The sequence below is a fragment of the Ralstonia sp. 24A2 genome (genome assembly GCF_051783885.1).
Classification (GTDB): Bacteria; Pseudomonadota; Gammaproteobacteria; order Burkholderiales; family Burkholderiaceae; genus Ralstonia.
This window is the reverse complement of sequence record NZ_JBPVZD010000002.1, coordinates 1,947,366-2,005,036: the sequence shown is the minus strand read 5'-3', so window position 1 is coordinate 2,005,036 and position 57,671 is coordinate 1,947,366. Positions and strand designations below refer to the sequence as shown.

Sequence of the window (57,671 nt, the reverse complement as noted above, 5' to 3'; positions counted from 1 at the left end):
CAAAGTATTGTGAGCCGGTTGTGTGACGGATCGCTGCGATCGCCCTCACCCCCGAAACATCTTCTTCTCGCCAGGATGTCCTGCACCACCGAACACCCCGGAAAAGACCGCGGGAATCTTAGCAGAAAGCATGCCAGTGTCGACCCGATGACGGGCATGCGCTCCCGCAAATAGTGCAGTGCTGCGCCAGCCCATGCCTGACACGGTGCGATGGCATCAAGACGCCGGTGCAAACACCTTGGTCTGAATTGGCCACACGGGAGCCCAGCTGTTCAGGCAGGATAGTCAACGCACAACGACGGTGCACAAAAACCGTTGCGGCCCCACTTTTGTGCACAACAGTAGTGCGCGCACCGTTTCGGTGAATTACACCTGCATCACGTGACGGCAACGCTAGAATGATTGTTTTACCTTTTGCCGATTGCCATGACTGCCACCACACTCACCCGCGAGTCCCTGCTGGAAGCGGCCACCGCCCGCCGCGAGGCCGACCAGCTCCAGTACTTCGGCGCCCTGTCGCCGCAAGAAGCCGCCGCCCTGCTCGCCGCCGATCCGCAAGCGCATCTGGTGGACGTGCGCACGCGCGCTGAACTGGACTGGGTCGGCACGCCAGACGTGGCGCCCGATCAGTTCACACACGTAGAGTGGAACCAGTACCCGGGCGGCGTGCGCAATCCGAACTTCCTCAGCGCACTGGAAGCGGCCGTACCGAAAGACGTGCCGGTGCTGTTCCTGTGCCGAAGCGCAGCGCGCTCCAAGCACGCCGCCGTAGCGGCTGCACAGGCCGGCTACACGTTGGCGATGGATGTACTGGAGGGCTTTGAAGGCGCCAAGGACAGCGAAGGCCATCGCAAGACGGTGGAAGGCTGGTGCTTCCGCGGTTTGCCGTGGCACGGCGCCTAAGGCCACCCACGGAATTCAAGATGCTCAGGACGCCGTTGCGGCGTCCGCTTCAATGATCTCGCCGCCTAGCGCCAGCGCACCTTCGCGCAGCACCGCATAGGCGCGCGCCACGGCTTCGGGTGAGCCCTTCACACCCAGGTCGATGTGCGAACGGGCATAGCGCTCGCCGCGCGATGCATCGCCCACGCTGGGCAAGCTGAAGACCTTCACGCTCTCGAACTCGGCTTCGATGCGCTCCATCAGCGGCGTGAGGCGCGACTCCGGCAGACCGAACACCAGGAACGAACGCTCTTCGCGCGGGGCGCGGTGGAATTGATCGGCGTAGTAAGTGTCGAGCACCCACTCCATCATCGGCCACGCCATCACCGGAAAGCCCGGCATGAAATGGTGATGCGCCACCGAGAACCCCGGGATGCGGTTGTAGCTGTTCGGGATGATGCGCGCGCCCTGCGGGAACTCGCCCATCTTGAAGCGATGCTGGTTCTCGGGTGTCGACAGATCTGCCTTGACTGGATCACCTGCGGCGGTATCGGCGATGCGCTGTGCGATCAGCTCGCGCGCTTCCGGATGCAACGCCAGCGGTACGCCCAGCGCGGCAGCGGCGCATTGGCGCGTGTGGTCATCGGGCGTGGCGCCGATGCCGCCGGTGCAGAACACCACGTCGTCGCCGGCGAGCGTGCGCTTGAGCACGCTGGTGATGCGCGCAGGCTGATCGCCGACGTATTCGGCCCACTCCAGCGCCAGGCCGCGCTCGCCCAGCACTTCGATCAGCTTACGCAGGTGCTTGTCTTCGCGGCGGCCGGAGAGAATCTCGTCGCCAATGATGATCATGCCGAAGGCCATGTCAGTCCTTGTTGCTCGCTTACTCGCGGGGCAATTCGATGGGGGTCACGTCGATGATGGACGCTTCGACCATGCGTGCGGGCGGTGCCTCGGCACGCAGGCGCGTAAGCGCACGCAGGCAGAAATGGCCGAACCACAGCGCCGAGAAAATGAAGATCAACACGTACAGCCAGATGACGGCAATGGCGATGATCGGGAACAGCACAATCGTCACCACCGACGACACCCACAGCAGTGTCGGTGCCGAGCCCAGCATGCCGACCGCGATGCCGATGCCCAGCAACGGCAGCCGATAGCGCTGCATGATCGCGCGGCGCTCTTCCGGCGTGGCGTGGTCGGCCAGCGCGTCGTAAGTCATCAGGCGGTAGGTCAGCCAACCCCACAGCAACGGGGGGATCAGCGCGAAGAACGGCGGAATCAGCCACAGCGGCAGCGTGACGATGGCCACCAGGATAAACACCAGCGTACACAGCAGCGCATGCATCACGCTACCCACCATCGAGCCGCCCTTGCGGCGCTCAAGCTGCGGGTAGCTGCGATCCAGAAACCGCATGACCGGCGGCACTGCTGTCACGCTCACAAAAACGAGGATCGACACGACGATCACCGGCACCAGCAGCGTAATGACCAGCAGCGGCGCGATGGCCGACCACAAACCCGACATGCCGATGGCACCCAGGCCGCTCTTGATCCAACCCATGAACGTCCAGCTTTCCACGGCGTCCCTCGCCATGCCGTTCATTGCATCCCAGCCGAAGTACAGGACGGCGCCCCACACGGCCAGAGCCACAACAAACGGCAGCACCGTCAGGAACAGCATGCGCGGATGCAGTTGCGAAAGCAGCGCGCGGCCAAACGAGCGAATCAGGTCGTTCATGCGGGAATCGGGAAATCAGGGAGCGGACAGCCTAGCACAGCGGGCCGACATGCCGCCTGCGCCACCTCAGGCGCGGCCAATCAGACGCTTGAAGCCCAACCACTGCTGGCGCAGCACGCCGCGCCCGTAGTCGCGCGAGCGGCCCTGTGGTGCCGGAAGCTGATCGCGGATACCGGTCGCGTGGTACTCAGGCGAGAAGATGGCGGTGCCGAACAACATGTCCCACCACGGGAACAACACGCCGAAGTTGCAGCCGCCCAGCACACCCGGCTTGCCTGGCACCTCATGCCCCAGGCCGATGGCGTGGTGCAGACGGTGAAAGCGCGGAGAGATCAACAGTCGCTCGCCCAGCCAACCGAAATGCAACCGCACGTTGGCGTGTTGCAGGCTCTGCAGCAATTGCGAGACAGCAACCAGGAGCACGTACTGCGACGGCTCCACGCCAATGGCCAGCGCCGCGATGGCGAACACCGCCCCCCGCAACACATCGTCGAGGATGTGGTTGCGGTCATCCGACCACAGCGTCATCTGCTGCTGACTGTGGTGCAGCGAATGCAGGTTCCACCACCAGTGGAATTTGTGCGACAGGCGGTGGTACCAGTAGTCGAGCAGATCGAACAGCACCAGATAGATCAGGAAGCTGACAATGGCGACTGAAGTAACACCCGGCCACCAATCTTCCACGTTCAGGTGCGCCCAGCCCCAGAAACGCAGCTTGCCGTCCAAGTCGTCAATCAGCGGCTGCAGCGTGAAGAACATCAGCAGCGGAAAGAAGCCGAGGCGGTGGAACAGCGTGTAGAAGATGTCGGCGCGCACGGCCTTGCGGTCGTGCATCGGCTCCACCGGGCGCCAGCGCTCCAGCGGGCGGAAGATCAGCAGCAGCACGGCGATCTGTACCAGCCCCATCAGCAGCCATTCGGTGCCGGGGTACGCATCCTCAACGTAGCCACCCAGGCCAATGGCATAGGTGAGCGGCATCACGATGTGCTGGAACAGCACATCCTGCGCTTGCGTGAAGGTGTCGGCAATCCAGTCGAACATGTCAGCGGGCCGCTGCGGGTTTGGCCGAATGGGCAGCAAGCCAGGCCTTGTACTGCGGATGATCGCGCAGCGTGGCGAAACAGAAACCCTTGTGCTCCAGACCGGTGATCAGTGGCTCCAGGTCGGCGGGCGCCCATGGGTCCTTGCGCGACCAGATGCCCAGGTGCGCCATCGTGATGTCGCCATCGCGCAGGTTGGACAGCGCCTTTTGCAGCAGCGCGTCGTTTGGATAGCGCTCGGACGGCAGCTCGTCGCCGAGGAAACCGGCGGGCGCCCACGCCACGTGAGCAAACCCACATTGCTTGGCCCAGCCCTCGGTGGTGGCCGAGAGATGGCCGCCTGGCGCACGCCACAACGGGTCCATCGGCTGGCCGGTCATGACCTTGAAGCGCTCGGCGCTGTGCTTGAGTTCGGCGCAGAATTCGGGCTCGCCCCAAACGACGTTGCGGCCGCCCTGCTCGCCAAACTGCGGGCGGAAGCGGACCTTGCCGGCGCCAACTTCGCCCTTGTAGTAGACGTGGTCGAAGGTGTGTGTGCCGAAGGCATGGCCATCCGCAGCGAGCGACTTCCAGTACGGTGCCCAGCCGTCATCCAGCGTGCTGTCGCCATTGATCGTCTTCTCGTTGGCGAGGAAGAACGTGGCGTGGATGCGATGGCGGCGCAGTGTGTCGGCAATCAACTGCGCCTGGCTCATGCTGCCCGTGTCGAACGTCAGGTAGACGGTGCCTTTGCACGCGCCGGCGTTAACGCCACCCGGGGCGGCCGAGGCCAGCGCGCACAGCCCCAGCGCCACGGTAGCGGCCGCCGCTTTGGCCACACCATGAAGCATCGACAGGCCAGTTTTCATGATGGTCACGCTTTAGAGGAGCGGCGCGCGCGAGCGGAAGTAGATGCCGTGCGGCGAGCGCCCGACCTTGATCTCTTCCACCACCTTGCGGCTCGCCACGTCGACGATCGCCACACGCTTGGCCCAGCGGCAGGTCACCCAGAGCTGCTTGCCGTCGGCGGTCAACTCCATGTCATCCGGGCCCGGCGGCAGGCCGGTAATATCGCCCACCTTAGTCAGCGTTTGCTGATCGATGATGCTGATCGTGCCCGACACGCGGTTCGACAGGAACAGATGGCGCTTGTCGCCCAGTGCACGGAAATTGTGCGCGCCCTTACCCGTCGGGATGCGCTTGACGCTGGTGCGGTTGCGCCAGTCGATCACCTCAACGTAATCGGCGCCGGTCATACCAACCAGCAGGTATTTCTGATCCGTCGTGACCCAGACGCCGGCCGGTGCGGAGCCAATGGTCATGCGCCACATCACGGTCTGCGTGGGCAGATCGATGGCCATCACCTCGTTGGAGTCCTGTACCGTAATGAAGGCAATCTTGCTGTCTGCCGTAAAGGCGATATGGCTGGGCGTCTTGGCTGCCGGGATTTGCTTGGCGATCGTGAGCGCGTGGCCATCCCAGCGATAGATGTCAACGCGGTCCAGGCGGTTGCCAGTGGTCAGAAACCACTTCTGGTCGGGCGAGAAGCCGATCTGGTACGGATCGTCGATGCGCGGCACGCGCTGCTGGATCTTGCCGGTCACGGGGTCCAGGAACACCAGATCATTGCCGACCGCGTTGGCAACAATCAGCGACTTTTCATCAGGCGTGGCGATCAGGTGGTGCGGCTCCTTGCCGATCGGGAACGTCTCCAGCACCTTGCGGGTGTCTTTGTCGATCAGAGAGACGCTGGCGTCGCCCGAGTTGAGCACAGTGACGACTTCAGCACGCGCCGCGTGCGCCGCCATCAAGGCAGCGGCCGACAGGACAAGCGTGGAAAACCAACGGGAGGCAAACGAGGCGCGCGAGGCAGACATAACGAGAAGATTCAGCAACTTAGCCAGCCATTTTAACGGCTGCTCTTATTGCATCGCTGACACAAATCAAAAAAAGAAAGCGGGAACTTTCCCCGCATCCAACAAGGCAGCAGCAACTAGCGCTGCATCGATTCCCACACCTTCTGCAGCCGCTTGACCGACATCGGCACCGGCGTACGCAACTCCTGTGCGAACAGGGCGATGCGCAACTCCTCCAGCATCCAGCGGAATTCCTCCATGCGCGGGTCATTGCCGCCCTGCCCTTGCACACGCAGCGCCTTCTCGGCGCGTTGGTATTGCTGGACAAGCGGCGCCATTTCCTGCATGCGCTGCGTATCGCGCGTCGGGTCCGCCTTGAGCTTGTCGATGCGCAGCGCGATGCCCTTTAGGTAACGCGGGAAGTGCGTCAACTGCGCATACGGCGTCGCCTCGATGAAGCGCTTGTGCACCAGCGTTTTCAGCTGCGCGTCAATATCTGTATAAGCGGCGGCAAACGGCTTGGCGATCTGCAGCTTGCGCGGCATCTGGGCGTATTCCGCCAGGATCGCGCCGACCAGCCGCGCGATCTCCTGCGCCAGCAACGTCAGGCGGGCGCGACTTTCGTCCTTGCGGGCGCCGAAGCTGGCGTCATCCGTCGGGAGCGGGTCTTGCAGGCAGGCACGCTCCAGCGTGGCATCCAGGATCTGCTCGCGCAGTTCATCCTGCGTGCCCAGGTTCATGAACTGGATCGCCATCTGCGACAGGCCCGGGATGTTCTTTTCCAGGTACTTCAACGGCTCGCGCAGTTGGATTGCAAACAACCGGCGCAGGCCCAGGCGATGGATGCGCGCGGCCTCGGCCGGATCGTCGAAGACTTCCACATCACAGTGGTCGCCCGCATCGACGAGTGCTGGATAGCCGAACAGCGTCTGGCTGCCCTTGCGGACTTCCAGAAGCTCGGGCAGCACGCCGAAGTTCCAGGTGGTCAGGCCGGAGTACAGCGCGGCGTTGGCCGGGGCCTCCGACTTGCCAGACTTGCCGGGCCTGGCGTTCTCCGCCTGAGCACCCACCACAGCCGCATCCTGGGCGGCGATCGACTGGAACGTCTGCTGTGCGCGTCCACCCAATTCAGCGCGCAACTGGGCCAGATTGCGGCCCATGTCGAGCTGCCGGCCATGCTCGTCGATCACTTTGAAGTTCATGAAGTGATGCGCAGGCAGCGTTTCGAGCTTGAAGTCGGCGCGCTTGAGCGCTGTGCTCGTCTGCTCGCGCACGTCGGCGATCAGGCGGTCGAGCAAATCGCCTTCGCCCAGCCGCGTGCGCGAGACAAAGCCCGCAGCGTAGTCCGGCAGCGGCACGCAGTGGCGGCGCAGCTTCTGCGGCAGGCTCTTCAGGAGCAGATGCACCTTCTCCTTGAGCATGCCCGGCACCAGCCATTCGGCCCGCTGCGCAGGCACTTGGTTGAGCGCGTACAGCGGCACCGTGAGCGTCACGCCGTCGCGCGGGCTGCCGGGCTCGAAGTGATAGGTCAGGCCCATGTCGATGCCGGCAATCGGCAACGTCTTGGGGAACAGGTCGGTGGTGATGCCGGCCGCTTCGTGCCGCATCAGGTCATCGCGATTCAGATACAGCAGTTTCTGGCCGCCCTTGCCATGTGCGTTGGCGGCCTCGGCATACCAGCCTTCGAACGACACCGTGTTGTAGATGTCGGCTGGGATCTGGCTGTCGTAGAACGCGTAGATCAGCTCGTCGTCCACCAGCACGTCTTGCCGGCGGGACTTGTGTTCGAGGTTCTCGATCTCGCGCACCAAGCGCTGGTTGTGCGTGAAGAACGGCAGGCGCGTTTCGAATTCGCCGTCGACCAGCGCGCGGCGGATGAACATCTCGCGCGCTTCCTTCGGCTGCATCGGCCCGAAATGCACGCGGCGCTGCTGATAGATTGGCAGGCCGTACAGCGTGCCGCGCTCGAAGGCCATCACCTGGCCGGCCTTCTTTTCCCAGTGCGGATCGCTCCACGACACCTTCAGCAGGTGCGCGCCGACCTTCTCCACCCATTCCGGCTCGATGCGCGCCAGTGTGCGGCCGAACAGGCGACTGGTCTCGATCAGCTCGCCACCCACAACCCACTTGCCGGCCTTGCGCGCGATCACCGAACCCGGCCACAGGAAGAACTTGATGCCGCGCGCACCGAGATATTCGCGGCCTTTCCCATCCGCCTCTTCAATGCGCACGCCGATGTTGCCGAGCAACCCCGTCAGCAGCGCCAGATGCAGCTGCTCGTAGGTCGGTTCGGATTCATTAAGCTTCCAGCCCTGCTCCGCCACCGTGGTGTGCAGTTGCGAATGCACATCGCGCCACTCGCGCAACCGGACATGCGACAGGAAGTGCGAGCGGCACTGGTCCTGCAACTGCTTGTTCGACTTCTTATGGGCGACGGCCTCTTCAAACCACTTCCACAGCTTCACCCAGCCGAGGAATTCCGATTTCTCGTCGGCAAATAGCCGGTGTGCTTGGTCAGCTTGCTGCTGCAGTTCCTGCGGGCGCTCACGCGGGTCCTGCACCGACAACGCGCTCGCGATGATGAGCATCTCGCGCAGGCATTGGTGATCGCGCCCGGCCAGGATCATCCGGGCCACACGCGGGTCCAGCGGCAGGCGGGCGACCTGCTTACCTAGCGGGGTCAGCGCATTTTCATCGTCGACGGCACCAAGCTCCTGCAGGAGCTGGTAGCCATCGGCAATCGCACGGCCCAGCGGCGGTTCGATGAAGGGGAATTGCTCGACATCGGTCAGCCGCAGCGCCTTCATGCGCAGGATGACCGCCGCCAGCGACGAGCGCAGGATTTCCGGATCGGTAAAGCGCGGCCGTGCAATGAAATCCGACTCTTCATACAGGCGGATACACACGCCATCGGCCACACGGCCGCAACGGCCCGCGCGCTGGTTAGCGGCGGCCTGCGACACCGGCTCGATCTGCAACTGCTCGACCTTGTTGCGATACGAATAGCGCTTGACGCGCGCCAGCCCCGTGTCGACCACGTAGCGGATGCCCGGTACCGTGAGCGAGGTCTCGGCCACGTTGGTCGCCAGCACGATGCGCCGCGCGTTGGACGGGCGGAACACGCGCTCCTGCTCTTGCACGGACAACCGAGCGAACAGCGGCAGGATCTCGGTATGCGCCGGATGGTGCTTACGCAACGCCTCGGCCGCCTCGCGAATCTCGCGCTCGCCCGGCAGGAAGATCAGCACGTCGCCGGAACCTTCGCGGGCGAGTTCGTCCACCGCGTCGACGAGGGCTTCGTAGAGATCGCGCTCCTTGTCTTTCTCGTCGCGCTGCACGGGGCGATAGCGCACTTCCACCGGATACAGCCGTCCGCTGACTTCAATGACGGGCGCCGGACCCTTTGGCCCAGCAAAGTGCTCGGCAAAGCGCTGCGCGTCGATGGTCGCCGAGGTGATGATGATCTTCAGGTCGGGCCGGCGCGGCAGGAGCTGCTTCAGATAGCCGATCAGGAAATCGATATTGAGGCTGCGTTCGTGCGCCTCATCGATGATGATCGTGTCGTACGCGCGCAGCAGCGGATCGTTCTGCGTCTCGGCCAGCAAGATGCCGTCGGTCATCAGCTTGACCGACGCGCCGGCCGACAGCGCATCGTTAAAGCGCACCTGATAGCCCACGTGTTCGCCCACCGGCGTGCCGATCTCCTGCGCAATGCGCTTGGCCGTCGATGTGGCGGCAATCCGGCGCGGCTGCGTGTGGCCAATCAGCCCGGTACCGCCCGCGCCAATGCCCCGCCCGATCGACAGGCAGATCTTCGGCAACTGCGTGGTCTTGCCCGAACCGGTCTCGCCCGAGACGATCACCACCTGGTTGGCGGCGATAGCCTCAGCGATCTCGTCGCGCCGGGCCGACACGGGCAGCGCCTCGGGAAACGTGATCGGCGGGACGCGGTTGGCGCGTGCGCGGCGTGCCTCCAGCGCGGCGGCGAGTTCTTCCGGCGTGGGCTTCGGACGACGCTGCGGACGGCCATTGCCGCCGGGCTTGCGCTCGGGCGGCGGGGTGTCTTTCGGCAGGGGTCGGGAGGGCGCCGCAGACTGCGGCTTGGCGTGGGAATCTGACATCGGGCGGGATTATAATCCGCGCATCTTTCCTGCACCGGCCGCAGTCCTGGGCCCACCCTTGCGCCACACGCCCCATCCGCCCGTGACTGCTCGTTCCTCCGCCCCCGCTCCCGGCGTTTCGCTGGTGGCGCACACGCCCGCCCCTGTCGACCTCTCCCCGATTTCGCCCACGCCCGAGCAGCGGCAGTTCGTCGATTGGCTGCGCGAGGTGGCACCGTATATCCACGCCTTCCGCGACAAGACCTTCGTCATCGGCTTTGGCGGCGAGCTGGTCCAGGCCGGCATGCTCGGCTGGCTGGTCAATGACATCGCCCTGCTGCACGCCATGGGCATGCGCATCGTGCTGGTGCACGGCTCGCGCCCGCAGGTGGAAGAGCAACTCGCGCTGCGCAACGTGCAAACCCAGTTCGTGGATGGCGTGCGCGTGACGGACGCCGCCGCGCTGGAATCCGCCAAGGAAGCCTCGGGCGAGTTGCGCCTGGACATCGAAGCCGCCTTCAGCCAGGGCCTGCCCAACACACCGATGGCCGGCGCACGCATGTCGGTGGTGTCCGGCAACTTTGTGACGGCGCGGCCGGTAGGCATCGTCAACGGCGTGGATTTCCAGCACACGGGGCTGGTGCGCAAGATCGATGCGGAGTCGATCCAGCATTCGCTGGCCAACCGCAAGATCGTGCTGCTCTCGCCGCTGGGCTTTTCGCCCACGGGGCAGGCGTTCAACCTGTCGATGGAAGATGTGGCGGCCAATACGGCCACGGCGCTCAAGGCCGACAAGCTGATCTTCATCACCGAGCTGCCGGGCATCATGGACCGCGTGGGCAAGCTGCAGCAGGACCTGTCGATGGAAACGGCCATCGAACGCCTACGTGATGGCAGCCTCTCGCACGACACGGCCTATTACCTGCAGCACATCGTCAAGGCGATGCGCGGCGGCGTGCGCCGGGCACACGTGATCCCGTTTGCGCTGGACGGCAGCATCCTGCTGGAACTGTTCCTGCACGACGGCGTAGGCACCATGGTGTCGCACACCGATCTGGAATACCTGCGCGACGCCACGCTGGACGACGTGGGCGGCATCGTCTCACTGATCGAACCGCTGGAAGCCGACGGCACGCTGGTGCCGCGCGAGCGCCGGCTGCTGGAACGCGACATCACCAACTTCTCGGTCATCGAGCACGACGGCATCATCTTTGGCTGTGTGGCGCTGTATCCGTACCCGAAGGACGGCATGGCCGAAATGGCCTGCCTGATCGTCTCCCCCGACAGCCAGGGCACTGGCGACGGCGAACGCCTGCTCAAGCACACGGAAGTTCGCGCCCGCGCACTGGGCCTCAAGCGCCTGTTCGTGCTCACCACGCGCACGGAACACTGGTTCCTCAAGCGCGGATTCGTGCGCGCCACGGTGGATGATCTGCCGGAAGATCGCCGCAAGCTCTACAACTGGCAGCGGCGCTCGATGGTGCTGATGAAGAAGCTGTAAATCCCCGGGCGCCGCCTTGGTATCAGAGCCCGGCGGCGCGCGGCCTTTACAATAGCGCCACCCGCGTCGCACACAAGCGGCGCTTCCGCCACACAAGAGGAATCCCCATGGCCCGCATGGTCCACTGCATCAAGCTCGACAAGGAAGCCGAAGGCCTCGACTTCCCGCCCCTGCCCGGCGAACTGGGCAAGAAAATCTGGCAAAGCGTCTCGAAAGAAGCGTGGGCCGGCTGGCTTAAGCACCAAACCATGCTGATCAACGAAAACCGCCTGAACATGGCGGATTCGCGCGCACGCCAATACTTGCTCAAGCAGACCGAGAAGTACTTCTTTGGCGAAGGCGCCGACGAGGCTTCGGGCTACGTGCCGCCGTCGGCGTAAGCTGCCGATACCCAACAAAAAGCCGTTCAGTTTGCGCTGAACGGCTTTTTTCTTTCTGGGCGTCGCCCCTGGGCTACGCGGGCATCGCAGTGCCGTCCAGCTTGAAGATGGCGACCGCGCGACGCAGCGCATCAGCCTGATCCGCCATTGCCTGCGCGGCGGCTGAAGCTTCCTCCACCAGTGCAGCGTTCTGCTGCGTCACTTCCTCGATCTGGCCGACAGCGATGTTCACCTGCTCGATGCCGGTGCTTTGCTCTGCCGACGCGGACGAAATCTCTGACACGATCTGCGTCACGCGATGCACCGAGGCAACGATGTCATCAATGATGACGCCAGCCTCCTGCACCAGCTTCGCACCAGCCTCCACGCGCTCGGTCGACTGACCAATCAGTCCCTTGATCTCCTTGGCCGCCGACGCACTGCGTTGGGCCAGCGTGCGCACCTCGCCCGCCACCACGGCAAAACCACGTCCCTGCTCGCCGGCGCGCGCGGCTTCCACTGCGGCGTTCAGCGCCAGGATGTTGGTCTGAAACGCAATGCTGTCGATCACGCCGATGATCTCGCCCACCTTGGTAGAACTCTCCGAGATGCCCTGCATAGTCTGCACCACATCGCTCATCACTTGACCACCGCGCGCAGCCGTATCCGATGCGTGCCCGGCGAGCGTGGTGGCCTGCACGGCGCTCTCCGAATTGCGGCGCACGGTAGTCGTCAACTCGCCCATGTTGGCGGCGGTTTCTTCCAGCGACGCCGCCTGCTCTTCCGTGCGTGACGAGAGATTCAGATTGCCCGAAGCGATCTGCGAACTGGCGGAAGCCACACCCTCGGCATTGCGACGCACTTCGCTCACCACGTTGGCGAGGCTGCGCTGCATGTCCCTCAGGGCAACCAGCAGTTGGGCAATTTCATCCGTACCGCGCGCTTCAAACACATTGGCCAGATTACCGTGCGAGACGGCGCTGGCAACATCCACCGCGCGCGACAGCGGCCGCGTGATCGAGCGGCTGAACAGGAATGCGCCACCCAGGCCCAGCCCGAACGCAACCAGCATCAGCACCACGCTCACGATCAATGCGGTATGTGCAGCCTCGGCGGTCTTGGTCGACACCGCCGTGCTTTCCGCGGCAATTTCAGCGGCGGCCTCATCCAGCAGGCGCGCGGGTTCACGATCCACACCGGCCACGACCTTGTCGCCCACCGTCGGGTCAAACGACGCCGCCACAAACATGTCGTGGCCCTTGCGATAGCCCTCGCCCATGGTGGTATGCGCGGCGGCAAATTGGCTGATCAAGTCCCGGCTCTTGCCGGGCGGCAGCGCGGCCTGCAGCACCTTTGCCTGGTCATTCACAGCCTGCTCGCGCGTGAGGAAGGCACCCCAATACTTGTCCAGCTTGTTGGGGTCTTCACCGCGCAGCAGGGTGTCTTTCCACTCCTGCACCTGGGTCTTGAAGGTGACGAGCATCTTCGTCACCGCGCGCTCGTCGGCGGCACGGGCCTGGACGGTGGTGTTGTATTCGACGATCGAGTGATTGAGGGAGGCAATGCCGTAGATGGCCCCGGCGAACATCAACAGCAATGCGGCGGCAAAGGCCAGGGGGAGTTTGAGTGCAAGTTTCATGGTGTTCCGGGTCAGACGACTGCGCGGGCAGCATCGCGCGCCTCTTGTGGAGGCATGCAATGTCGGCGGCATCTGAGCCACCGCGTCCGTCTTATCGGCCACTTAACGTACGACTTAATCCTGTTTTTAGAAATATGCACATCGCAAACGCTCAACCGCCGCAAATGTGAACTTCCCAGCGCACAAAAAAAACCGCCCAAGCAGCGAGCGGTCTTTGCCTTGGCATATGCAGCGCGCTACTTTGCGGTCGACAACGTCTCCGTAGCGCGATCCACGGCATGCGGCGTGCGGCGCGCATTGGCAAGGCGGATGGCGTCGTAATACGCCGCCGCCGGCGGACGCTTCAGGTACTGCCCCGCGCCGCGCACGGCACGCAGGTCGCCATTGACCCAGGCCAGCGCGCCCCGTGTGAGCGTATGGGTGGCCACGCCGCGCACCGTCATCCCCTCGAAGATGTTGAAGTCCACCTTCTGGTGATGCGTCTTCACGGAAATCGTCTTGGTGCCCGCCGGGTCCCACACCACCAGATCGGCATCCGCGCCGGGCTGCACAGCGCCCTTGCGCGGATACAGGTTGAAGATCTGCGCAGCGTTGGTTGAGGTAATGCGCACAAACTCGTTGGGCGTGATGCGCCCGGCGTTGACGCCGTGGTGCCACAGGATGGAGAGGCGATCCTCGATGCCGCCGCAGCCGTTCGGGATCTTGGTGAAATCCTCCCGGCCCATGGCTTTTTGGGATGCGCAGAACGTGCAATGGTCGGTGCCGGTGGTGTGCAGTTGACCGGCCTGCAGCCCACGCCACAGCGCTTCACGATGCTCGGCGGAGCGAAACGGTGGGCTCATGACGTGGGCGGCGGCACGCGTCCAGTCCGGGTCGCGATACACCGACTCGTCGATCACCAGATGGCCCGGCAGTACCTCACCGAACACACGCAGGCCTTCGCTGCGCGCGCGGGCAATCACGTCCACCGCATCCTTGGCCGACACATGCACGAGGTACACCGGCACGCCCAGCACCTGGGCGATGCGGATGGCGCGGTTGGCCGCCTCACCCTCCACCTCGGGCGGGCGCGACAGCGGATGCGCCTCCGGCCCAGCGATGCCGCGCGCGAGCAACTGGCGCTGGAGCTGGAAGACGAGTTCACCGTTTTCCGCATGCACGGTGGGCAAGGCGCCCAGTTCGAGCGAGCGCGAGAAGCTGTTCACCAGGATCTCGTCGTCGGCCATGATCGCGTTCTTGTAGGCCATGAAGTGCTTGAAGCTGGAAACACCGTGCTCGTGCACGAGCGTCCCCATATCGCGATGCACGGAATCGTCCCACCACGTCACGGCAACGTGGAAGCCGTAGTCGGCGGCAGCCTTCTCGGCCCAGCCGCGCCATTCGCGAAAGGCGTCCATCAACGGCTGCCGCGGGCTGGGGATCACGAAGTCGATGATGCTGGTGGTGCCGCCCGCCAGACCCGCTGCCGTGCCAGTAAAGAAATCATCGATGGCGGTGGTGCCCATGAAGGGCAGCTCCATGTGCGTGTGCGGATCAATGCCGCCCGGCATGACGTATTGCCCATGGGCATCAATGACTGTGGCGCCGGCCGGCGCGTCGATCTGCGCGGCCACCTGCAGGATGGTGCCGCCGTTCTCTGGGCTGTCGCACAGCACGTCGGCACGCCAGGTGCGGTCTGCGTCGATGACCGTGCCGCCACGGATCAGGGTCGTCATGTCGCTGTCTCCTTATGGGTTGTTCTGTGGGTGTGGGGGTAGCGAGCTTCAGGCGCTTGCCACGCTGGCGCTCGGGCTGCCGCGCAGCTTCATCCACGCGCTGTAGACGAGCGCCGCCAGCACCAGGCCAACGAACCACGCATACGTGTAGAGCGTGTTGAAAAACGCCGGCACGTTCGGGAACGCACTTGGGAACGCGGTATGCAGAAAGCCCGGCAAATTCGGCAGCACGCCCACGGCCAGCGCCACCACCGCACCGAGGTTCCAGCCGCCGGTGTAGGCGTATTCGCCGTTTTCTTCGAACAGCTCCCGCGCGCTTAGGCGGGTGCCGCGGATGAGGAAGTAGTCGACCATCATGATGCCGGCAACCGGCCCCAACAGCGCGGAATAGCCCACCAGCCACGTGAAGATGTAGCCCTCCGACGTGGCCAGAATCTTCCACGGCATCATCACGATGGCGATGGTGGCGGTGATCAGCCCACCCGTCTTGTACGAAATGCCCTTGGGCCACAGGCTGGAAAAATCGTATGCGGGCCCGACCAAGTTCGCCGCTAGGTTGCAGCACATGGTGTCCAGCGTGAGGATGATGAGCGCGATACCCACGCCGATGCCGGTCATGCGACTGGTGAGGTCGATCGGGTCCCAGATGGCCTTGCCGTAGATGACCACGGTGGCCGACGTGACCACCACCGAGATCACCGACAGCAGCGCCATCGGAATCGGCAGACCAATCGATTGGCCGATGATCTGGTCACGCTGCGATTTGGCAAAGCGCGTGAAGTCCGGAATGTTCAGCGCCAGCGTCGCCCAGAAGCCGACCATGGCCGTGAGGCTCGGCCAGAACGTTGCCCAGAACTGACCGGCCTTCTTGCCGCCGGCCACGAACTGCGACGGCGTGGAGAGCATCGAGCCCACACCACCCGCCTTCGACGTGGCCCACCACACCAGCACGATGCACATCACGATCTTGATGGGAGCGGACCAGCTTTCCAGCCAGCGGATCGAATCGGTGCCGTGCAGGATGAAGTAAAGCTGCAGCGCCCAGAACAACAGAAAACACGCCAACTGGCCCACCGAGATATCAAGAAACGGCATCGCGGCGCCATGCAGGGCATTGCCCGTCAGGATGTTGGCCAGGGTGTAGATGGCACTACCGCCCAGCCACGTCTGGATGCCATACCAGCCGCACGCAACGATGGCGCGCAGCAGCGCCGGCAGCTTCGCCCCCTGCGTGCCGAACGATGTGCGCACCAGCACCGCATACGGAATCCCGTGCTTGGCGCCCGCGTGGCCGATCAGCAGCATCGGCACCAGCACGATCGCGTTGCCCAGCAGCACCGTCGCCACCGCCTGCCACGGTGACATGCCCTGCTCCGTCAATCCCGCAGCCAGCATGTACGACGCGATGTTCATCACCATGCCGACCCACAGCGCTGCAAAGTGGTACCACTTCCAGGTGCGCTGGGCCACGCCGGTGGGCGCCAGGTCGTCGTTGTAAAGACTGCTGCCGGCCGCGAGCGGTTCGGCGGGGTGCGCTGCCTGCTTCATTGAAAGACCTCCACGGGTTGTTGGCGTGCTCTGCGGCGCGCGTCAGGCTCATTTGTAGGGTTCAAAACCGGTCAGCACAAGGAAAGATCACGCTGCCTTGGCCGCAGGCGCTGGCTCTGTGGCACCTGCGTCGGGCGCGCTTGCCCCCACCCGCGCCGGGTTGTTCGGATGCGTGGTCCAGTTGGCGTAGTCGCCCGCGTCCACACGCTCCATCGTGATGCACTGCTCGACCGGGCAGACATGCATGCATAAATTGCACCCGACGCATTCGGCGTCGATCACCTCGAAGTGGCGCTTGCCGTCCTTCTCGCGCGTGATGGCCTGGTGCGAAGTGTCTTCGCAAGCGATATGGCACAGGCCGCACTGGATGCAGCGATCCTGGTCGATGCGCGCCTTGATGTCGTACTTCAGGTTCAGGTACTTCCAGTCCGTCACATTGGGCACGGCGCGGCCGCGCACATCCTCCAGCGTGGCGTAGCCCTTTTCATCCATCCAGTTGGCCAAGCCGTCGGCCATGTCCTGCACGATGCGGAAACCGTAATGCATGGCCGCCGTGCACACCTGCACGCTGCCGGCACCCAGCACGATGAACTCCGCCGCATCGCGCCAGTTGGAAATACCGCCGATGCCTGAGATCGGCAGATTGGGCGTCTGCGTATCGCGGGCGATCTCGGCCACCATGTTCAGCGCGATCGGCTTGACCGCCGGACCGCAGTAGCCGCCGTGGGTGCCTTTGCCGTCCACGGTCGGCATCGGTGCCATCTGGTCCAGGTCGACCGCCACGATGGAGTTGATCGTGTTGATGAGCGACACGCCATCCGCCCCGCCTTTGTACGCCGCACGCGAGCCCAAACGGATGTCGGTGATGTTCGGCGTGAGCTTCACCAGGCACGGCAGCTTGGTGGTCTCCTTCACCCAGCGGGTCACCATCTCCACATACTCCGGCACCTGCCCGACCGCCGCGCCCATCCCCCGCTCGCTCATGCCGTGCGGGCAGCCGAAATTGAGCTCGACCGCATCAGCGCCGGTGTCTTCCACCATCGGCAGGATCCATTTCCAGTCGTGCTCGTTGCACGGCACCATCAGCGAGACGATCAGTGCGCGATCCGGCCAGTCGCGCTTGACTTGCGCAATCTCGCGCAGGTTCACATCCAGCGGACGATCGGTGATCAGCTCAATGTTGTTCAGCCCCGCGATGCGCTGGCCATTCCATTGCACCGCGCCGTAGCGCGAGCTGACGTTGACCACATGCGGGTCGAGCCCGAGCGTCTTCCACACCACGCCGCCCCAGCCCGCCTCAAACGCGCGGTTGACGTTGTAGGCCTTGTCGGTGGGCGGCGCGGAAGCCAGCCAGAAAGGGTTCGGCGATTTGATACCGGCAATCGTGCAGCGCAAGTCAGCCATGTTCGGCTCCGTGGAATGTGTTGTTCGGGGATGCGGCTCAGGCCGCCTTGGCGGTGAGGCTGGCCAGAGAAGCGTCGATGGACGCGGCGGCGACCTTGCCGTCCTGCACGGCCTGCACCGTCAGGTCGATGCCGCCCGTGGCCGCGCAGTCGCCGCCGGCCCACACGTCGGGCAACGTAGTGCGCCCGCCCGCATCCACGGCAATGCGGTTGCCATCGACGGTCAGCAGTTCGCCATCCACACCGATCGGCACCAGCGTCTGGCCGATGGCCTTGAGCACCATGTCGGCGTCGACCGTAAAGCGTTCGCCTGCTTCACCCGAGCGCTCGAACTCCACGCCGATCACTTGTCCGCCCTGCCCGATCAACCGCACCGGCTTGGCATGCGTGATGAGGGTGACGCCGTTCTTCTGCGCAAATTCGCGCTCAGCCCAGGTGGCGCTCATCGATTCAACGCCGCGCCGGTAGACCATCGTCACCGTCGTCGCACCGAGCTTGCGGCTTTGCACGGCCGCATCCACGGCGGTGTTGCCTCCGCCGATCACCACCACGCGCCGGCCGACCGGCACGGTTTCCAGTGCAGCGGCTTGGCGCACCTGCTCAATGAAGTCGACGGCGTTCATCACGCCTGATAGGTCTTCGCCTTCCAGCGCCAGCGCACGCACGCCACCCAGACCAATCGCCAGAAACACTGCGTCATGCTGCTTGCGCAACGCATCGAGCGACATGTCGCCGCCCAATACCACGCCGGTCTTCAGTTCAATGCCGCCCACCGACAGCAGCCACGCCACCTCGCGCTGCGCAAAATCGTCGACGGTCTTGTAGGCGGCAATGCCGTATTCATTCAGGCCACCCGGCTTGGCATGTGCATCGAACAGCGTGACGCGGTGCCCTGCGAGTGCAAGGCGATGCGCACACGCCAGCCCTGCCGGCCCAGCCCCGACCACGGCGACATGGCGCCCCGTATCAGGCGCGCGCTTGAAGAGCACCGTACCCTTGGCCATCACCCAATCCGTGGCATGGCGCTGCAGCGCGCCAATCGCCACCGGCTGCGCGTCTTGGTCGTTACGCACGCATGCGCCTTCACACAGGATCTCGGTCGGGCACACCCGCGCGCACATCCCGCCGAGCGGGTTGGCGGAGAGGATGTCCACCGCTGCGCCCTTCAGGTTGCCGTTGCTGATCTTGCGGATGAAGCTGGGGATGTCGATCTGCGTCGGACACGCTTGCACGCAGGGGGCGTCGTAGCAATAGTGACAGCGGCTGGCCGCAGCCGCCGCAGCGGTGGGATCGAGCAACGGCGCAATGTCGGCAAACTCGCACGACAACTGCTCCGGCGACAGACGGTGCGCGGCAATATCGCCCGTTTCCTTGATAGCCATGGTGGCTCCTTCTTCCGTGTGAGGACACAGCCGTGCCCGCCGGCCTCACACAGGCGAGGTCGGGACGGCTTTCGTTTTGGGGTGATGCGACGGCGACTACGGTTGCGCTATGAAGCGGGCTCGGATGCACGCGAGAGCATCGCGTGCAGCAGAACATTCGCGCCGGCCTCGATCCACTCGGGCGTGGCGTCTTCGATCTCGTTGTGGCTGATACCGTCCACGCACGGCACGAACACCATCGACGTGGGCGCCACCTGCGCCAGATAGCAGGCATCGTGGCCCGCGCCGGACACCATGTCGCGGTGCGAATAACCAAAGCGCTCCGCCGCCGCACGCACGGATGCCACGCACGCGGCATCGAACTTGACGGGCTCGTAGTAGAAGATCTGTTCGAGCTGCGTTTCCAGCCCGATGCCCTCGGCGATCTTTGCGACGCCCTCGCGCAATGCGGCGTCCATCTTCGCGAGCACCGCATCCTCCGGATGCCGGAAATCGACCGTGAAGAACACGCGCCCCGGAATCACGTTGCGCGAGTTGGGGTGCACCTGCATCATGCCGACCGTCGCGCAGGCAAACGGCGCGTGGTCCAGCCCGATGCGGTTGACCAGATCGACCACGCGCGCTGCACCCAGCAGCGCATCACGGCGACGCGGCATGGGCGTCGGGCCGGCGTGGGCCTCCTGGCCCGTCAGCGTGATCTCGTACCAGCGCTGGCCTTGCGCATCCGTCACCACGCCGATGGTCTTCTGCTCGGCCTCCAGAATCGGCCCCTGCTCGATATGCAGCTCGAACGCGGCATGCAGTTTGCGGCCCCCGCACGGCACGTCGCCGGCATAGCCGATCCGCTTGAGTTCTTCGCCGATGGTCTTGCCGTCCACGTCCTTGCGAGAGAGACCGTATTCCAGCGTAAAGACACCCGCAAACACGCCCGAGGCCACCATCGCCGGCGCAAAGCGCGAGCCCTCTTCGTTGGTCCAGATCACGACTTCGATCGGGTGCTCGGTCTCGATGCTATGGTCGTTCAGGCTACGGATCACTTCCAGCCCGCCGAGCACGCCATAAATGCCATCAAAGCGGCCACCGGTCGGCTGTGAGTCCGCATGCGAGCCGGTCATCACGGGCAGCGCATCCGGATTGCGCCCGGCACGCCGCATGAACACGTTGCCCATCTGATCGACCGTCACCGTGCAGCCGGCCTCCCTGGCCCAGCTGACGATGAGATCGCGCCCCTGCTTGTCGAGATCCGTCAACGCAAGCCGGCATACGCCGCCCTTGGGCGTCGCGCCGATCTTCGCCACCGTCATCAGGCTGTCCCACAATCGCTTGCCGTTGACCCGGATCGACGTATCGAGCCGGGTCGTTTCCAACGCTTCGGGTGCTGCACTCATTGCGTGTCGCTCCTTTGGGGTCCACCGTGCTGATCCGCAAACCACACCCATGCGGTGCAGCGGCGGCCGTGTTTTGGGGCATCTCCGCACGCTGGCGGTGCATGCGGGTGGTGTTGCATCGGACAGCGCTTTCGGGGCATTCCCCGCCAACTCAATCCTGTCCGAATGGACAGGTTGTAGACGAGGATTCCTGTCAAATCAATGTCTTTCGCAGACAGGCTTTTAAAGCGAGAAGCGTGCCATTGCGGCGCAGCATGAGAAGTGCGACCTCGTTGTCGAGAGATGCCGTGCTGCCATCGCAACGGCTAGAATGAGGCGCAGCGCGGCATCCCCTGCGCATACACGCCGCACGAGACCACCATGCGAGACGACCCAGCCGCAGCCCACCCGTCAGAGAACACCGAAGCCGCAGCGCCAATGCGGCGGCGCAAGGCGCATATTCGCGCCTCGAACGAAGCGCATCTGCTGGCCTGCGCCGAAGCCGTGTTTGCCGAACGCGGGCTCGAAGGCGCGAGCACCGCCATGATTGCCGAGCGCGCCGGCCTACCCAAGGCGAATCTGCACTACTACTTTCCGACCAAGCTGGCGCTGTACAAGCGGGTGCTCGAAGACTTGTTTGAAGACTGGCACCGCGCAGCCAACTCGTTTGAAGACAGCGACGATCCTGCCGAGGCCATCAGCGGCTACGTGCGCGCAAAGATGGAGTTGTCACGCCGCCGGCCGCTCGGCTCCAAGGTCTGGGCCAACGAGATCATCCACGGCGCGGAGCATATGCAGGACATCCTCGCTCAGCGCGTCAAACCGTGGTTCGACACGCGCGTGCAGGTGATCGACGCCTGGATCGCACGCGGGCAACTCGCCCCAGTCGACGCGCAGACGCTGATGTACCTGATCTGGTCGACCACGCAGCACTACGCCGATTTCGAAGCGCAGATCCGCGCGCTCTCGGGCAAGCGCGCACTCACGCAAAAGGCCTTTGCCGAGCGCACCGAGGAAGTCGTACAGCTGGTGCTGCGCGCATGCGGTGTCGTGTCACCCGGCGTGCGTGAGCGCGACTAGGGCAACAAACGCGAGGCACCCAAAGCAAACATGCCGTTCAGCGTGAACTGAACGGCATGTTGTTGGATGCCCGATGGGGCCCCGCGTAGCGGTCAGAAATCGCGTCGCTGCACGCCCGCTTCCGTGCCCAGCAGCAGCACATTGGCACCCCGCTTGGCAAACAGGCCCACGGTGACCACGCCCGGAATGTCGTTGACCACCGATTCCAGCCCCTTCGGATCGGCAATGCGCAGGCCGACCACGTCGAGGATCACATTGCCATTGTCGGTCTTGTAAATCTGACCTTCCTTGGTCATGCGCAGACGGGGCTGACCGCCGAGCGCGGCGAGTTGGCGCGCCACGGCGGCACGTGCCATCGGCACCACTTCCACCGGCAGCGGGAATGCGCCCATCGTCTCCACCAGCTTGCTGCCGTCGGCAATGCACACGAACACGCTGGCGACCGAGGCAACGATCTTCTCGCGTGTGAGCGCGCCGCCACCGCCCTTGATCATGGCGCCCGAAGCGTCGATCTCATCGGCGCCGTCCACGTACACGGGGATGGCGTCGACTTCATTCAGATCCAGCACCGTGAAGCCGTGGCCCTGCAGGCGGCGCGTCGAAGCTTCCGAGCTGGACACCGCGCCGGCAAAACGCGCCTTGTGCGGCGCCATCGCGTCGATGAACAGGTTGGCGGTCGAACCAGTGCCCACGCCCAGCACGGCGCCCTCGGGCACGTTGGCCAATACGTAATCTGCGGCGGCCTGCGCCACCAGCGCCTTCAGTTCATCCTGCGTCATCGCAAACACTCAGTCGGGATCGGAAAACCCGGTAGTGTACCGGATCAACATAACAGCCCTCCTCCGGCTAGCCGAGGCAAACCTGCGGAGTACAATCGATTCATCCTTCACCCTCCAGCGCAATGCTGGAACGCCGCTTGAACACATTCCGGACTCGCTTTATGACTCAGCTCGATCAACTCAAGCAGTTCACGACCGTTGTCGCAGACACGGGCGACTTCCAGGCCATGCGCGCCTATGCGCCGCACGACGCGACCACCAACCCGTCGCTGATCCTGAAAGCCGTGCAGAAGGCCGAGTACCGCCCGCTGTTGGAACAAGCCGTGCGCGATGCGCGCAGCGGTAGTGGCAACGGCGGCGTAGAAGACATCATCGATGCGGTGCTCGTGGCGTTCGGCTGCGAGATCCTGTCGATCATCCCGGGCCGCGTGTCGACGGAAGTCGATGCACGCCTGTCGTTCGACACGGAAGCGACGGTCGCCAAGGCCAAGCATCTGATCTCGTTGTACGAAGCACGCGGCGTGGCGCGCGAGCGCGTGCTGATCAAGATTGCATCGACGTGGGAAGGGATTCGCGCGGCAGACCAGCTCCGCGCCGAAGGCATTCGCTGCAACATGACGCTGCTGTTCTCGCTGGCCCAGGCCGTCGCGTGCGCAGAAGCCGGCGTGCAGCTCATCTCGCCCTTCGTCGGCCGCATCTACGACTGGTACAAGAAAGACGCTGGCGCCAACTGGGACCCAGCCGCGCAAGGCGGCGCGAACGACCCGGGCGTGCAGTCAGTCCTGCGCATCTACAACTACTACAAGAAGTTCGACTACCCGACCGAGGTGATGGGCGCGAGCTTCCGCAACGTTTCTCAGATCGTCGAACTGGCCGGTTGCGACCTGCTGACCATCAGCCCGGACCTGCTCGCTCAACTGCAGCAATCGGACGCCTCCGTTGAGCGCAAGCTGTCACCAGACAACGCAAACGCCGCCAACATCGTGCGCTTGCCGGCCGACGAGAAGTCGTTCCGCTGGCACATGAACGCCGACGCCATGGCAACGGAGAAGCTGGCCGAGGGCATCCGCCTGTTTGCGGCGGATGCGGTCAAGCTGGAAGCGTTGATTGAGCCGCTGCGCGCGGCAGCGTAAGAGAGGTACCTACCCCAGCATGGCGGGCAAGCACACGCCCGCCGGCTGGTGGATCACCAGATCGGCTGTCGCGTCCAGCGCGCTCGGTTCCGGATTCACGACGATCACGCGGGCGCCGTGGTCCTTCGCCAGTCCCGGCAATCCAGCCGCCGGATACACCATGCCGGATGTTCCTACCACCAGGCATACGTCGCACGTGTTGGCCGCTTCTTCAGCCCGGTAGTTCGCCACCAGCGGAAGCTGCTCACCAAACCACACCACGCCCGGACGCAACATCGCACCGCATGTCGCGCAACGCGGTGGCCTGCCCGGCTCGGCCGTCGCAACATCACATTTGCCGCAACCGCCCAGCCACTTGTCAACGAACAGGTTGCCGTGCAGTTCGATCACGCCCTCACTGCCGGCACGCTGATGCAGGCCATCGACGTTCTGTGTGACGAGCGTCACCATCTTGCGCTTGGCCAATGCCGCAATGGCAACGTGCGCTGGATTCGGCTGAGCCTGCAGCACGCGCTCGCGGCGCTCCTGGTACCAGTCCCACACCATGCGCGGATGCTTGCGGTACGCGGCCTCGGTGGCCATGTCTTCCGGGTTGAAGCGTGACCAGAGACCGGTCAGTGCATCGCGGAAGGTCGGCACCCCTGACTCAGCCGAAACACCGGCGCCAGTGAGCACCATGATGCGCTCAGCAGCGTCGATCCAGGCGTGCGCCTGGGCAAGCGCAGCCGCGTCGGAAGCGGCCGTCGGTTCGGTGCTCATCCCTGCTTGGCAGGCGCTGCAGCACGCTGGCGCACGGCCTCGAACAGGCACACGCCGCTGGCCACCGACACGTTCAGGCTTTCCACGCTGCCCGCCATCGGGATGCTGACCAGCGAGTCGCATGTCTCGCGCGTCAGGCGGCGCATGCCTTCGCCTTCGGCGCCCATCACGATGGCGATGGGGCCCTTGAAGTCGGCTTGGTAGAGATTCTGCTCAGCCTCGTCAGCCGTGCCGATCACCCAGACGCCGCGCTCCTGCAACTCGCGCAGCGTGCGCGCCAGGTTGGTCACCGTGATGTAGGGGACGGTCTCGGCCGCGCCGCTGGCGACTTTGGCAACCGTCGTGTTGATGCCAACGCTGCGATCCTTGGGAGCAATCACAGCATGTGCACCGGCCGCATCGGCCACGCGCAGGCAGGCGCCCAGGTTGTGCGGATCGGTCACACCGTCGAGCACCAGCAACAGCGGCGTGCCCTCGATGCTGTCGAGCAGCTCATCCAGGTTGAGTGCCAGCGACAGCGACTCCGCCTTGGCAACCACGCCTTGGTGGCGATCGGTGCCGGCAATGCCGCGCAGACGTTCGTTGTCGGCCGGAATCAGGCGCACGCCCGCTGCTTCCGCCGCTTTCAGGAAATCCTGCATGCGGCGGTCGCGGCGGTTGGCCTCGAAATAGATTTCGTCGATCGACTTCGCGTCGTGGCGAAGCCGGGCGGTAACGGCATGGAAGCCGATGAGGAGCTTGGACTTGGACATGGCGCGATTGTACCCGTCTGCCCTCACTCCTCAGCGGCTTTTCCGACCGTCAGCAGGCATCAGCGGCCCTTGGACTTGCGCGGTGCCTTGGCCGGCAGCTTGCCCATGGTCTTGCGTGCCGTGGTCTTGGCACCACCCTTGGGCTTGGGCGCACGCACTGCCTGCTTCTTGCGTGCCGGCTTACTGTGCGTATGGCCCGGAGGTTGAGCGCGCGAGCCCGGCTCGAACACAGGTTGCTCTTCGAAGACGCGGTCGAGCGTCTCGTCGAACGATTCCTCCGGCTTGGCTGTACCACCCAGCAACGCCGCCAACTGGCGCGGCTTCTTGCGGCCGACCGGCGGCGCGGGCGTAGCAACAGTGGGCTGGCGGCCTGCCGTGGCTTCCGGAGCCCCTGCCACCTTGGTCGGGCGCAGTGCCTTGGCCGACGGCTCCTGGATCAGGCGGAAGTCCATCTTGCGTGCATCCAGATCCACGCGCAGCAACTGCACACGCACGCGGTCGGTCAGGCGGTAACGGATGCCGGTGCGCTCGCCGCGCAGTTCGTTGCGAGCCTCGTCGTACTGGAAGTAGTCGCTGCCCAGTTCGGTCACGTGCACCAGGCCTTCCACATACAGCTCGTCGAGCTGCACGAAGATGCCGAACGAAGTGACCGCGCTGACCGTGCCCGCGAACTCGTTGCCCAGCTTGTCGCGCATGAAGTAGCACTTGAGCCAGGCTTCGACATCGCGCGAGGCCTCGTCAGCGCGACGCTCGTTGGCCGAGCAATGCACGCCCAGCTCATGCCAGATCGCCTCGGCCTTGGCCTTATTGACGACCGAGGCCGGCACGCCCTTCTCGGCTTCCGCCTGCAGGCGGCGCGCCTTGGGCGACAGCGCACTGTTGAGTTGCACGCCTGGCGCCAGCGCCGGCACATAGCGCGTGTGATGCAGGATCGCCTTGATGGAGCGATGCACCAGCAAGTCCGGATAACGGCGAATCGGGCTGGTGAAGTGTGCGTAGGCCTGATATGCCAGGCCAAAGTGACCGATGTTGTCCGGACTGTAGACCGCCTGCTGCATCGAGCGCAGCAGCATCGTCTGCAGCATCGGTGCATCGGGGCGCGCCGCGATCTTTTCCATCACCTCCGCGTAGTCGGACGCCTGCGGCTTGTCGCCGCCGCCCAGCGTCAGACCGCTGGTTTTCAGGAAAGCGCGCAGCGCCTGCAGCTTTTCTTCCGTCGGCCCCGCATGCACGCGGTACAGCGCAGGATGCTTGTACTTCTCAAGCATCTCCGCCGCGCAGACGTTGGCCGTCAGCATGCACTCCTCGATCAGCCGGTGTGCATCGTTACGCGTGCGCGGCAGGATCTGCTCGATCTTGCCTTGCGCATTGCAGACGATGTACGTCTCGGTCGTATCGAAGTCGATCGCGCCACGCTCGCGGCGCGCCTTGAGCAGCGTCTGGTACAGCTCGTACAGGTCTTGCAGATGCGGCACCAGCGGCGCGCGCTTGGCGGCTTCCGGGCCCTTCACATTCGACAGGATCGACCAGACCTCGTTATAGGTCAGGCGCGCCTTCGAGTGCATCACCGCCGGGTAGAACTGGTAGGCCTTGATCTCGCCCTTGGCACTGATGACCGCGTCGCAGACCATGCACAGGCGATCCACTTCCGGGTTCAGCGAGCACAGGCCGTTGGAAAGCTTCTCCGGCAGCATTGGAATCACGCGGCGCGGGAAATAGACCGAGGTGGCTCGGTCAATCGCATCTGCATCGAGCGGATGCCCCGGCCGGACGTAGTGCGACACGTCGGCAATCGCCACGATCAGACGCCAGCCTTTGCTGCGGCCGATCTTCACGGGCTCGGCATACACCGCGTCGTCGAAGTCGCGTGCGTCTTCACCGTCGATGGTGACGAGCGGCACATCGCGCAAGTCAATGCGACCAGCCAGATCAACATCACGCACGGCATCCGGCAGTGCTTCGGCCTCGCGCTGCGTCGGCTGGGAGAACTCATGCGGCACACCGTACTTGCGCACGGCGATCTCGATCTCCATGCCCGGGTCGTCAATCTCACCCAGCACCTCGACCACGCGGCCGATGGGCTGCACGTAGCGATCCGGATATTCCAAGATCTCCACGCTCACCACCTGACCGACCTTGGCCTTGCCCTGCCCCTTGGGCGCAATCAGGATGTCGCGACCCAGGCGCTTGTCTTCGGGCGCCACCACCAGTGTGCCGCTCTCTGAGAGCAGACGGCCGATGATGCGCTTGTTGGCACGCTGCAGGATCTCGACGATCTGGCCTTCCGAGCGCCCGCGGCGGTCGTAGCCAACGGCACGCACCAGGGCGCGGTCACCGTGCATGGCCTTCTGCATTTCGCGCTCGGGCAGGAAAATGTCGGGCTCGCCGTCATCGCGGACGAAGAAGCCGAAGCCATCGCGGTGACCGATCACACGGCCTTCGATGAAGTTGGGTTGGTGCGCCAGTTCGTAGCGCCCCTTGCGGTTGAGTTCGATCTGACCATCCCGCTCCATGGCGGTCAGACGCTTGATGAAGCCGTCGTGCTCTTTACGGGTAACCGACAGCGCCTTGGCGATATCGGTGGCAGACAGCGGAGACCCCGAAGTGCGCAGCACACCGAGGATTTCCTCGCGGCTCGGGATCGGATAAGTCGGCTGATTCAATTTTTTCTTCTAGAGTATTGACAAGTTCGCTGGATACAGTAATAATCACAGCTTCGGTACACGCACACCTGCCCAGGTGGCGGAATTGGTAGACGCACTAGTTTCAGGTACTAGCGGGTAACTCCGTGGAGGTTCGAGTCCTCTCCTGGGCACCAGAGTTTAGGAACGGCGCAACGCAAGTTGCGCCGTTTTTCTTTTCTGCGACCGGATTGTTGATCCATTGTTGACGCGACATTCCGCGAAGGACGACAGGCATTGTGTCTCGACTATCGCGCCGGGGCTGGGCCAGGATCACCGGCTCGCACATCCCAGACGCTGGGTGGGCTCGACGCCCGGCGCATCCATCAAGACGCGCCGCGCTTCGATCATCCGCGCAGACCGCATTGGCACATCCTGCAAAGCCAGTCCGTGCGCGGGTTTCGGGCCCGTATTGCGACCCGTCACGTGAGGTTACCGAAGTGGCACGCACGGCGCAAGCCGCACACGCCACCGCCCTCTTGCTTCGACGCAATCCGCCAACGAATCAAACCACTGCCGGAGCCTCGCCAGTGCCGGCCGCGCGCGCCTTACCACGCTTGATCCAGGCCGAGAGGTTATGCGGACGCAGCGTGTCGTATTCCTCGAACGGCTGATGAATCCATGGGTTCGTCGGCAGGAACTGCACGGCGTAATCCGGCTTGATCTTCGAGCACCCCTTGTGCCACAGCACCGCGGTACGCACATCGGTGACGGCGGGATAGCGCTCCTTCAGATGGCGCCCCACACGCTCCAGCGTGACGCCCGAATCCACCAAGTCGTCCACCAACAGCACACGGCCCGACAACTCGCCGCGCGTCATGGTGATGTACTGCGCGATATCGAGATCGCCCTGCTGCGTGCCGGCAGCTTCGCGGTAGCTACTGGTCGCTAGGATGGCCAGCGGCAGGTCGTAGATGCGCGAGAGCTGATCGCCCACACGCAGGCCGCCACGCGCCAGGCACAGAATTTTGTCGAACTTCCAGCCTGACTCATGCACGACTAGCGCCAGACGCTCGATCAGGCCGTGATAGTCATCCCAGGACACCCACAGGTGCGAGTCATCGTTGATCGGCTGGTTCATCGTGTTCCTCTTCTTGATCATGAATGCGGCGTGAGTTGCCGCTGTCGTGTTCTGTAAATACGCTGCTGAATGCAAATTCGCCCGGCGAATCACCGGGCGAGTCTGTCAAATGCGTGAGTGCAGCACGTCAGTCCTTGTACGGATGACGCAGCAGGATGGTCTCGTCGCGGTCTGGGCCGGTCGAAATCATGGCGATTGGAATGCCGGCCACTTCTTCCACACGCTTGAGATACGCTTGGGCGGTCTCGGGCAGCGCGCCCCACTCCTTCAGGCCAAAGGTCGACGTGTTCCAACCCGGGAATTCTTCGTAGATCGGCTGGCAGCGCGCCACGACGTCAGAGCCACGCGGCAGGATGTCGACTTCCTTGCCGTCGAGCTTGTAGCCGACGCACAGCTTGATCGTTTCGAGGCCATCGAGCACGTCGAGCTTGGTGATGCACAGGCCCGACACACCGTTGATCTGGATTGCGCGACGCAGAGCGGCAGCATCCAGCCAGCCCGTGCGGCGCGGACGGCCCGTGACCGAACCGAATTCCTTGCCGACATTAGCCAGACGCACGCCGGTCGGGTCCTGACGAGCGGGGTTATCCGCGTCGTACAGCTCGCTCGGGAACGGGCCGGAGCCCACGCGCGTGCAGTACGCCTTGGTGATACCCAGGATGTAGTGCAGTTGGCCCGGACCCACGCCCGCACCGGCGGCCGCATTACCGGCCACGCAGTTGCTCGACGTGACGAACGGATAGGTGCCGTGGTCGATGTCGAGCAGCGTGCCTTGCGCGCCTTCGAACATCAGGTTCTTGCCCGCAGCATTAACGGCGAACAGCTCAGCCGACACGTCCGTCACCATCGGCGCCAGGCGCTCGCCGTACGGCAGCATCTCGTCCAGCACTTGCTGGAAGTCCAGCGCCGGGTGGTTCAGGTACTGCGTCAGGACGAAGTTGTGGAAGTCCAGGTTCTCGCGCAGGCGCTCGGCAAAGTAGGCCGGATCGAACAGGTCTTGCACACGCAGCGCGCGGCGAGCCACCTTGTCTTCGTACGCCGGGCCGATGCCGCGACCGGTCGTGCCGATCTTGGCGGCACCGCGCTTGATTTCGCGCGCCTTATCGATGGCAATGTGGTACGGGAGGATGAGCGTGGTGGCTTCCGAGATGCGCAGGCGGTTCTGGACCTGCACGCCGGCCGATTCCAGCTCATCAATTTCCTTGAACAGCGCCTCGGGCGAGAGCACCACACCGTTGCCGATGTAGCACGCGACGCCGTCACGCATGATGCCCGACGGGATCAGACGCAGGATCGTCTTCTTGCCGCCGATGATGAGGGTATGGCCTGCGTTATGTCCGCCCTGGAAACGAACCACGCCTTGCGCATGATCGGTCAGCCAATCGACGATTTTCCCTTTACCTTCGTCACCCCACTGGGTGCCGATGACGACGACATTGCGTCCTTGGCTCACTGCTGGTGCGGACATGTTGAATTTGCAGATGGGTTAAAAACATATTCTACCCTTGTTACCAGGGTCTTCCCTGAAATTACCGGGTATTTACAGAACGTTATGCAACACGCTCAGGCCAAAGCCTTGCGTGGCTTGACGATCCAGCTTCCGCCCTCTTCCACGAGCTGGCGGTCGTAGGCGAATTCTTCGAGATCTTCCGGGTGGCCCGGCAACGACTGGATGACGATCTCGCCCGCTGCACGCAGGGCGGCGATCGCCTCGCGCAGCTTGGCGTCGCCCGACCACGGTGCGTGGATAGCGGCTGCGCGTGCCTCCACCGGTGAAATGCCAGCCACTTCGCGCAGGTCCAGCGAAAAACCGGTTGCCGGGCGGGCACGGCCGAAGGCTTCACCCACCTTGTCATACCGGCCGCCGCGTGCCACGGCATTGGGCACGCCCGCCACATAGGCCGTAAACATCACACCACTGTGGTAGTGGTAGCCGCGCAAGTCGGCTAGGTCGATGTTGACCGTGGCGCCGCCGGCGCGTTCGGCCAGGATGGAGAGGTCGTCCAGCGCACGGCCGATAGCGGGCAGCGCCGGCAGTTGTGCGCGGGCACGGGCAAGCACATCGACACCACCGTACAACGATGGCAGCAGGTTAATCGCATCGCGCTGGGCCGTGGGCAGGTCAGCCGTCAACACGCGAAGCGCAGGCACATCCTTGGACGCCAGCGCCGTAAACAATTCATCCTGGACGCTCAATGCGACCGGCGCCTGCTCCAGCAGCGCGGCCAGCACGCCAACGTGACACAGGTCGAGGCGTACATCGGCCAAGCCTGCCGCCGACAGCGCGGCCAACATGAGGTCCTGGATTTCCAGGTCGGCTTCCAGACCGGCGTGGCCGTAGATTTCGGCGCCGATCTGCAGCGGCTCACGCGTGACGTGAAAACCACTCGGGCGCGTGTGCAGCACCGAACCCGCGTAGCACAGGCGCGTCACGCCGGCACGATTCAGCAAGTGGGCATCAATACGAGCGACCTGCGGCGTGATGTCAGCGCGCAGGCCAATGGTGCGGCCGGAGAGCTGATCGACCAGCTTGAAGGTCTTCAGATCCAGATCGTGGCCAGTGCCGGAGAGCAGCGACTCGATATATTCCAGCATCGGCGGCATGACCAGTTCGTAGCCGTAGGTGCGGAACAGGTCGAGCATGCGGCGGCGCAACTCTTCAATCTTGCGCGCCTCGGAGGGCAGCACGTCGGCAATGGATTCAGGCAGCAGCCAATTGGTCGGCATGGCGGTCTCGGTCAGAAATCGAGGATCAGCGGAAATTCGGAAAGCTGAGGAAAAGTGGCTCGACGGCTCAGTGATGCAGCAGACGCAGCAGGATCAGCCCCACCGCCATCGACACTAGGCCAATCACACGCAGCTTTTCATCGGGCAGCTCGGTCAACGTCTGGAAGGCACGACGCCAGGCCTGCGGCGCGACAAACGGCAGGATGCCCTCGAACACGAGCACCAGCGCGCACGCGGCCAGCAAAACGGTGGGGAGTGACTCTTCCATGGGATGCGAGTGGCGAACGAACAAAACCCCGGCAAGCCGGGGTCTGTCCGCCTCAAATACGATCAGCGACGCATTGTACTAGCGATGACGCCCAGTCTGGGTAGCCGTCGGCGCTGCGGCCGAGCCACCGCCGTTCGGGCTGCGCATGTACTTGAAGAAATCGCTGTTCGGCTGCAGCACCATCACGTCCTTGCGATCGCGGAACGACGCACGATACGCCTCCATGCTCCGCCAGAACGCGGCGAATTGCGGGTCGCGGCCGAAGGCTTCGGCGTAGATGTCAGCGGCGCGGGCATCGCCCTCACCCTTGATCTTCTGCGCATCTCGGTAAGCATCGGCCAGCACGACTTCGCGTTGACGATCGGCATCAGCGCGGATCTTTTCACCTTCGGCGGCGCCGGTCGAACGCAGCTCGTTGGCCACGCGCTTGCGCTCGGCTTCCATGCGCCGGTAGACCGATTCCGTCACGCTGGCCAGCAGATCCACGCGCTTCAGGCGCACGTCGATGATGTCGACGCCGACCGACTTGCCGTACTCCTGCACGCCCTTGAGGATGCTCTGCATCACGGCTTCCCGGTCAGTGGAAACCACGTCGGAAACCGTGCGGCGCGCAAACTCGTCACGCGCGATGGAGTTGATCTTCTGCGTCATGCTGTCCTGCGCGAGGCGGTTATCGCCCTTGAAACTCACGTAGAACAGGCGCGGATCGGACACTCGCCACTTCACGAACCAGTCGACCAGCAGGTTCTTCTTCTCGGCCGTGATGAAGCGGTCAGCGCCAGCCACGTCAATGGTCTGCAGGCGCTTGTCCATGAACACGACGTTTTGCAGCGGCGGCGGCAGCTTGAAGTGCAGCCCCGGCTCCTTGATGACCTGCTTGATCTCACCAAAGGCGAACACCACGGCGTACTGCCGCTGGTCCACCACGAATACCACCGACGAGAACACCGCCAGGGCAATCACCAGCGCCACGAGGGCAGAAATCAGACGATTCATATGCCCTCCTCTTAGCGGGAATCGCGGTCACGGTTACGCAGCGCCTCGCGCGAACGCGAGTCGGCGTCACTCATCGACGACGGGTTGGAGGGCATGGGCACACCTTGCGCCGCGCCACTGTCCTGCGGCGAAGCGCCAGGCGCCGGTGCCGGGCGCGTGGCGTCGCCTTGGGTCTGCGCAATCAGCTTGTCCAGCGGAAGGTACAGCAGGCTGCCGTTGCTCTGATCGACCATCACCTTGGTCGCGTTGGCGTAGATGTCCTGCATGGTCTCCAGATAGATACGGTCGCGCGTGACCTGCGGCGCTTTCGCGTACTCGCGCTGCACCGAGGCAAAACGCGCGGCATCACCTTCGGCGCGCGCCGTGACGCGGGCCTTGTAACCCTGCGCCTCTTCGCCCAGGCGCGCGGCCGTACCCTTGGCGCGCGGCACCACATCATTGGCGTAAGCCTGGCCCTCGGAGATCGCGCGCTCGCGATCCTGACCAGCCTTGGTCACGTCGTCAAATGCGGCCTGCACCTGCTCGGGCGGCTGCACACTCTGCACGTTCACACTGAGAATGCGGATGCCGGTGTTGTACGCCGTCAAGATACGCTGGATTGATTCGGCCAGATTGCGGCCGACGGCATCGCGCCCTTCGTACAGCACGGAATCCATCTTGTTGCGGCCGACGATCTCGCGCACCGAGGTCTCGGCAGCCTGCGTCACGAGCTCTTCATCGCCGCCACGGTCCGTGCGGTTGAAGAACAGATACTTGACCGGATCGTCAATGTTGTACTGGACCGAAAAGCGCACGTCGACGATGTTCTCGTCCTGCGTGAGCATCGACGAGTCCTTCAGGTTCGTGTCCTTGATTTGCGTGGTGCGGCCGATCTCCAGCGTGCGCACACCCGACAGATTGACGATCTCATGCGACTCAATCGGATACGGCAGACGCCAGTTGATACCCGGCGTAGCCAGGTACTTGAAGCGACCGAACTGCAGGATCACGCCGGTCTGTCCTTCCTGCACGATGAAGAAGCCGCTGGCCAGCCACAGGCCCGCCAGCACAGCCAACAACACGCCGACACCGAGGCCGGAGCCACTGCGACCGGTACCCGGACGCAGCGGCGTCGGACCGCCATTGCCGCCATCGCCACCTTCCTTGCGACCGAACAGGTTGTTCAGACGACGGTTGAAGTCACGCCACAACTCATCGAGGTCGGGCGGACCATCTTGGGGCGGCTTGCTTTGGCGCTTCGGCTCATCTTTGTCTTCGCGCTCGGCGTTGTTGTCATCGCCGCGACCCCAGCGCGGATCGTTCAGTGAAAGCAGCACACGCAAGCGGTGCCACGTACCACGCGCCGGACGGGGCGTGGCCATGGAAGAAGACTGGGTCGAAATCTCGGGCATGAGCGGTTGGGCTTGTCCTGATTGTCTGACTGCAAAAGAAGTAACGGGTGATTCTATCAGCCCTCTTCGTCACCTTCGGCGGAAGAGCCGCTGCCATGCAAGTTCTGCGACAGTTCGTCACGTTGCACAGGGAGGTGATCCCGACGGGTATCGAAGCGCGGATCGAAGTCGCCGCCATGCGACGCCGGGTTCTCGCGCAGGCGAATGGCCGTTTCGACCAACGCCTCACGCAGCAGATCCAACCCAGCGCCCTCGATGGCGGATACGAACACGCGCCGCACGGCACCGTTTTCGTCACGCTCGATACGCGGGCCTTGCGCACGCAACTCCTCGGCCGCGTCGATCTTGTTCATCACCAGAATCTGCGGGATACCGCTGGCGTCGATTTCATCGAGCACACGGTCCACCTGCTCCATCTGCTCGTGCTTGACCGTGCTGGCGGCGTCCACCACGTGCAGCAACACGTCGGCGTGCACGGTTTCTTCCAGCGTGGCGCGGAAAGCGGCCACCAGTTGTGTCGGCAGATCACGGATAAAGCCGACCGTATCCGACAGCACCACGTTGCCCAGGCCCTCCAGGTACAACCGGCGAGAGGTGGTGTCCAGCGTGGCGAACAGCTGGTTGGCTGCATACGCACGCGCCTTGGTCAACGCGTTGAACAGCGTGGACTTGCCCGCGTTCGTATAACCGACCAGCGAGACGGAAAATGCATCATTGCGGCTGCGCGAGCGGCGTTGCGTGTCGTGCTGGCGCTGCAGCTTGTCCAACTCCGACGACAGGCGCTTGGCGCGTTCGTCCAGCATCCGTCGGTCCAGCTCGAGCTGGCGCTCACCAGGACCGCCACGCAGGCCGACCCCACCCTTCTGGCGCTCCAAGTGGCTCCACGCCCGCACCAGACGTGCCGCCTGGTAGCGCACGCGCGCGAGTTCCACCTGCACCTTGCCGACGTGGCTTTGCGCGCGCTGGCTGAAGATGTCGAGGATGAGGCCCGTCCGGTCCACCACATGGCGACCGAAGAAGCGCTCGAGGTTACGCTGCTGTGCGGGGCTCAGCGCGTGGTTGAAGATGACGATCTCAGCGTCTTCCTCGTCCGCGGCGATCTTTACCTCCTCCGCCTTGCCCGAGCCGATGAACAGCGATGCGTCCGGCCGGGAACGTTTGCCAGTGACAGCACGCACAGGTTCAGAGCCGGCAGTGAAAGCCAGCAACGCCAGTTCACTCAGGCTTTCCTGAAAATCGTGTTTGCCGAAATCGACCGCAACCAGAATGGCGCGTGTCGGCTCCGGGTTGGAGGTGGGATGAGATGCCAAGCGGGGAAATAAAGAAGGGGTGAAACCGAGGTGGGTGCGTCCCGCCGCGCAGAGGGCGGCGGGAGCGAGGCAGGATCAGGCGTCGGACGCTTCATCCACACGGAAATTCACGGCACGGGCCGGCACCACGGTGGAGATTGCGTGCTTGTACACCATCTGCGTAACGGTGTTGCGCAGGAGCACGACGTACTGGTCGAATGACTCGATATTGCCTTGCAGCTTGATACCGTTGACGAGGTAGATCGACACCGGCACATGCTCCTTACGCAGCGCATTCAGAAACGGGTCTTGTAGCAATTGCCCTTTGTTGCTCATGGCACACTCCAGATTTATAGGTTTAGTGATGGGTTATGGGGCTGGGAAGCCCGGGTTCAAGCAGGCGACGCAAAAAAAGTTCGTCAAAAGAGTCCGCCAGGTGAATCTAAACGACACCAATGGCGCACGAGGCGCCATGTTTCGTGAATTTAGCCTTAGAAATCAGGGAAAGCAAACGGAAAACAGCGCTGACTTCGCCATACGAAATGGCTAGCTCAGCCTTCTGGTGATCCCCCATTCGAATGCCCCGGCGCGCCCCGCCCTCAGTCGAGCGCGGCTTGGCACGCGCTCACTCGTTGGATTGGGCGTACGGGTTTTTGTTCGTACGAAATTCGATTCGCAGCGGGGTGCCCTTCAACTGGAAGGCCTCGCGGAAACGCCCCTCCAGGAAACGACGGTAGGTGTCGGGAATGTTCGACAGCGCGTTGCCGTGGATCACGACAATCGGCGGGTTGGAGCCGCCCTGGTGCGCATAGCGCAGCTTCGGGCGGGAAACGCCTGCGCGACGCGGCTGCTGAAATTCGACCGCTTCCTGCAACACGCGGGTGAGTTTGGGCGTCGGCAACTTGACCATGGCGGCAGCATAAGCCGCATCCACCGACTTCAGCAGCGCGCCGATACCCGTCTTTTCCTTGGCCGACACGTAATGCACGTTGGCGAACGACAGAAACTGCAGCTTGCGCTCCAGATCGTGTTTGATACGGTCACGCGCGTGTCCCGTGAGCCCATCCCACTTGTTCACGCCGACCACCAGCGCACGGCCCGACTCGACGATGAAGCCGGCGATATGCGCGTCCTGGTCGGAAATATCCTGCTGGGCGTCGAGCAGCAGCACCACCACGTTGGCATCTGCGATCGACTGCAGCGTCTTGACCACCGAGAATTTCTCGATCGCCTCGAACACCTTGCCGCGCTTGCGCAGGCCAGCCGTGTCGATGAGCGTATACGGCTTGCCGTTGCGCTCGAAATCCACGTAGATGGAGTCGCGCGTGGTGCCCGGCATGTCAAACGCAATCACGCGCTCTTCGCCAATCAGCGCGTTCACCAGCGTCGACTTGCCCACGTTCGGGCGGCCAACGATAGCAATCCGCGTACCGTGGTCATGCGCGTCGGCTGCCTCGGCAAGCTCCGGACGCTCGGCAAACGCGAGGTCGAGTGCTTCCGCCACCAAATCGTTGACGCCGTCGCCGTGCGCAGCCGAAATGGCCGCCGGGTCGCCCAATCCCAGTTCGTAGAAATCGGAGGCGACTGCGGTGTACCGCATGCCCTCGGCCTTGTTGACGGCCAGGAGGATACGACGTCCGGTCTTGCGCAAATAGTCGGCGATCACGCGATCCTGCGGCGCCAGCCCCAAGCGGCCATCGACGATGAAGATGACCACGTCGGCCTCGACCACGGCCTGACGCGTCTGCTTGGCCATCTCGGCGACGATGCCCTCTTTGGCGACGGGTTCGAAGCCGCCGGTATCGATCGCGATGAACGGACGCTCGCCGATGCGGCCCTCGCCGTAGTGGCGGTCGCGGGTCAGGCCGGGGATGTCCGCGACCAGCGCGTCGCGCGAGCGCGTCAGACGGTTGAACAGGGTCGATTTGCCGACATTCGGCCGCCCCACGAGGGCAATGACTGGTTTCATGCTTGTGTACCGCGCGCGAATGGCGTCACGGCAAATTCCGGTTGTTGCAACTGCGGTTGGCACCCGCACGGCCGACCGAACAGATGCAAGACGCCCGCGGGATACGCGGGCGCAGGTTCAAGGCGCCGGCAACTGCCAGCCGCCCCGAGTGATTCGTTTGCCATCGCGGCGTTATCTGCACGCGACGGCTGGTGTTACTTCGGCAGGTAGCCGTAGACGCCACCGCCGCGCGTCTGCACGATGAGCGCCTGGCCGACCACCACCGGCGCCGCGCTGATGGCACTGCTGTCCGCTTTCACGCGGGCAACAAACTTACCGCTGTCGCTGGCCAAGAAGTGCAGCCAACCATCGGCGTCGCCGACGATGACCGCGTGACCGAACGCCAGCGGCGCGCCCAGATCACGCCACAACAGCGCGTCATTCTTCCAAAGGTCTGCGCCGTTCTGGGCATTGAAACCATAGACGACCGACTTCTCATCGGCCGCGAACAGCGAACCACCATCCTGCGTCACGCCGCTCGGCGAGGAGAAATCGCGCCCCCAGCGCGGAGCACCCGTGCTGACATCGAAGCACGCCACGCGACCCTGGAAGCTGGCTGCGCAAACCTGCTGGCCATCGATCGACGGCGCGCCTGTCACGTCATTCAGACGCTCAATTTCCGATACGCCACGCGGATACGATACCGCCGCTTCCCAGCGCAGCGCCCCATTGTTGGCCGCCAGTGCACCCAGTTTGCCGCCCGCAAAACCCAGGATGACATTGTCGCCAGCGAAAATCATCGGCAGGCTGCTGCGCAAGTTCAGCGCCGACGGCGAGCGCTGGTAGATCCACTTGCGATCGCCGTTGCTTCCGTCGAGACCCAGAATACGGCCATCGGTCGTACGCACGATCACCAAACCCTGACCAACCAGCGGTGCAGTCAGGACTTCACCATTGACGGTGGCCTTCCACTTTTGCGCGCCTTTTTCGTCAAATGCGATAACGGTACCCTTCTCGCCGGCCACGGCGGTAAGCGTGCCGTCACTGCCCGGGCCGGACGTCAGATCGACATCCGCCTTGCCTTGCCACACAGTGCGACCGGTTGCGCCATCCAACGCAGTCACACCGCCGTTGGCGGCCGACACGTAGACGTTGTTACCCCAGACGAACGGCTGCATCACGTAGCGGCCACTCTTGCCGACGCTCACGCTCCACGCCTGGCTCACGGCCAGCACCTGCTGAACTTCCTTCAGCTTGGCGGGCTCATGCTTGACCTTGCTGCTGAACAGCGAGCAACCGCCCAGAACGGCCGTCGCCGCCAGTGCCAGCACCGCGACACGCGCAGCACGCGCGAGACCACCCTGCTCAAGTGCGTGAATCATGAAATCGGGATCCTTTTGTTATGCGTTGAAGTGCTACCCAGGCGTTGCCGATCAGGCGCCGCCCAGAGCATCCAGCTTGAACTGCACGATCTGGCGAGCCGAAGCGTCAGCGGAACCGAACTTCTCCAGCGCCAGCTTGTAGGCGGTACGCGCGTCTTCGGTCCTGTTCTGTGCGGCGAGCAGGTCGCCGCGACGATCAGCAAACAGCGCGGTGAACGCCGGTGCAACGTCGCCGGAGACTAGCGCGAGGCCCTGATCGTAGGCTTTCTCGTCAAGCAGCAGACCGGCCAAGCGCAGCTTGGCGAGCGCTTTGTACTCGTCATCACGTGCGTGATCGATGGTCCATTGCAACTGCGCTTTCGCGCTGGCTGCATCATTCGCCTCGTAGAGCGCCTTGGCAGCAGCCAGTGCGGTCATCTGCGCGTAGGCGGTGCGGCCAAACTTGTCTTCCATGTCGGTAGCGGCGCGCTTGATTTTCTCGGCATCCTTACCATCCACAGCCTTCTGCACTTGCTCATACAGCACGGACGCTTCGCCCGCCTGCTTGCGCTGCCAGTTCTTCCAACCGAACCAGCCGGCCACAGCCAACAGCACCACGATAGCGATCCACGTCACCACGTTGCCGTTGTCACGCCACCAGTGTTTGAGACTCTCTAGTTGTTCCTGTTCTTCGAGATCGTAGGCCATGCTTTGCAGAGCTTGAGGTTTGGAAGTTAGTCGCTGTTTGCCACCATGGCATCGATCAGGCGGTCGACCAGTTGGTCTGCCGGCACGGTCTGCTGGGCATCGGCACTCGGATCGCCGCGCAGCGGTTTGATCTGTGCCACGCCCTGGGCGACTTCATCGTCGCCAATGATAACCGCATAGGATGCGCCACTTGCGTCAGCACGCTTGAACTGCGACTTGAAGCTGCCGTTGCGCCCTTCCGCCGAGGCGTGAAGGATGACGTCTAGGCCGGCATCACGCAGACGCTCAGCTGCCACCAGTGCCTGGACCTGTGCGTCATCGCCCTGGTGGACGATGTAGACGTCGCAGCCCTGCGCTTCCGGCTCCAGTTTTTCTTCACGCAGCAGCTCGATGATGCGCTCAACGCCCATTGCCCAGCCGCATGCTGGCGCTGGTTTGCCGCCAATCTGTTCGATCAGCGGATCGTAGCGACCGCCGCCGGCCACCGTACCCTGCGCACCAAGCTTGTCGGTCGTCCACTCAAACACCGTGAGGTTGTAGTAATCGAGCCCGCGCACCAGACGCGGGTTGATCGTGAACGGAATGTTGTTGGCCTTGAGCAGCTTCTGCACGCCCTCGAAGTGCGCGCGGGACTCCTCGCCCAGATAGTCGATCAGCTTGGGTGCACCCGCAGCCATGTCCTGCAGCGCAGGATTCTTCGTATCGAGCACGCGCAGCGGGTTGGTGTACAGGCGGCGCTTGCCGTCTTCATCCAGGATGTCCTGGAAGCCTTCCAGATACTTGATGAGATCGGCGCGGTGCGCGGCACGCTCCTCCGCCTGGCCAAGCGAATTCAGCTCGAGCTTCAGGCCCACCAAGCCGAGGTCGTCCCACAGGCGCTGGCACATCAGGATGACTTCCGCATCGATATCCGGGCCGGCAAAGCCCAACGCTTCCACGCCGACCTGGTGAAACTGGCGGTAGCGACCGCGCTGCGGACGCTCGTGGCGGAACATCGGGCCCGTGTACCACAGGCGCTTCGGGCCGTCGTACAGCAGGTTGTGCTCGATCACGGCACGCACGGCGGCAGCGGTACCCTCCGGGCGCATCGTCAACTGCTCACCGTTCAGGGCATCGGAGAAGGAGTACATCTCCTTCTCGACGATATCCGTCACCTCGCCGATGCCGCGCACAAACAGTTGTGTCTGTTCGACGATCGGCGTGCGGATCTGCTGGTAGCCGTAAGCACGCAGCATGCTGCGTACGGCGTTGTCGAAATGCTCCCACAGCGGGGCGTCGCTGGGCAGCAGATCGTTCATGCCCTTGACGCCCGCGATCTTCTGCACGCGTTGTTGTTTGGGTTCGCTCATGATGTCACGTTAAAAGCCGGCCTCATCTACAGGCCGGCTTGTCATTTCTTGCTGTGAAGCCTTATGCCGTCTCGGTTTGCGCGCCGTAATGCGTGCGCACATACTCGTCGACGATCGTCTGGAATTCTTCTGCGATGCGCTCGCCGCGCAGCGTCTTCACCTTCACGCCGTCGACAAACACAGGCGCCGCCGGCGATTCGCCCGTGCCCGGCAACGAGATGCCGATGTTGGCGTGCTTGCTCTCGCCCGGCCCGTTGACGATGCAGCCCATCACGGCCACGTTCATCTCTTCAACGCCTGGGTGCGTCACCTTCCATGCCGGCATCTGCTCGCGCAAGTACGACTGGATACGCGCGGCCAGCTCCTGGAACACCGTGCTGGTCGTACGCCCGCAACCGGGGCAAGCGATGACCATTGGCGTGAAATTGCGCAGGCCCATGGTCTGCAGGATCTCCTGCGCGACGATCACTTCCTTCTCACGTGGTGCGCCGGGCTCGGGCGTCAGCGAAATACGGATCGTGTCACCAATGCCTTCCTGCAGCAGCACCGACAGCGCCGCCGTCGAGGCGACGATACCCTTGCTGCCCATGCCGGCTTCGGTCAAGCCCAGGTGCAGCGCGTAGTTACAGCGGCGCGCCAGTTCGCGGTACACCGCGATCAAATCCTGCACCGCCGACACCTTGCACGACAGGATGATCTGGCTACCCGGCAAACCGATCTCTTCCGCCTTCTGTGCGGACTGGATCGCAGAGGTGATCAACGCCTCGACCATCACGGTGCGCGCATCCCATGGGGTGGCACGCTGGGCGTTCTCGTCCATGATGCGCGCGAGCAGGTCCTGGTCGAGGCTGCCCCAGTTCACACCGATGCGCACCGGCTTGTCGTAGCGGCAAGCGATCTCGATCATCTGCGCAAACTGCGTGTCACGCTTCGCGCCCTGCCCCACGTTGCCGGGGTTGATGCGGTACTTGGACAGCGCTTGCGCGCACTCGGGATAGTCCTGCAGCAGCTTGTGGCCGTTGTAGTGGAAATCACCAACCAGCGGCACATCCACACCCATGCGGTCGAGTTGCTCGCGGATGGCCGGCACGGCGGCAGCGGCAGCCGGCGTATCGACGGTGATCCGCACAAGCTCGGAGCCGGCACGCGCCAACTCCTTCACCTGGATCGCCGTGCCGATGGCGTCCGAGGTGTCGGTATTCGTCATCGATTGCACGCAGACCGGCGCAGCGCCGCCCACATGAACGATGCGGTCACCCCAGCGGATCTCCGCCGCACGCGAGTTCCGGCGCGGCAGCGGACCAGGCAAAGCGGGGGCGCAATCGAGAGGCGTGGAGGTTTCCATAGTCAGGCAAGGCACGGCGTCCGACCAGGCACCGTGCCTTTCAACAAAACGGTTCAGGGCAACGTGGCCCGTGCCACGCGGTTGCGGGCGTACTTCTGGATGTCGACCGATGCACCACCCACAGTGAGTGACTCCACGGCCTCCGCGTTGCCGAAGGTGACCTTGAACGGCGGCGTGCCCGCCAAGTCGCGCGCATCGCCTTCCTTGGCAAGGCCGCTGGCAAGCGTCTTGCCGGACTTGTCCTTGATCTCGAACCACGAGGCGCCAGAGAAACGCACCGAGACCGTGCCGCTACCGGTTGCCGATTCTGCCGGCTTGGTGGTTGCGTTTGGCACGGCAGCGACAGGCGCATCGACGTTGACGACGGCAGGCTTGGTGCTCGTAGCATCCGCCACGGGCGCCAGTGCCGCGCCATTGTCCGAGCGCGGCAGCGTGGGCGGCGGCGCCAGCGGCGCGGTCACCACACCAGAAGCCGGAGCAACCGGTGCCACGGGCGTCAATGGCGTCGGCATCGAGGCAGCCGGCGTTTCCGTCGGAGCCAGTGCGGGGGTTTGCGCCGCCTCAGTCGACGCCGGCTGCTGTTCAGCCGGTGGCGCGTCCTTCGCAGCAGGTTCGGTAATTTGCGTGGCAGCCGTCTGCGCGGCAAACCACTGCTTCAGTCGATCCATGCCAGCCAGCGCACCGCCAGCCACAACCACAGCCACCAAGGCGCCAATGAGCCAACCGCTGACACCGCGGCGCTTGGCAAAGCTCGGCTTGTCGGAAAACGACTCGCCCAACCCACCTTCAGGACGCAAACCAATATTGGTGACCGGCGCCCGCGAATTCAGTCGGACGAGTTGGTCGTCGACGCCAACCTGCAAAGCGCGTGCATAAGCACGGATCAGCCCCTTGGTGAACGTCATGTCGGGCAACGCGCTCACATCCGCAGCTTCCACAGCCAACAGCTTGCCCGGCGCCACCTTCAGGCGCGTAGCCAAGTCTTCGACCGTCAAACGCTGGCGCTCACGGCCGGCACGCAGGCGTTCGGCAATCTCGCGCAGCGCATCGTCGCGCTCCGGCGATGCGGCCGCGGGCGAACCCGAGGCAGGCGCGGCACCTTGAGAAAGGTCGGCGGCGCTTGCCACGTCGCGGTCAGTCATCCCACGCTCCTCGTTCGAAAGCCGCCTCTTCGGGCGCATTGGGGAAACGACGCTGCAGTTGCGCGCTCCATGCATTCTGTTGCGAGACATCGCCCACGCGGCGCGCAATGCGGGCGCCCAACCACAGGCTCTCGGCCGTCGGATTGCCGCGGCCGTTGACACGCTCAACGAACGGCATGGCGCGCGAGTACTCGCGGCGCTTGTAATAAAGCTGCGCCAACGTCATGTTGGTCAGCGGATTGTTGGCATCGATGTAAGTGGCACGCGTGAGGCTCTTCTCGGCACCATCCAGGTCGCCCTGGCGCATCTGGCAGACGCCCAGGTTGGTCCACGGCTTGGCTGGGCTACCAGCTGCCGGCGCCTCGATGGCCTGACGCAGCATCGCCATGCCTTGATCGGGCTTGCCACCCTGCGAGCACAGGAACCAACCGTAGTTATTCAGCAGATCGCCATCTTGCGGCGTCGCGGCCAGTGCGCTGCGGAAACTGTCGTCAGCCTGTTCGCGTTGGCCCAGGTTCATGTAAGCCAGCGCACGGATGTGATATGCACCCGGCACGTTCGGGTCGATCGCCATGGCGTTCTTGATTTCCTCAAGCGCCGTTGCAGCCTGGCCAGCTTCCAGGTACTGCGTCGCAAGCTGCAATCGGATCGCGGCCCGGCGGCCGGTATCGGCCTTTTGATCGGGGGCTGTCGTGACTTCTCGTGTCTGTGTCTGGACCGGCGGCGGCAATGCGCACCCGGCGGCTGCCAGCGTGAAGACCAGACTGACAGCAGTCGACCAACGCTTCATGCGGTACCCATACGGTGAGTGGAGTCGGCCCCGACCACGGGGATCTCGACGATCTTGCCAAACTTGCCGCGCTCAGCCAAGCGCGTGCGATCCTTGACCTCGCCAGCCAACTGACCGCAGGCCGCATCGATGTCGTCGCCACGCGTCTTGCGGATGGTGGTGACGATGCCGGCGTCCAGCAGCACTTGCGAGAAACGGCGGATCTGCTCGTTGTTCGAGCGCTTCAACCCGGACTCTGGGAACGGGTTGAACGGGATCAAGTTGAACTTGCACGGCACGTCGGCCACGACACGCAGCAGTTCACGAGCGTGCTCGACGGTGTCGTTGACGCCATCCAGCATGCAGTATTCGAAGGTGATGAAATCGCGCGGCGCGAACTCGAGATAGCGACGGCAGGCTGCCATCAGTTCGGCCAGCGGGTACTTCTTGTTCAGCGGCACGAGCACATCGCGCAGTGCATCGTTGGACGCATGCAACGACACAGCCAATGCCACTGGTACATCGCGCGCGAGACGGTCCATCATCGGCACGACACCGGAGGTGGATACTGTCACACGGCGGCGCGACAAGCCATACGCGTTGTCGTCCAACATCAGACGCAAAGCCGGCACGACAGCGTCGTAATTCAGCAGCGGCTCACCCATGCCCATCATCACCACGTTGGTGATGACGCGATCGTCCTTGGGGCCGCGACCGAGCTGCTGGCGCATGGCGAATTCGGCCATCCAGAGCTGACCGATGATCTCGCCCACGCTGAGATTGCGCGAGAAACCCTGTTTGCCAGTTGAACAGAACCGGCAGTTGACGGCACATCCCGCCTGAGACGACACGCACAGCGTGCCACGCGTCTCTTCGGGGATGTACACCGTCTCGACGGCATTGCCCTGCCCCACATCGACCAGCCACTTGCGCGTGCCGTCCGACGAAAGGTGATCGGTAATGACCGCCGGCGCCTGGATGTTGGCGCGGGTCGCCAGCTTTTCGCGCAGCGACTTGGCGAGATCGGTCATCTCGCCAAAATCGGACGCGCCCGACTGGTGAATCCAGCGCTGCAATTGCTTGGCGCGGAACGACTTCTCGCCCAGGCTCTCGCAGTACGCGAGTAGGCCCTGCGCGTCGAAATCGAGGAGATTCACCACATCGTTCATGACTTGCAACCCGAAACCACCAATTCCAGTCTAGTGTTGACGCTTAGCGGCTGTAAATGTTCAGGCCGGGGAAGAAGAAAGCGACTTCCACAGCAGCCGTTTCAGCAGCGTCCGAACCGTGCACGGCGTTGGCGTCGATGCTGTCAGCGAAGTCGGCGCGGATCGTGCCCTTCTCTGCCTTCTTCGGGTCGGTTGCACCCATCAGGTCACGGTTCTTGGCGATTGCGTTTTCGCCTTCCAGCGCTTGCACCATCACCGGGCCCGAGATCATGAAGTCAACCAGATCCTTGAAGAACGGGCGCTCCTTGTGCACAGCGTAGAACTGCTCGGCTTCACCGCGCGACAGATGGATCATCTTGGCCGCAACGACCTTCAGGCCTGCGCCTTCGAAACGGGCGTAGATCTGGCCGATGACATTCTTGGCCACTGCGTCCGGTTTGATAATCGAGAGGGTGCGTTCGATCGCCATTAAAAACTCCAAAAAATGAAGGTGTTACGTGAAAGATAAACGTTAGATTCTAACACGGGGCGCAGCCAGATTGGATGTCAAGCGGTGCAACCACGCCCAGCGCCCGCCTGCCGCGGGAGGCGACCCATGCATCACCCTGCCCGCTCCGCGCGACGTGACAAGGAAGACGGGCTTAGGATTGCCTTATCGAGAGCATAAAAAGTCACCCCGGAAGTGCGCTTTCCGGCCCGATCATCGCCCGGACGTCGGAACCGCGTGGCATCCTGCCCCCTCAAAGTAGGGACGACGCGACTTGCAAAACCGCACTTCGGATGCCACATTCGCAACGTCGCTGTATTGTCTGCAATGTCATTCACCCAAGGAGTTCGCATGGACAACCAACTCAACACGTACGGTTTTGGCGCTTCCGGCACCGCCGGCGCGTTGGCCGTCCGCAACCGTGTGCTGCGCAATACCTATTGGCTGCTCGCGCTTTCGATGATCCCCACCATCCTCGGTGCGTGGATCGGCGTCACCACTGGCTTCAACTTGATGGGCGGCCGCCCGCTGATGGGCTTCATCATCTTCATGGCGGTGGCCTTTGGCTTTTTCTACGCCATCGAGCGCTTCAAGAACAGCGGCCTGGGTGTGGCATTACTGCTTGGCTTCACGTTCTTCATGGGGTTGATGCTGTCGCGCCTGATCGGCTTCACGCTCGGCAGCTACTCGAACGGCGCGGCGCTGATCATGACGGCCTTCGGCGGCACGGCGATCATTTTCGGCGTGATGGCGACGGTAGCCACGGTCAGCAAGCGTGACTTCTCGGGCTTGGGCAAGTGGCTATTCATGGGCGTGCTGGTGCTGATCGTCGCATCGGTGGCCAATATCTGGCTGCAGATGCCCGCGATGATGCTAACGATCTCGGTACTGGCCATCGCGATCTTCTCGGCCTATATCCTGTTCGACGTGCAACGCATCGTGAACGGCGGCGAGACCAACTACGTGACCGCCACCCTCGCAATCTACTTGGACGTCTACAACATCTTCACGAACCTGCTGGCGATCCTGGGGATCTTCGGCGGCAATCGGAACTAAGCACCCGCAGCGCGCTGGAAACAGCGCAGCAAAAAAAACCGGCGCCTTGTGCGCCGGTTTTTTTTTGCCTGAGAGACACGCGATAGCGGATCAGTCGCGCTCAAACACTGCCATTGACTCCACGTGCGACGTGTGCGGGAACATGTTCACCACGCCCGCCCCGGCCAGCCGGTAGCCGGCTTCGTGCACCAGCAAGCCCGCGTCGCGCGCCAACGTCGCCGGGTTGCACGACACGTAGACGATACGCTTTGGCAGAAGCGCCAGCGCGTCACCACCGCGTTGCGCCAACTCTGCCAACGCCTTGGAAACCGCCAGCGCCCCTTCACGCGGCGGATCGACCAACCAGCGGTCAAACTTGCCCAGCGCGGCAATATCATCTGCAGTCACTTCGAACAGGTTGCGGCAAGCGAACGTCGTCTTCGCATCGAGCCCGTTGTGCTGAGCGTTGGCGAGCGCACGCGTGGTCAGCGCTTCGCTACCCTCGATGCCCATGACCTCGCGGGCGCGCGTGGCCATTGGCAGCGTGAAATTGCCGATCCCGCAGAACAGGTCGAGCAAGCGATCGCCCGGCTGCGCATCCAGCAACTTCAGCGCCCGCGACATCAGCACACGATTGATCTGGTGATTGACCTGCGTGAAATCCGTCGGCTTGAACGGCATCGTGATGCCGAACTCGGGCAGCGTGTACGTCAGCGCTCGGTCGAGCGGATAGAACGGATACACCGTATCCGGCCCCTTGGGCTGCAGCCAGAATTGAACGTTGTGTTGATCGGCAAACGCGCGCAGTTCTGCCTCATCAGCGGAGGTGAGCGGCTCGAGGTTGCGCAGCACCAGCACCGTCACATCCTGACCGACAGCCAGTTCGATCTGCGGCATGCGCTGGAAAATGGAGAGACGCCCCACCAGCCCACGCAACGGTACCAGCAGCGCCGACACATGCGGCGGCAGCACTTCGCATGAGGTCATGTCGACCACATAACTGCTCTTGCGCTCGTGAAAGCCCACCAGCACGCCACCCTTGGCTGCCACGTGACGTACCGTCAAACGAGCGCGATAGCGATAGCCCCAATCCGGCCCGGCAATCGGCCGGAACACGACGTCCGGGCGCAGCTTGGCCAGGTGCCACAGGTCATCCTCCAGCACACGCTGTTTGATGGCGACCTGCGCGCGCGAATCCAGATGCTGCATCGAGCAGCCACCGCACACGCCAAAGAACTTGCACTGCGGCGTCACACGCGAGGCGGACTGGCGCAGAATGCTCACCACGCTCGCCTGCTCGTACGACGGTTTGGCGCGATGGCTACGGTACGTCACCAGTTCGCCCGGCAACGCGCCTTCTACGAAGACAACCTTGCCAGGCGTGCCATCCTCATTGGCCAGACGGCCAATGCCGCGCGCCTCGCCATCGAGCGAGACAATCTCCAATGGGCCGGCTACCGGCATCTCGGGCTTCCTGCGCCCACGCGGAGCCTTGGCCGGCGCGGCAGTTGCGGAATCAGAAGACGACGGCATGGCGGTGGGTGCAGCTTGAGACACGGGCGAGCCTGAACAAATTGGGGACAAGGGCGGCATTGTAAGACACCGGAGGACCAGCATGGGCACCGTTATCCTGACGTGGAACATCCAGTGGGGCCGCGGCGCGGACGGGCGCGTCGACCTCACGCGCCAACTCACCGAAGCGCGCGCAATGGCTGACTTCGACGTGCTCTGCCTGCAGGAAGTCACCTCCGGCTTCGGCAACCTGCCCGGCCACCCGAGCGCCGACCAGTGGGGTGAACTCGCTGATGCGCTCGGCCCGGAATACACCGTGATCGGCGGCTTTGCGCTTGAGCGCCACGACGGCGCGCACGTGCAGCGCTTCGGCAATGCAATCGCCACGCGCCTGCCGGTGCTCTACGTCATGCGCCACGCACTACCCAGCCCGCCGGATGCCACACCGGCGATGCCGCGCATGGCCATCGAGGCGCTCGTGCAGACCACATTCGGACCACTGCGCATCCTCACAACACATCTGGAATACTACTCAGAGACCCAGCGACTGGCACAGATCGACGCGCTACGGGCAATACACGCGGAAGGCTGTAGTCGTGCGGCGCACCCGTCCGTACTTGGCGCGGAGCCAGATGCTGGCCCGTTCCGGCCTCTTGCGCAAACGACTGCCACGATCATTTGCGGCGATCTCAACTGCAAGCCTGACTCCACGCCCAAGCGCCTGGCTACGGTTCCATTTTCACGGGAACCCGCACTGCACGATGCGTGGGAGATCGCACACGGCGCGACGCCGCAGCCGCCAACCTTCGGCGTACACGATCGCACTGACTGGACCGAGCCGGCTTACGCGTGTGACTACGTGCTGATCAGCGAACCGTTGAAGGCGCGCGTGCTGCGCGTAGAAGTGAATAGCACCACGCAGGCATCGGACCATCAACCGATGCTACTGGAGCTACGTGGCGACGATTAAGAATCGAAGCAACTGGACGGAGGCGCCTTACAGCACCGCGTCCTTGCGCACGCCCTGCGAGGCGAAATGGCGCTTGAGCTTGACCAGCGCCTCCTGCTGGATCTGGCGCACGCGCTCGCGCGTCAGGCCCATCTCGGCGGCCAACTCTTCCAGCGTGGCAGGTTCGATGTGATTGAGGCCAAAACGGCGCTCGACCACGTAGCGATGCTTGTCGGACAAGCGCGCCAGCCACGACTTCATCAGTTGCGACAGCTCGCGATGCGCAACCTCCTGATCCGGAGAGGCACCATGCTCGTCCGATAGGAAATCGAGGAGGCTGGTGCCCGGATCGAGATCGAACGGCGTATCGAGCGAGGTCGTATGCTCGTTGAGCGAGAGCACGTCCTGCACTTCATCGGTGGTCTTGCCGAGCAGGTGCGCGATGTCTTCCAGGCTCGCATCACGCCCATCCACCCCGCTCTTTTCCAGATGGCGCTTGGCGCGCAGCACCTGATTGAGCTCGCGAATCACGTGGACCGGCAGGCGAACCGTACGCGCCTGGTTCATGATGGCGCGTTCGATACTTTGGCGGATCCACCACGTGGCGTAGGTCGAAAAACGGAAGCCACGCTCCGGATCGAACTTCTCGATCGCGTGCATCAGACCGAGATTGCCCTCTTCGATCAGATCGAGCAGTGGCACGCCGCGGTTCAGATAACCCTTTGCGATGCTGACAACGAGACGCAGGTTGCGCTCGATCATCACCTGCCGCGCGGCAAACTCACCCGCCTTGGCTAGCGTCGAGAAATGCAGCTCCTCGGCCGGCGTCAGCAGCGGCTTGATGCTGATGCGATTGAGGTAGTGCTGGACGGTGTCGGCAGCCAATTCGGCCTGCAGCACCTTGCGGAAGTCTTCCTCGGGTGCGGCCTCTTCCGCCTCCTCGGCGTCTTCTTCGTCTTCGTCAGGCTCGTCGGCACCGTCGGAAGCGTCGTTGACGTCAGCCGCCTCGGCGACTGGCAGGTCATCGATCAGCGTATCGACAACCTCGATCTCTTCCGCCTGAGGTTGCGCCGCGCCGCGCGCACGCCGCCCCGCGCGCCCGTTTTGGGTGCTCTTGCCATCTGCAGCATCGATGTCGCCATCGACGGGGGTGGCGGGAGTGGCGGCTTTTTGACGCGGCATGCATTCCTCTATTGAGGCGGCAGGAAGCGCATCGGATCGACGGGCTTACCGTTGCGGCGCACTTCAAAGTGAAGCTTCACGCGATCCGCATCGGTACTGCCCATTTCGGCGATCTTTTGCCCTTTCTTGACCGTGGATTGCTCGGTGACCAGAACCTTGTCGTTGTTGCCGTAGGCGGTCAGGAACGTGTCGTTGTGCTTGATGATGACAAGATTCCCGTACCCACGCAAGGGTCCGACGTGGATCACTTTTCCGTCGTCGGCAGCGACCACGGCGTCACCGCGTTTACCACCGATGTCGATACCCTTGTTGGCCTTGTCATCGAAGCGATTGAGTAGCGCACCGCGTGCCGGCCAGGCCAGCGCGATTGCGCTATCACTTGCCCCGGCAGAGGCGCCCGACGACGCCGTGACCGAAGCCGCTGCCGATGTGGAATCAACGGGTTGCGTGCTCGTGTTGCCCGGGCGGACCGGCGTGACAACCGCACCGCTGCTGCTGACATCTGCGTTGGGCGGCACCACGCGTATCAGTTGATCAACTTCGATCTGATTCGCGTTGGGGATGTTGTTCCACGCCACGAGATCACGCGGCGCCTGGCCATTGCGCAAGGCGATGCTGTACAGCGTATCGCCACGCTTGACCCGATAGTAGCCAGGAGGCGGCGGCTCTTGCGAGGCGGCGGAAGAGGTACCGGCACGCGAGGTGCGGTCGAGAACGGGCGCCTGGTTGCCGGAGGATGCGCAAGCCGCCAGCAATGCGGCCGACACCATCGCCACGGCAAGCCGGCCTGCGCGTGCGGGGCTTGGAGGGTTCATGGAACTCCGGGAAATGAACATGCTAAACAGTTCCTGATTTTAAAGGGACAAAGAAAACGCCTTCAAGCGCGGTACTGTGAAACTGGAAGCGGCTGCGGCGCTCGATCAGCACAAGCTGTTGCGCCGGGCCCGAGCCACTGCTATTGCGATCCGTCGCCACCGGAGCGATCAGGCGACCGCCAACGGCAAGCTGGTCGAGCAGCGCCTGCGGCACCTCCATCCCGGCTGCTGCCAGGATAATGGCGTCGAACGGCGCCGCCTTCGGCAGCCCCAGCATGCCGTCGCCGTAATGCAGACGGATGTTTGGCACGCGGAGTGGCCGCAAGTTCGCTTTGGCTTTCTCGTGCAGCGGACGGATGCGTTCGATCGAATACACCTCGCCGGCCACCTGAGAGAGCACGGCGGCCTGGTAGCCGCAGCCAGTTCCAATTTCGAGCACGCGCGCGAGCGGCAAGTTTTGGGCACGCGCGGGGCGCTCACGCAGCAACAACTCGATCATCCGACCGACCACCGAAGGCTTCGATATCGTTTGCTGATGACCGATTGGCAGCGCGGAATCTTCATAGGCCTGCGAGGCCAGGCCAGCGTCAACGAACAGATGGCGCGGCACTGTACCGATTGCAGCCAGCACACGTTTGTCGCTCACGCCCGCCGCTTGTACGCGGCCGACCAATGCCTGACGTGCACGGTCCGAGGCCATGCCGCCCGCAGCCGCATGCGCGGCAGCCGTACGTGCCTGCACGGCGCTCGCTGCGACAGCACCAACCGCCGCATCCACGCCGGCCACACGCTGCGGCGCAGGTGTTTGTGCCGACGCAGGCTGCACGCGCTCGACCGACGCCACGCGTGCAGGCGTTGGTTTCGACACGGCACTCACACCGGACGAGATGCGCGTTTCGCGCTGACGCTCCACAGGCTTGCGCTCGACCACCGCGTCAAGCGTCAGGGGAAAGCGCCGGTCGCGCGAACGCTCAGACATGGGCCACCGTGGCGATCATGGCGTTTGCCAGCGGCGCACGGTGCGCAGTTGCGCCGTGTCGGTCAGATCGAGCTGCAGCGGTGTCAGCGAGACAAAGCCGTGCGCGACCGCATGGAAATCGGTGCCTTCGCTGGCGTCCTTGGCATCGCCGGCGGCGCCGACCCAGAAGATCGGCTCGCCGCGCGGGTTAGCCTGGCGGATCACCGGCTGCGACTGGTGCCGCTTGCCCAGGCGCGTGGCACGCCAGCCGGCCAGTTCGCTGTACGGCAGATTCGGAATGTTCACATTGAGGAGCATCTGCCCCTCGAGCGGATCAGAGAGGTAACGTTCCACCACCTCGCGAACGACGCGCTCAGCAGCATCGAGATGCGTCCAGCCCTTGTCGACCTGCGAAAACGCAATCGACGGAATGCCGAACAGATGACCCTCGATGGCAGCAGCGACGGTGCCGGAATACAGCACGTCTTCGCCCATGTTCTGCCCCTGGTTGATACCAGAGACGACCAAGTCGGGCTTCTCTTCGATCATGCCGGTCAGGGCGATATGGACGCAATCCGTCGGGGTACCGTTGACGAAGCGGAAACCCTTCTGGGCACCATCCGTTGCTTCAAACACCGACAGCGGACGCTGCAGCGTGAGTGAGTTGGATGCACCGCTGTGGTTCTGCTCGGGCGCCACCACCGTCACGCGCCCCAATGGGCTGAGTGCGCGGTGCAAGGCGGCGAGGCCCGGCGCGAGGTATCCGTCGTCGTTGGCGATAAGAATGTGCATGGCGCGGATTGTAACCGAGCAACGTTAACGAATCGTGCTCACCAGCGCGTTGTACACGCTTACAAAAATCGCTCGACAAACTGCCCATCCCATCACCCGCAAAATCGCTCGCGATCGAATCGAACGACCGTGCTTTTATTCGGTTACACTGCCGGACGAGATCGCGCACGAAGCATGCGAGACAAGCGAACCATCCAACGCAAGACCGATCAGGAGACACAAGATGAAAGCCGTCGTCTGCAAGACCTGGGGCCCGCCCGAATCGCTGGTGATTGAAACGCTGCCGGACCTGTCGCCGGGCGCCGGTGAAGTGGTCATCGACGTGAAGGCCGCGGGGGTGAATTTTCCCGACGTGCTGATCATCCAGAACAAGTATCAGTTCAAGCCGGAACTGCCCTTCACGCCGGGCTCGGAAGTGGCAGGCGTGGTCAATGCGGTGGGCGAAGGCGTGTCGCACGTGAAAGTGGGCGACCATGTGATCGCCTTCCTCGGCCAGGGCGCGTTTGCCTCTCAGGTGAAGGCGTCGGCCAAGGTGGTGATGCCGATGCCGCCAGGCATGGCGTTTGATACCGCTGCGGCGTTCACCCTCACCTACGGTACGTCGCATCATGCAGTGGTCGATCGCGGTCAACTCAAGGCCGGCGAGACGATGCTGGTGCTGGGCGCGGCAGGCGGTGTCGGGCTGGCGGCCATCGAAATCGGCAAGGCCCTCGGTGCGCGCGTGATTGCTGCGGCGTCGAGCGATGAAAAGCTCGCCGTCTGCAAGGACCACGGTGCCGATGCGCTGATCAACTATTCGACCGAAGACCTGCGCGAGCGCATCAAGGAATTGACCGACGGCAAGGGCCCGGACGTGATCTATGACCCGGTCGGTGGCATCTATGCCGAGCCGGCATTCCGCTCTATCGCCTGGCGTGGCCGCTATCTGGTGGTGGGCTTTGCCAACGGCGAGATCCCGAAAATGCCGCTGAACCTGGCGCTGCTCAAGGGCGCGTCGTTGGTAGGCGTGTTCTGGGGCGAATTTGCCCGCCGCGAGCCGAAGGCGAATCTGGCCAACATGATGCAGATGCTCGGCTGGATGCAGGAAGGCAAGATCCGCCCGCACATTTCGGCGCGCTATCCGCTGGAACAGACTACGCAGGCGCTGCTCGACATGGCCGCACGTAAAGTGACGGGCAAGGTGGTGATCCAGCCCTGAGCACGTTAGCGCTCAACGAAAAAGCCGCGTGGGCAGCAACCCAGCGCGGCTTTTTCATTGGAGCGAAGGATACCGGTCAGGCAGCCTCTTCCAGCGTCGGATAGTCGGTGTAGCCCTTTTCCTGACCGCCATAGTAGGTCGTGCGGTCCGGCTTGTTGAGCACCGCGCCGGCGCGGAAGCGCGCCACCAGATCCGGGTTGGCGATAAACGGACGACCAAAGGCCACCGCATCGGCCAGACCCGAAGCCACCATCTGCTCGCCCTCTTCCGCGCTGTATTGGCCGCAGACAATCAGCGTGCCCATGAAGGCATCGCGCAGTTGGCGACGGAACTCGCCTGACAACTCCGGGCCGCCCGCCCAGTCCGGCTCAGCGATGTGCAGATAGGCGATGCCGCGCTTGGTCAGCTCACGCGCGAGGTAGAGCGCGCTGGTTTCTGCTTCAGCATCGGCGATGTCGTGCGCAACAAAGTGCGGCGACAGGCGAATGCCGACGCGATCGGCGCCGATCTCAGCGATGGCAGTATCGACCACTTCCAGAATCAGCCGTGCGCGGTTTTCCAGCGAGCCGCCGTACTGGTCGGTGCGTTGATTGCTGTTGGTGGAAAGGAACTGGTGCAGCAGGTAACCGTTGGCAGCGTGGATTTCAACGAAATCAAAGCCAGCACGGCGTGCACGCAGGAAGGCCTGACGGTACTGCGCGATGACGCCCGGGATTTCTTCCGTGGCCAGTGCGCGCGGCTCGCTGGTGGGCTCGTTGCCCGGCGTGCCGTCAGGGTGCACGACAAAGCTCTGCGCACCCTTGGCGACGATGGCTGATGGCGCGACAGGCGCCTGACCGTTTTCTTGCAGCAGCGTGTTCGAGATGCGGCCCACGTGCCAGAGCTGCTGCGAGATGCGGCCGCCCTTGGCATGCACGGCATCCACCACGGCCTTCCAGCCAGCCTCCTGTTCGTCGGTGTACATGCCCGGCGTCCAGGCGTAGCCCTGGCCCTGGCGGGAAATTTGCGTGGCTTCCGTCACGATCAGGCCGGCCGTGGCGCGTTGCGCGTAGTAGGTCACGTTCAACTCGGTCGGCACGTCACCGGGCTGGCCCGCACGCGAGCGTGTGAGTGGCGCCATGACGACGCGATTGGCGAGGGTCGTGCGACCGACCTGAACAGGCGACAGCAGTTGTTGGGGCATACCAGCTCCAGAAGTGAGACTATTCGACCGGTCATCTAGAACCGGGGTCAAAGAAAAGCGAGGAACGTGCCTCGCCGGCATTGCATTCGATTGTGGTCAATGTTTCGGCTTGACCAGCAGCGCTTCGGTTTGGTCCATACAGCTCCGGAATGGTGCGATGGACCGATGCGCCTTGGCCAGCAGCGCCCCGCCCATCCACATCGCGTACAGCCCTTCCGCCACGTTGCGCGCGTCTTCCACCGGTGCCAGCGAGCCATCGGCCACGCCCGCCTCCACCGCCACGGAAATACGCTCCACCATCCGCGTCATCCCAATCGACAACACCTTGCGCATCGGCTCAGACAGGTCGGACACCTCACCCGAGAGCTTGACCGCCAAGCACGTAACTTCGCATGCGCTGCGCTCATGCAGATCGATCCAGGCGGCGAAGTAGCGCAGCAGCCGTTCGCGCGCGGTCATGCGCGTGTCGTTGAACAGGCTGACGACACCCGCGTCGTAATCCTGGAAATACCGCTCCAGCATCGCGACCCCAAAGTCTTCCTTGGAGCCGAAGTAGTAATAGAACGAGCCCTTGGGCACCTGCGCACGGCCGAGGATCTCCGCCAGCCCGACGGCTGAAAAGCCGCGCCCGAGGATCAGCTCGGCACCGGCGTCCAGAATGCGGTCGCGGGTGTCGTGCCGGGCTTCGGCGCCTTCAGCGGTGACGGGTTCAGGGTGCTTGCTCATGGTGGGTCGGATTATAGTAGACCGACCGTCTAGTTGCATGACCCTGCCGAATAGCCCCACACCATGCAGGGTCGATGTGCCGATTCGGCGTTCAGAGCTTTTCGGTCTCGCCGGTCTTGGGCTGCCAGCGCATCAGGCGCTTTTCCACCAGACCGACCAACCAGTCAAGCACCAGCGCAAACACCGTCAGCACGACGATGCCGGCAAACACGGTGTTGATATCGAATGTGCCCTCGGCTTGCAGGATCAGGTAGCCAACGCCGCGCGCAGAACCCAGGTACTCACCCACCACCGCCCCGACGAACGCCAGGCCCACCGACGTATGTAGTGACGAAAATACCCAACTCGTTGCACTGGGCAAGTAGACGAAGCGCAGCAACTGCCGCTGCGATGCCCCCAGCATGCGCGCATTGGACAGCACCACGGGGCTCACTTCCTTCACGCCCTGGTAGACGTTGAAGAACACGATGAAGAACACCAGCGTCACCGCCAGCGCGACCTTCGACCAGATCCCCAGCCCGAACCACACGCCGAAGATGGGGGCCAGGATCACGCGCGGCATTGAGTTTGCCGCCTTGATGTACGGATCAAGCACCGCAGACACGGCGGGACTCAGCGCAAGCCACAGCCCGGCGCCCAGGCCTGTGGCCGTGCCGATGACGAAGGCCAGCACGGTTTCGGCCAGCGTCACGCCAAGGTGTTGGTAGATATCGCCTTCGGTCACAAACCACGCCCAGATACGCTGGGCGACGATCAGTGGTTCACCAAAGAAGAACGCGACGTCTTGCGAGCGCGTGGCGAAATGCCAGACGCCGAGCGTGACGACCAGGAGGCCAAGCTGCCAGGCACGCAGCGTGAACGGAGAAAGTGGACGATTAGCCATGAGAGAGATCGATCGAATTCAGTTCAGGCGACGCGGCGATGTTGCGCGTAGCCCTTCAGCACTTCTTCACGCAGCACATCCCAGATGCGGGCGTGCAGGTTGACGAAGCCAGCTTGGTCACGAATCTCAGCCACATCGCGCGGGCGCGGCAGGTCGATCGCGAATTCGCCGATCGGGTGCGTGCCCGGCCCCGCCGACAGCACGACCACGCGGTCGCTCATGGCAATGGCCTCGTCCAGGTCATGCGTGATGAACAGCACGGCCTTGCGCTTGGCGGCCCAGAGGTCGAGCACCTCGTTTTCCATCAGTTGGCGCGTCTGGATGTCGAGCGCGGAGAACGGCTCGTCCATGAGGATGATGTCGGGGTCGAGCACCAGCGTTTGCGCCAGGCTCACGCGTTTGCGCATGCCGCCGGAGAGTTGATGCGGGTAGCGATCCTCAAACCCGGCCAAGCCCACACGCGCCAGCCACGACATCGCCAGTTCGCGCGCTTCCTTCTCGGGCGTACCACGAAACTCCAGTCCGGCCAGCACGTTGTCCAGCGCACTGCGCCACGGCATCAGCGCCTCCGCCTGGAACATGTAGCCGGCGCGTCGGTTGATACCGACAAGCGGCTCGCCAAACACACGCACCTGCCCTGTGGACGGCTGCAACAGCCCCGCCGCCAGGTTCAGCAACGTGGATTTGCCGCAACCGGTCGGGCCCACCACCG

50 protein-coding genes and 1 tRNA gene (1 of these 51 only partly in view) are annotated in these 57,671 nt (G+C 63.7%); 9 read left to right on the top strand and 42 right to left on the bottom strand.

Translation table 11 applies throughout. The features are described from left to right. Positions 1–426 precede the first annotated feature (426 nt). Positions 427–903 carry a rhodanese-like domain-containing protein gene (locus ACS13N_RS14245; RefSeq protein ID WP_039596018.1) on the top strand — a complete coding sequence of 159 codons (477 nt, stop codon included), beginning with the start codon at positions 427–429 and terminating at the stop codon, positions 901–903. A 24-nt stretch (positions 904–927) separates the two neighbouring features. Here ACS13N_RS14245 and ACS13N_RS14240 read toward each other — a convergent pair whose 3' ends face one another. From ACS13N_RS14240 to hrpA, 6 genes are all read right to left on the bottom strand, one after another. Beyond that, positions 928–1,746 (bottom strand): competence/damage-inducible protein A, encoded by an 819-nt coding sequence (locus ACS13N_RS14240; RefSeq protein ID WP_438932232.1) that lies wholly within the window; start codon positions 1,744–1,746, stop codon positions 928–930. A gap of 19 nt (positions 1,747–1,765) precedes the next feature. Beyond that, a complete protein-coding gene (locus ACS13N_RS14235) occupies positions 1,766–2,623 on the bottom strand; it encodes an EI24 domain-containing protein (protein WP_438932231.1) in 858 nt (285 codons plus the stop codon). A gap of 66 nt (positions 2,624–2,689) precedes the next feature. Continuing rightward, positions 2,690–3,664: a sterol desaturase family protein gene (locus tag ACS13N_RS14230; RefSeq protein WP_438932230.1), complete on the bottom strand. Its 975-nt coding sequence runs from the start codon at positions 3,662–3,664 to the stop codon at positions 2,690–2,692. Between the two features lies 1 nt (position 3,665). After that, positions 3,666–4,511, bottom strand: a complete 846-nt coding sequence (locus ACS13N_RS14225; RefSeq protein ID WP_438932229.1) for a polysaccharide deacetylase family protein — start codon at positions 4,509–4,511, stop codon at positions 3,666–3,668. Positions 4,512–4,523: 12 nt separating this feature from the next. After that, positions 4,524–5,519 (bottom strand): cytochrome D1 domain-containing protein, encoded by a 996-nt coding sequence (locus ACS13N_RS14220; RefSeq protein ID WP_438932228.1) that lies wholly within the window; start codon positions 5,517–5,519, stop codon positions 4,524–4,526. 116 nt (positions 5,520–5,635) lie between these two features. Continuing rightward, complete coding sequence (hrpA, locus tag ACS13N_RS14215; RefSeq protein ID WP_438932227.1) at positions 5,636–9,619, bottom strand: ATP-dependent RNA helicase HrpA; 3,984 nt, start codon at positions 9,617–9,619, stop codon at positions 5,636–5,638. 82 nt (positions 9,620–9,701) lie between these two features. On the opposite strand from hrpA, the gene argA reads away from it, so the two are divergent. Then, positions 9,702–11,099, top strand: coding sequence for an amino-acid N-acetyltransferase (gene argA / locus ACS13N_RS14210; protein ID WP_438932226.1), 1,398 nt, complete (start codon positions 9,702–9,704; stop codon positions 11,097–11,099). A 107-nt stretch (positions 11,100–11,206) separates the two neighbouring features. After that, positions 11,207–11,479, top strand: a complete 273-nt coding sequence (locus ACS13N_RS14205; protein ID WP_039596026.1) for an oxidative damage protection protein — start codon at positions 11,207–11,209, stop codon at positions 11,477–11,479. A 73-nt stretch (positions 11,480–11,552) separates the two neighbouring features. On the opposite strand, the gene ACS13N_RS14200 is transcribed toward ACS13N_RS14205, so the two are convergent. The 6 genes from ACS13N_RS14200 to ACS13N_RS14175 form a co-directional block, all read right to left on the bottom strand. Then, positions 11,553–13,097, bottom strand: coding sequence for a methyl-accepting chemotaxis protein (locus ACS13N_RS14200; protein ID WP_438932225.1), 1,545 nt, complete (start codon positions 13,095–13,097; stop codon positions 11,553–11,555). A gap of 236 nt (positions 13,098–13,333) precedes the next feature. Beyond that, positions 13,334–14,812, bottom strand: a complete 1,479-nt coding sequence (gene hydA, locus ACS13N_RS14195; protein WP_438932224.1) for a dihydropyrimidinase — start codon at positions 14,810–14,812, stop codon at positions 13,334–13,336. Between the two features lie 48 nt (positions 14,813–14,860). Continuing rightward, the gene (locus ACS13N_RS14190) at positions 14,861–16,360 is read right to left on the bottom strand and encodes an NCS1 family nucleobase:cation symporter-1 (RefSeq protein ID WP_438932223.1); all 1,500 of its coding nucleotides are present in this window, start codon (positions 16,358–16,360) and stop codon (positions 14,861–14,863) included. A gap of 87 nt (positions 16,361–16,447) precedes the next feature. After that, positions 16,448–17,764: an NAD-dependent dihydropyrimidine dehydrogenase subunit PreA gene (gene preA / locus ACS13N_RS14185; RefSeq protein ID WP_438932222.1), complete on the bottom strand. Its 1,317-nt coding sequence runs from the start codon at positions 17,762–17,764 to the stop codon at positions 16,448–16,450. A gap of 37 nt (positions 17,765–17,801) precedes the next feature. Beyond that, positions 17,802–19,145 (bottom strand): NAD(P)-dependent oxidoreductase, encoded by a 1,344-nt coding sequence (locus ACS13N_RS14180; protein WP_438932221.1) that lies wholly within the window; start codon positions 19,143–19,145, stop codon positions 17,802–17,804. 107 nt (positions 19,146–19,252) lie between these two features. Then, positions 19,253–20,533: a Zn-dependent hydrolase gene (locus ACS13N_RS14175; RefSeq protein WP_438932220.1), complete on the bottom strand. Its 1,281-nt coding sequence runs from the start codon at positions 20,531–20,533 to the stop codon at positions 19,253–19,255. Positions 20,534–20,893: 360 nt separating this feature from the next. Here ACS13N_RS14175 and ACS13N_RS14170 point away from each other — a divergent pair, with 360 nt between their 5' ends. After that, complete coding sequence (locus tag ACS13N_RS14170) at positions 20,894–21,592, top strand: TetR/AcrR family transcriptional regulator (protein WP_438932219.1); 699 nt, start codon at positions 20,894–20,896, stop codon at positions 21,590–21,592. A gap of 92 nt (positions 21,593–21,684) precedes the next feature. Here the strand turns inward: ACS13N_RS14170 and rpiA are convergent, their stop codons facing one another. Beyond that, positions 21,685–22,371, bottom strand: a complete 687-nt coding sequence (gene rpiA, locus ACS13N_RS14165; RefSeq protein ID WP_438932218.1) for a ribose-5-phosphate isomerase RpiA — start codon at positions 22,369–22,371, stop codon at positions 21,685–21,687. 161 nt (positions 22,372–22,532) lie between these two features. Between rpiA and tal the strand changes: the two genes are divergently transcribed. Further along, the gene (gene tal, locus ACS13N_RS14160) at positions 22,533–23,504 is read left to right on the top strand and encodes a transaldolase (RefSeq protein WP_438932217.1); all 972 of its coding nucleotides are present in this window, start codon (positions 22,533–22,535) and stop codon (positions 23,502–23,504) included. A 9-nt stretch (positions 23,505–23,513) separates the two neighbouring features. Here tal and ACS13N_RS14155 read toward each other — a convergent pair whose 3' ends face one another. The 3 genes from ACS13N_RS14155 to rnr are packed head-to-tail and all read right to left on the bottom strand — an operon-like array spanning position 23,514 to position 27,678. Continuing rightward, on the bottom strand, positions 23,514–24,263 hold the full coding sequence (locus ACS13N_RS14155) for an SIR2 family NAD-dependent protein deacylase (protein WP_438932216.1): 750 nt from the start codon (positions 24,261–24,263) through the stop codon (positions 23,514–23,516). Next, positions 24,260–25,015 (bottom strand): 23S rRNA (guanosine(2251)-2'-O)-methyltransferase RlmB, encoded by a 756-nt coding sequence (gene rlmB / locus ACS13N_RS14150; RefSeq protein ID WP_438932215.1) that lies wholly within the window; start codon positions 25,013–25,015, stop codon positions 24,260–24,262. The genes ACS13N_RS14155 and rlmB overlap by 4 nt, the downstream gene beginning before the upstream one ends. Positions 25,016–25,074: 59 nt before the next feature. After that, a complete protein-coding gene (gene rnr, locus ACS13N_RS14145) occupies positions 25,075–27,678 on the bottom strand; it encodes a ribonuclease R (RefSeq protein WP_438932214.1) in 2,604 nt (867 codons plus the stop codon). 70 nt (positions 27,679–27,748) lie between these two features. On the opposite strand from rnr, the gene ACS13N_RS14140 reads away from it, so the two are divergent. Beyond that, positions 27,749–27,833: transfer RNA gene (locus ACS13N_RS14140), tRNA-Leu, on the top strand. A gap of 368 nt (positions 27,834–28,201) precedes the next feature. On the opposite strand, the gene ACS13N_RS14135 is transcribed toward ACS13N_RS14140, so the two are convergent. The 17 genes from ACS13N_RS14135 to ndk all read right to left on the bottom strand — a co-directional run bounded on the left by ACS13N_RS14135 (position 28,202) and on the right by ndk (position 45,708). Then, complete coding sequence (locus ACS13N_RS14135) at positions 28,202–28,777, bottom strand: phosphoribosyltransferase (RefSeq protein ID WP_438932858.1); 576 nt, start codon at positions 28,775–28,777, stop codon at positions 28,202–28,204. Positions 28,778–28,904: 127 nt separating this feature from the next. Beyond that, complete coding sequence (locus tag ACS13N_RS14130; protein WP_438932213.1) at positions 28,905–30,245, bottom strand: adenylosuccinate synthase; 1,341 nt, start codon at positions 30,243–30,245, stop codon at positions 28,905–28,907. A gap of 95 nt (positions 30,246–30,340) precedes the next feature. Then, on the bottom strand, positions 30,341–31,504 hold the full coding sequence (locus ACS13N_RS14125) for an ATP phosphoribosyltransferase regulatory subunit (protein ID WP_438932212.1): 1,164 nt from the start codon (positions 31,502–31,504) through the stop codon (positions 30,341–30,343). Positions 31,505–31,571: 67 nt separating this feature from the next. Beyond that, positions 31,572–31,772, bottom strand: coding sequence for a DUF2065 domain-containing protein (locus tag ACS13N_RS14120; protein ID WP_438932211.1), 201 nt, complete (start codon positions 31,770–31,772; stop codon positions 31,572–31,574). A 78-nt stretch (positions 31,773–31,850) separates the two neighbouring features. Continuing rightward, on the bottom strand, positions 31,851–32,768 hold the full coding sequence (gene hflC / locus ACS13N_RS14115) for a protease modulator HflC (protein ID WP_438932210.1): 918 nt from the start codon (positions 32,766–32,768) through the stop codon (positions 31,851–31,853). Positions 32,769–32,779: 11 nt separating this feature from the next. Next, positions 32,780–34,159: an FtsH protease activity modulator HflK gene (gene hflK / locus ACS13N_RS14110; RefSeq protein ID WP_438932209.1), complete on the bottom strand. Its 1,380-nt coding sequence runs from the start codon at positions 34,157–34,159 to the stop codon at positions 32,780–32,782. A 56-nt stretch (positions 34,160–34,215) separates the two neighbouring features. Then, positions 34,216–35,469, bottom strand: coding sequence for a GTPase HflX (hflX, locus tag ACS13N_RS14105; protein ID WP_438932208.1), 1,254 nt, complete (start codon positions 35,467–35,469; stop codon positions 34,216–34,218). A gap of 75 nt (positions 35,470–35,544) precedes the next feature. Continuing rightward, positions 35,545–35,784, bottom strand: a complete 240-nt coding sequence (hfq, locus tag ACS13N_RS14100; RefSeq protein ID WP_003263868.1) for an RNA chaperone Hfq — start codon at positions 35,782–35,784, stop codon at positions 35,545–35,547. A 289-nt stretch (positions 35,785–36,073) separates the two neighbouring features. Next, positions 36,074–37,417: a ribosome biogenesis GTPase Der gene (der, locus tag ACS13N_RS14095; RefSeq protein ID WP_048934287.1), complete on the bottom strand. Its 1,344-nt coding sequence runs from the start codon at positions 37,415–37,417 to the stop codon at positions 36,074–36,076. Positions 37,418–37,611: 194 nt separating this feature from the next. Then, positions 37,612–38,778: an outer membrane protein assembly factor BamB gene (gene bamB, locus ACS13N_RS14090; RefSeq protein ID WP_438932207.1), complete on the bottom strand. Its 1,167-nt coding sequence runs from the start codon at positions 38,776–38,778 to the stop codon at positions 37,612–37,614. Positions 38,779–38,829: 51 nt separating this feature from the next. Beyond that, a complete protein-coding gene (locus tag ACS13N_RS14085; protein ID WP_438932206.1) occupies positions 38,830–39,465 on the bottom strand; it encodes a YfgM family protein in 636 nt (211 codons plus the stop codon). A gap of 26 nt (positions 39,466–39,491) precedes the next feature. Further along, on the bottom strand, positions 39,492–40,814 hold the full coding sequence (gene hisS / locus ACS13N_RS14080; protein ID WP_438932205.1) for a histidine--tRNA ligase: 1,323 nt from the start codon (positions 40,812–40,814) through the stop codon (positions 39,492–39,494). Positions 40,815–40,875: 61 nt separating this feature from the next. Further along, positions 40,876–42,159: a flavodoxin-dependent (E)-4-hydroxy-3-methylbut-2-enyl-diphosphate synthase gene (gene ispG, locus ACS13N_RS14075; RefSeq protein WP_438932204.1), complete on the bottom strand. Its 1,284-nt coding sequence runs from the start codon at positions 42,157–42,159 to the stop codon at positions 40,876–40,878. A gap of 53 nt (positions 42,160–42,212) precedes the next feature. Further along, complete coding sequence (locus ACS13N_RS14070; RefSeq protein WP_438932203.1) at positions 42,213–43,301, bottom strand: RodZ domain-containing protein; 1,089 nt, start codon at positions 43,299–43,301, stop codon at positions 42,213–42,215. Continuing rightward, complete coding sequence (gene pilW, locus ACS13N_RS14065) at positions 43,294–44,091, bottom strand: type IV pilus biogenesis/stability protein PilW (RefSeq protein ID WP_438932202.1); 798 nt, start codon at positions 44,089–44,091, stop codon at positions 43,294–43,296. The genes ACS13N_RS14070 and pilW overlap by 8 nt, the downstream gene beginning before the upstream one ends. Continuing rightward, entirely contained in the window at positions 44,088–45,239 is a 1,152-nt protein-coding gene (gene rlmN, locus ACS13N_RS14060) for a 23S rRNA (adenine(2503)-C(2))-methyltransferase RlmN (RefSeq protein ID WP_438932201.1), read from the bottom strand. Before rlmN ends, pilW begins: the two co-directional genes overlap by 4 nt. Positions 45,240–45,282: 43 nt before the next feature. Further along, positions 45,283–45,708, bottom strand: coding sequence for a nucleoside-diphosphate kinase (ndk, locus tag ACS13N_RS14055; protein WP_021194187.1), 426 nt, complete (start codon positions 45,706–45,708; stop codon positions 45,283–45,285). A 369-nt stretch (positions 45,709–46,077) separates the two neighbouring features. Between ndk and ACS13N_RS14050 the strand changes: the two genes are divergently transcribed. Beyond that, complete coding sequence (locus ACS13N_RS14050; protein ID WP_048934279.1) at positions 46,078–46,782, top strand: Bax inhibitor-1/YccA family protein; 705 nt, start codon at positions 46,078–46,080, stop codon at positions 46,780–46,782. A 90-nt stretch (positions 46,783–46,872) separates the two neighbouring features. Here ACS13N_RS14050 and rlmD read toward each other — a convergent pair whose 3' ends face one another. Next, positions 46,873–48,225, bottom strand: coding sequence for a 23S rRNA (uracil(1939)-C(5))-methyltransferase RlmD (rlmD, locus tag ACS13N_RS14045; protein WP_438932857.1), 1,353 nt, complete (start codon positions 48,223–48,225; stop codon positions 46,873–46,875). Positions 48,226–48,376: 151 nt separating this feature from the next. On the opposite strand from rlmD, the gene ACS13N_RS14040 reads away from it, so the two are divergent. Next, the gene (locus tag ACS13N_RS14040; RefSeq protein ID WP_438932200.1) at positions 48,377–49,243 is read left to right on the top strand and encodes an endonuclease/exonuclease/phosphatase family protein; all 867 of its coding nucleotides are present in this window, start codon (positions 48,377–48,379) and stop codon (positions 49,241–49,243) included. 27 nt (positions 49,244–49,270) lie between these two features. On the opposite strand, the gene rpoS is transcribed toward ACS13N_RS14040, so the two are convergent. Genes rpoS through surE form a run of 4 tightly spaced genes read right to left on the bottom strand, consistent with a single transcriptional unit; the run spans position 49,271 to position 52,969 of the window. Beyond that, positions 49,271–50,404, bottom strand: a complete 1,134-nt coding sequence (rpoS, locus tag ACS13N_RS14035) for an RNA polymerase sigma factor RpoS (RefSeq protein ID WP_438932199.1) — start codon at positions 50,402–50,404, stop codon at positions 49,271–49,273. A gap of 8 nt (positions 50,405–50,412) precedes the next feature. Next, positions 50,413–51,240, bottom strand: a complete 828-nt coding sequence (locus tag ACS13N_RS14030; RefSeq protein ID WP_438932198.1) for a peptidoglycan DD-metalloendopeptidase family protein — start codon at positions 51,238–51,240, stop codon at positions 50,413–50,415. 1 nt (position 51,241) lies between these two features. Further along, the gene (locus ACS13N_RS14025; protein ID WP_438932197.1) at positions 51,242–52,198 is read right to left on the bottom strand and encodes a protein-L-isoaspartate(D-aspartate) O-methyltransferase; all 957 of its coding nucleotides are present in this window, start codon (positions 52,196–52,198) and stop codon (positions 51,242–51,244) included. 15 nt (positions 52,199–52,213) lie between these two features. Beyond that, positions 52,214–52,969 (bottom strand): 5'/3'-nucleotidase SurE, encoded by a 756-nt coding sequence (gene surE, locus ACS13N_RS14020; RefSeq protein WP_438932196.1) that lies wholly within the window; start codon positions 52,967–52,969, stop codon positions 52,214–52,216. 223 nt (positions 52,970–53,192) lie between these two features. On the opposite strand from surE, the gene ACS13N_RS14015 reads away from it, so the two are divergent. Then, the gene (locus ACS13N_RS14015) at positions 53,193–54,167 is read left to right on the top strand and encodes an NADPH:quinone oxidoreductase family protein (RefSeq protein WP_438932195.1); all 975 of its coding nucleotides are present in this window, start codon (positions 53,193–53,195) and stop codon (positions 54,165–54,167) included. Positions 54,168–54,243: 76 nt separating this feature from the next. Here the strand turns inward: ACS13N_RS14015 and ACS13N_RS14010 are convergent, their stop codons facing one another. The 4 genes from ACS13N_RS14010 to ACS13N_RS13995 form a co-directional block, all read right to left on the bottom strand. Next, a complete protein-coding gene (locus ACS13N_RS14010; protein WP_438932194.1) occupies positions 54,244–55,350 on the bottom strand; it encodes an alkene reductase in 1,107 nt (368 codons plus the stop codon). Positions 55,351–55,446: 96 nt separating this feature from the next. Next, complete coding sequence (locus ACS13N_RS14005; protein WP_438932193.1) at positions 55,447–56,076, bottom strand: TetR/AcrR family transcriptional regulator; 630 nt, start codon at positions 56,074–56,076, stop codon at positions 55,447–55,449. Between the two features lie 91 nt (positions 56,077–56,167). Beyond that, positions 56,168–56,959, bottom strand: a complete 792-nt coding sequence (locus tag ACS13N_RS14000; RefSeq protein ID WP_021194177.1) for an ABC transporter permease — start codon at positions 56,957–56,959, stop codon at positions 56,168–56,170. A gap of 23 nt (positions 56,960–56,982) precedes the next feature. Next, on the bottom strand, positions 56,983–57,671 hold the 3' portion of the coding sequence (locus ACS13N_RS13995; protein ID WP_438932192.1) for an ABC transporter ATP-binding protein. Its footprint extends 124 nt past the window's final position; 689 of the gene's 813 nt are visible here — the last part of the coding sequence; the start codon falls outside the window, past its right edge; the stop codon is at positions 56,983–56,985.

Coding starts and splice junctions, on each gene's coding strand:
- ACS13N_RS14245 (WP_039596018.1), top strand. CDS start 427: ATGACTGCCACCACACTCACCCGCGAGTCCCTGCTGGAAGCGGCCACC.
- ACS13N_RS14240 (WP_438932232.1), bottom strand. CDS start 1,746: ATGGCCTTCGGCATGATCATCATTGGCGACGAGATTCTCTCCGGCCGC.
- ACS13N_RS14235 (WP_438932231.1), bottom strand. CDS start 2,623: ATGAACGACCTGATTCGCTCGTTTGGCCGCGCGCTGCTTTCGCAACTG.
- ACS13N_RS14230 (WP_438932230.1), bottom strand. CDS start 3,664: ATGTTCGACTGGATTGCCGACACCTTCACGCAAGCGCAGGATGTGCTG.
- ACS13N_RS14225 (WP_438932229.1), bottom strand. CDS start 4,511: ATGAAAACTGGCCTGTCGATGCTTCATGGTGTGGCCAAAGCGGCGGCC.
- ACS13N_RS14220 (WP_438932228.1), bottom strand. CDS start 5,519: ATGTCTGCCTCGCGCGCCTCGTTTGCCTCCCGTTGGTTTTCCACGCTT.
- hrpA (WP_438932227.1), bottom strand. CDS start 9,619: ATGTCAGATTCCCACGCCAAGCCGCAGTCTGCGGCGCCCTCCCGACCC.
- ACS13N_RS14205 (WP_039596026.1), top strand. CDS start 11,207: ATGGCCCGCATGGTCCACTGCATCAAGCTCGACAAGGAAGCCGAAGGC.
- ACS13N_RS14200 (WP_438932225.1), bottom strand. CDS start 13,097: ATGAAACTTGCACTCAAACTCCCCCTGGCCTTTGCCGCCGCATTGCTG.
- hydA (WP_438932224.1), bottom strand. CDS start 14,812: ATGACGACCCTGATCCGTGGCGGCACGGTCATCGACGCAGACCGCACC.
- ACS13N_RS14190 (WP_438932223.1), bottom strand. CDS start 16,360: ATGAAGCAGGCAGCGCACCCCGCCGAACCGCTCGCGGCCGGCAGCAGT.
- preA (WP_438932222.1), bottom strand. CDS start 17,764: ATGGCTGACTTGCGCTGCACGATTGCCGGTATCAAATCGCCGAACCCT.
- ACS13N_RS14180 (WP_438932221.1), bottom strand. CDS start 19,145: ATGGCTATCAAGGAAACGGGCGATATTGCCGCGCACCGTCTGTCGCCG.
- ACS13N_RS14175 (WP_438932220.1), bottom strand. CDS start 20,533: ATGAGTGCAGCACCCGAAGCGTTGGAAACGACCCGGCTCGATACGTCG.
- ACS13N_RS14170 (WP_438932219.1), top strand. CDS start 20,894: ATGCGAGACGACCCAGCCGCAGCCCACCCGTCAGAGAACACCGAAGCC.
- rpiA (WP_438932218.1), bottom strand. CDS start 22,371: ATGACGCAGGATGAACTGAAGGCGCTGGTGGCGCAGGCCGCCGCAGAT.
- tal (WP_438932217.1), top strand. CDS start 22,533: ATGACTCAGCTCGATCAACTCAAGCAGTTCACGACCGTTGTCGCAGAC.
- ACS13N_RS14155 (WP_438932216.1), bottom strand. CDS start 24,263: ATGAGCACCGAACCGACGGCCGCTTCCGACGCGGCTGCGCTTGCCCAG.
- rlmB (WP_438932215.1), bottom strand. CDS start 25,015: ATGTCCAAGTCCAAGCTCCTCATCGGCTTCCATGCCGTTACCGCCCGG.
- ACS13N_RS14135 (WP_438932858.1), bottom strand. CDS start 28,777: ATGAACCAGCCGATCAACGATGACTCGCACCTGTGGGTGTCCTGGGAT.
- ACS13N_RS14130 (WP_438932213.1), bottom strand. CDS start 30,245: ATGTCCGCACCAGCAGTGAGCCAAGGACGCAATGTCGTCGTCATCGGC.
- ACS13N_RS14125 (WP_438932212.1), bottom strand. CDS start 31,504: ATGCCGACCAATTGGCTGCTGCCTGAATCCATTGCCGACGTGCTGCCC.
- ACS13N_RS14120 (WP_438932211.1), bottom strand. CDS start 31,772: ATGGAAGAGTCACTCCCCACCGTTTTGCTGGCCGCGTGCGCGCTGGTG.
- hflC (WP_438932210.1), bottom strand. CDS start 32,768: ATGAATCGTCTGATTTCTGCCCTCGTGGCGCTGGTGATTGCCCTGGCG.
- hflK (WP_438932209.1), bottom strand. CDS start 34,159: ATGCCCGAGATTTCGACCCAGTCTTCTTCCATGGCCACGCCCCGTCCG.
- hfq (WP_003263868.1), bottom strand. CDS start 35,784: ATGAGCAACAAAGGGCAATTGCTACAAGACCCGTTTCTGAATGCGCTG.
- der (WP_048934287.1), bottom strand. CDS start 37,417: ATGAAACCAGTCATTGCCCTCGTGGGGCGGCCGAATGTCGGCAAATCG.
- bamB (WP_438932207.1), bottom strand. CDS start 38,778: ATGATTCACGCACTTGAGCAGGGTGGTCTCGCGCGTGCTGCGCGTGTC.
- ACS13N_RS14085 (WP_438932206.1), bottom strand. CDS start 39,465: ATGGCCTACGATCTCGAAGAACAGGAACAACTAGAGAGTCTCAAACAC.
- hisS (WP_438932205.1), bottom strand. CDS start 40,814: ATGAGCGAACCCAAACAACAACGCGTGCAGAAGATCGCGGGCGTCAAG.
- ispG (WP_438932204.1), bottom strand. CDS start 42,159: ATGGAAACCTCCACGCCTCTCGATTGCGCCCCCGCTTTGCCTGGTCCG.
- ACS13N_RS14070 (WP_438932203.1), bottom strand. CDS start 43,301: ATGACTGACCGCGACGTGGCAAGCGCCGCCGACCTTTCTCAAGGTGCC.
- pilW (WP_438932202.1), bottom strand. CDS start 44,091: ATGAAGCGTTGGTCGACTGCTGTCAGTCTGGTCTTCACGCTGGCAGCC.
- rlmN (WP_438932201.1), bottom strand. CDS start 45,239: ATGAACGATGTGGTGAATCTCCTCGATTTCGACGCGCAGGGCCTACTC.
- ndk (WP_021194187.1), bottom strand. CDS start 45,708: ATGGCGATCGAACGCACCCTCTCGATTATCAAACCGGACGCAGTGGCC.
- ACS13N_RS14050 (WP_048934279.1), top strand. CDS start 46,078: ATGGACAACCAACTCAACACGTACGGTTTTGGCGCTTCCGGCACCGCC.
- rlmD (WP_438932857.1), bottom strand. CDS start 48,225: ATGCCGGTAGCCGGCCCATTGGAGATTGTCTCGCTCGATGGCGAGGCG.
- ACS13N_RS14040 (WP_438932200.1), top strand. CDS start 48,377: ATGGGCACCGTTATCCTGACGTGGAACATCCAGTGGGGCCGCGGCGCG.
- rpoS (WP_438932199.1), bottom strand. CDS start 50,404: ATGCCGCGTCAAAAAGCCGCCACTCCCGCCACCCCCGTCGATGGCGAC.
- ACS13N_RS14030 (WP_438932198.1), bottom strand. CDS start 51,240: ATGTTCATTTCCCGGAGTTCCATGAACCCTCCAAGCCCCGCACGCGCA.
- ACS13N_RS14025 (WP_438932197.1), bottom strand. CDS start 52,198: ATGTCTGAGCGTTCGCGCGACCGGCGCTTTCCCCTGACGCTTGACGCG.
- surE (WP_438932196.1), bottom strand. CDS start 52,969: ATGCACATTCTTATCGCCAACGACGACGGATACCTCGCGCCGGGCCTC.
- ACS13N_RS14015 (WP_438932195.1), top strand. CDS start 53,193: ATGAAAGCCGTCGTCTGCAAGACCTGGGGCCCGCCCGAATCGCTGGTG.
- ACS13N_RS14010 (WP_438932194.1), bottom strand. CDS start 55,350: ATGCCCCAACAACTGCTGTCGCCTGTTCAGGTCGGTCGCACGACCCTC.
- ACS13N_RS14005 (WP_438932193.1), bottom strand. CDS start 56,076: ATGAGCAAGCACCCTGAACCCGTCACCGCTGAAGGCGCCGAAGCCCGG.
- ACS13N_RS14000 (WP_021194177.1), bottom strand. CDS start 56,959: ATGGCTAATCGTCCACTTTCTCCGTTCACGCTGCGTGCCTGGCAGCTT.